This window comes from Flavobacterium sp. RSP15 (assembly GCF_003968755.1).
Lineage (GTDB): Bacteria > Bacteroidota > Bacteroidia > Flavobacteriales > Flavobacteriaceae > Flavobacterium.
The window spans coordinates 173,014-230,498 of sequence record NZ_RYDL01000004.1 but is presented as its reverse complement, the minus strand read 5'-3'; the positions used below and the strand labels follow the sequence as shown (position 1 = coordinate 230,498).

Here is a 57,485-nt window from a genome sequence, read left to right as displayed (position 1 = left end):
CTTTGCTCCGGAATAAGTGGCGACCTTTGCAGCGGAATAATTGGTGTACTTTGAAGCGGAATGGGTGGTGTACTTTGTAGCGGAATCGTGGCGACCTTTCCAGCGGAATATCCACATATTTCACATTTTAATTGTTTTGTTAAAAAAAGCTTCAAAAAAACCACTCCGAAGAGTAGTTCATATTATAATCCTACGAATTCATCTGCCTTTACTGCTACTGCTTTTTCAAGTGTAACTTTTAAATCGGCACAAACTTTTTTCATGTCTGACATTGCTTGATCAGAAGATTTTGTTTGATGCCATAAAGTTGTATTGGGTAAATGATAAACTCTTGAAGCAGTTCCTAATGTAAATTGATCATAATAATTTAATGCTAGCAGTGCAGCTTTTACTTCTGGATTTTTTGCACTAACATCATATGATATTAATACTTTCATAACTGTTGTTCCCATTTTTTTTAAGATTTAATTTTTTTGAAATTTACAATGTTAAACTTCTAAATGAATACGGTTTTCCGTAAACAGTTGAAATTTATATCGAAGCAAAGAGCCGAACACTTCGTGAAGCGGGTTACTTCTCTTAATTGATTTTGATTGTGCGCACGAGCGAGACGTTCGTGCCAGCTCCTGTGTTACTTAATGCTCAAGCTAGCTGGGGGAAAACCGAAAATTTATTCACTTTTAACTACCTGCGGTTCCGTTAAATAGTGACTTCTTTTGAGTAGTTTTTTTATTGGATTTTCTTTCTATAAAAGTGTTTGTAAAATCCATTTTCTTTTACAGACTTAAGGGCATCGATTAACGAAATATTTCCGTAATCTTTGTCATGTACACTTCTTAAGCTTATAATAGTGGGCATAGATGCATTTGCTAAACGCACATTTTCTGGTAGTCTATCTCCATTTTTTGTTAGATGAATACGCATCGCCTGCTGTAAATATTCATTACTTGTTAGATTTAGATCTTTAAGAGTGTTTTGAATAAATGACATTATGTATTGACCATAATCTATAGCTTCTTTTGATGACGGAATATAACCTTTATGTATTACTTTATTTCTGAATGTTGACCTTGGTTCTTCTATTCGATTTGACATTCCTTCTTGCAAACAAAGAATTAAAAATGCTCCAAGTTGTCGTTCGGATTGATTTGCCATTTGTTTCCACGTTTTAATGAAAGATTCGATAGTAACCGAATTTTTTAATGAAAATATAAGAATACAATATTCAATAAATCTTTCAAGTGAACTTGAATAACTAGAAACGGCTTCTTTTGTATATCCATCAATTAAGGCTAATGAAGCAATGTCAAATAATATTTCGAATTTTTGTTCTTGAAGTTGTGTTAATGAACGATGATTTTTAGGGCAAATAAATTCATATAAATTTTCATCATTAAGTTCAACTTCATAATCGACATCAGAAAGCAGCTCCTTTTTTAGTTTTTCATAATCTTCTTTTGTCTGTGAAGTTTCATTAAAACAATGCCAGCAAAATGATGAGATTCCAATTATCATGATTTTATACGGTTTTACTTAAAATTATGCACAACGTCAGTATATCTAATTTCCTCCACGCGGAGCTTTTTTTGTTAGTTAAAAATTAAATATAGATAATTTAGTGTACAATTATTTTCTTTTTATCTGCCTCTAGTTCCGTTCAAGACAGCTTTCATTGTTCGTGCTGTGCACGCAACTCTAACTGTTGGGTGCTGGCCTTCTGTTTTCTATTTAGTTTCATTATACTTCAAGCCTAAAAATCGATTGTCCTTTGTAAATACAGCTCGTTTTAATTCGTCAATGTCAAATAATAATTTTCCGTTTCTAGAGGCTGATTCAATCAAATCACTATTGAGTGTAACGATATACTGAAATTCATTTGGCATTTTGTTATTGTATTCAAATAAAAAATTCAAACTTTTCTCTATTGAATCATCATCTTCAAAAATATTGTCATGGATTAAGAATCTTGGATGGTTTTTTCTTGTATGTTCATTCAACATTAGTGAAATGTCATATATAAATACTTTCATTCTTTCTGTAGAATGACTGCCGTCATCATCAGTTCTCATTATAAAATCAACAACACTTTGATTTTTTGTTGTTTTTATTTCAAAGTGTGCTTCACGATTACCCATTATTCTCTCGTGAATGCTTAGGATAGATTCTTTAAAACTCTTTAATGTTTCTTGATTTTTGTAAAGTTCTTCTTCTAGGTCTGAAATCAAAACCGCTTTTTCCGCTTCAAGTTTCTTCTTGTCCCTTTCTGATTCATCATATTTTTGAATCAAGGAACGTAAATTATTTAGTTCTCTATTCTTCTCATTAAATACTCTAATTGAAGTCTTTAGATCTTTTAGAACTTCGCCATTGTCCAATAAGGAAATCTTTTCAGAATATTCTTCATCAAGTTTTCTGACAATTGAATTAATTTGAGAAAGTTCAGATTTCAAACTTATCAAGCGGTCATTTACAATTGAGTTTCTAAAACCATCAATTTTATTTTTAAACTCTTTTAAATCATCCAAAGACCTCTCAACTAAATCACCAAGGCCTTTCTTGAATTGATTAAAAATTATTTGAATTTCATTTTCATTAATACTTTCTGGTTTAGGAAATGAATCTATTTGCTTAATCTCAAATTTAATTGCTTGTTGTTTGGTTCTCAAATCTGCTAACTTTGCTTCTAACTTCACCAAGTCTTCTTGTATTAATTCAAATGATTCATTGGTTTTCAACTGTTCAACAGCCTTATTAACTTTTCCAACTTCGCTTTCTAATTCATTTAAGTGTGCTTTGGCATCTTGAATTTTAATTTCATTGTTATTTGTTACAAGCTTTTTAGTTTCTGAGTAAAAAGTATTTTTCTTTTTTAAATCATCATTTAAATATTTAATCTCTGTATATTTTTGAAGACCTACATTTAAAAAGAAAAGATGTGGACTATAATCCGATGGAATAGACTTGTTAGTATCAAAACATTTTATTAAGTCTTTAAACTCAGAGCGTTCATCTCGAATTATCGGTTGTAATAAATTTCTAAAACTCAGCCTTTTTGTATTTGCTGGATATTTTTCAAAGTATAGATTACCAAGATATTCTGAAGCGTCATCAAGCTTATCAAAATGAATATTCTCTCCATCTATTTGAATTGATACCTGATCAGGTTTACTAATAGAACGAGAAATGATTACCTTCTTATTATTAAAATCAAAGTCCAATTTTATTTGGCTTTCAATAATCTCAGCGTTTTTTTTCGGTATTAGGTTTAGTCGGCTGTCAGAAATCCTTTTTAAAAGACAAAAGTTTATAAATTCTATGCAAACAGATTTTCCAACTCCAATTTTTTTATTTGTTTTTTCTGATTTTTCACCCATAATGATATTAACTCCAAAATCGAATGAGATTGGGGTGAATATTTCAGGCTCACTGTATAGTCTATTGATTTTAATCATTCTTGTTTTTGATGTAGATAAATGGTTCTTTAAAATCAATTATTCCTGATGAATACAAAAATGCAAGACCAAAAAATAAATGCCTATAACGAGATATATTATGTTTCTTTAGTTCTTTAGATACCTCGAAAATAGAAATCTTATCGACTTTCTGTTTCTGAATCTGTTTCAAAATCAGAGAGGCAACATAAACGGAAGAAGTCTTTAAATTTTCGTCTTTAGATACTAACATATATTATTTGTTTGGAAAAACATTGCATTTAATTAATTCATCAAGTAAGTAAAACTTTATCGCTTGTTTGTCAAACTTAACACCATTAGAAGAAAGTTTTCCATAAAATAGTTCAACAAGAGAATAGAGAGCAAGTTTTGGGTTATTATTTTCTTTTGTTAATATTATATCGCTTTCATCCTTCAAAAAATCTGAAATTATTTCGGCTTCTACACCATCAATTTTTGATGTTGCTTCAACCAAGGCTCCGTTGTATTTGGCATATAATTCTGAATATTGTTGTTTAATGTAGTCTGAATGCTCACTAAACCTATTTTCAATTTTGTTTTTTGGGTCAACATTAACTGCTTTGTCAATAATTACTCTGTTCTTATTTAAACTAAGATAATTTATAAGCATCATAATTGTTTCAACTTCTGAACATTCTGTTTTAAGCCTTTCGGTCAATATATTCTTGTCCAAGAAATCTGCTATATCCTTAATAGTTTCAATTTCTTTAATGTCATTGATGATTGCTAGAAGTCTTTTGATATCTAAAACATCTTCTTTATGATTAAATTTTTTTCCAAATTTTGTCCTGTAATCTTTGGCCTCTTTTGAGATGAGTAATATTTGTAATTTATAATTTTTGTTTTCTGGCTTTGCGAAAAATCCATCAATCGTTTCCTTTATTTTGGTATTGTCATTTTGAGAGGTAACCTGAATTGCTTGTTTATTAACAGTGTCAATTAGGTCTATATGAGCGAAATTATTGTTTTCAAAATTTGTATTGTTAAATTCAAACCCAATTAGGTTGAATAAGTCACGATAGAAGTTTTCAGCAAAAACGTTGATATCAGTTAAATTTAGAGAATTAAAATTCTCCACTTCTTTTTGAAGATAGGTTATTCTCTTGGTAATTATTGATATGTAGGTTTGTCTGTTGTCCATTTTGGTTGTAAAGATACTTATTCTAAAAAACTGTCTTTAAAAATTTCAATTTATTTCTTGTCTCGTGTCTCTTATAGGCTTGCACCCAACTTGTATATAACATCAACAAGTAACGCTTTTTTTAAAGTTTTACCATATCTGAAGCTATATATTCTAGTTCGTAAATAAAGACTTTTAAAACTATTGTTACAATACCCACATTTAGTGATATTTTGACTTTAATTAAAGAGTATAATAGTAAGCTAATTCTAATGCGGCATATTTTTCATTTCTTTCGTCTCCAGCTACCATTATAATGCCTATCCCTCACATGCTTATAAAACTTCCCTGTCACATAAAGACCTAAAACCCATACCACAATTAACCCTATAATTTCATACCATTTCATTTGCTGTATTCTTAAATTAAAAGAATGCAATAAATGATTTTGTATTTTAGAATGCTATGCAATTCTGGAAATTCAATATGCAATTTGGGAGAATTTAAAGAGTTAAAAAAAAATGCATAATAGCATCCTTTTTTAACTCTTTAAAATGTTAGTTATCTTAATCAAAATCTAATAATTCTCTTGGGTGTTTTCCAAGTCCTTTTGCTAAATCTAAAAGTGTTGTAAAAGATAAATTTCTTTTGCCATTTTCAATATCACTTATTGTGGCTTTAATAAGTTTATCACTATTTAAGGCAACATTATCTTGACTCAAATTTAAGTCAGTGCGAAGTTTCTTGATATGCAAACCGAATTTTTTTAACTTCTCTTCCTTATGTTTGTCCATTTTTTAGCTTTTAAACAAAAGGCGTTATATTTTTTTTAAAAAATGTTATAAGAACTTATAACAAATAACTTTTTTTTGTTATATTTGTTTAATATTGAAATTATTATTAAATAATATTTGCATTGAGCATTTAAATAAATAATTTTGCGATTCTTCATATAAAAATATTTGAAGCATTCGCTTAGAATCTCGTTCCAAAAACTGGTACTTTTAGCACGCGAGATGATAAGTAAGATGCTCACGTCTCATGGCGTGGGCTCACTTATTCGTGTGCGGGTATACCAGTACCTTGGAGCGATATAAGCTGAGTTCCATGCCATTTTTTGGCAACTATTTTGGCAATACTCAACTTCATTCTCAGCACCGCTTCTTCCTTTTTCATAGTCTCGCAGCAGTTTTAACCGCTAAAAAAACCATAACTATGAAATAAAAAAAATACTATTTATTTAATGCCTGTGCTGTTTCTTTATTTTGAGTTAGTGTTTCAGTGCAGGTTCTTTTTTTATAATTGTGAATTGTGAGAAGCAAAAGACAATAATAAAGAAGTCATTTTTATTTTAAATTTTGAATTGTGATGAAGAGTGATGGCAATAATGCAAAAAATCAATCTTCCTTTATATAATTCTTACACCAAATTACCCTAGCAATACAACTGGATTTACAACATCTAAATTTTTACTATGAAATACTACAAACAAATACAAATAGGAATAATTATACTTTTTATAGCAACGATGTTCATGTGGTTTTATGGTTATAATAGCGTGAACTGAACTGATGTTAAAATTCACATCGTCAGGTGAATAGAGGTTATTAATTATTTTAAATTTTGAATTGGGTTAAAGAATTTAGAACGTAGAATATAGAGACAAGAACGTAGAATATAAATCTAATTAAAAATTATGCCTATGATAGAATAATAATATTGAGATTGCTTTGCTTCTCTCGGGTGCGTCGAACCTCGAAATGAGATTGCTTTGCTTCGTGCCTCGCAACGCCTCGCAATGACAAAAAAGGCCCTCCAACCGTCTGGACAACTGCATAGAGGACCAATGCTAACAAAACTAACGTTTCATTTAACTAAACCAAAATTATGAATATATTTTCATTTTACAAGGGATGGCCGGCGATTCCTTTGCTTTTAGGAATTTGCTTATGCGATTTTCCTGCCCATGCCGCAACAATCACCCCTTCCGCTTTTGCGACGGTAACAAAAAAAATTATACCTCAACAGCAAGTGCAAATAAGCGGTACTGTAACTGATGGTACAAACCCTTTAGCCGGTGTGACTATTTCTATAAAAGGAAAAGCTACAGCTGGAACTATCTCTGATTTTAACGGGAACTATATGCTAACTGCATCAGCAGACGATATAGTAGTCTTTAGTTTTATGGGATTTTTAACCATTACAGAGTCTATAAACGGACGAAAAATACTAAACGTACAATTACAAGAAGATGCTACCCAATTGCAGGAAGTGAAAATTAATGCGGGTTACTATTCTGTCAAAGAAAAGGAGCGCACCGGAAGTATTGCCCGTATTACAGCTAAGGATATTGAAAAACAACCAGTAACAAATGTGCTTGCTACGATGCAGGGAAGGATGGCTGGGGTGGATATTGTGCAAGATAGTGGTTCACCGGGAGGTTCTTTTACTATCAAAATTCGGGGAAAAAACAGCTTGCGTGCGGATGGAAATCAACCACTGTATATTATAGATGGTGTGCCTTATTCTTCCGAAACCATTGGTTCCATCGCTACGTCAGGTACTGCACCAACCTTAACGAGTCCATTGAATTCGATCAATCCCTCTGATGTTGAAAGTATAGAGGTTTTAAAAGATGCTGATGCCACAGCTATTTATGGTTCACGCGGTGCTTATGGTGTGGTCTTGATTACTACTAAAAAAGGAAAGGCCGGAGTCACTCGTTTTAGTATTAATTCCTCCAGCAGTTTTGGTACTGTGACCGATACTCCAAAACTTATGAATACCCAGCAATATCTTGCGATGCGAAAACAGGCATTAGTTAATGATGGTGTAACTGTATATCCAAGTTCAGCTTATGATGTTAATGGTACTTGGAGTCCGAACCGTTATACGGATTGGCAAGATAAGTTGATAGGGGGTACAGCAAAAATCTATACTTTACAAGGTTCTGTATCAGGCGGCAGCGCCAAAACGTATTATTTGTTGAGCGGTAATTACCGAACTGAAACCACTGTTTTTCCGGGAGATTTTAAATATACTAAGGGTTCAGGACATTTTAGTATGCATCATATTTCAGATGATGAACGTTTTAAAATTACTTTTTCAACCAATTATACTTCGCAAAATAATAACCAGCCTGCTATAGATCTCACGGCAGTATCACGCACATTGGCTCCTAATGCGCCCGACTTGTATGATTCCAATGGAGCATTGAATTGGGAAAATGGAACATGGACTAATCCTTTAGCGGGATTGCAATCAGAAGTCGAATCCCGTATCAATGATCTTGTCGCTAATACAGTACTGTCGTATCGATTTATGCCAAATTTGGAATTTAAAACAAGTTTTGGTTTTACGGATTTGGATAACAATGAGAGCCGGACCCAGCCTTCGACAATGTATAATCCTTCGTTTGGTTTAGGCAGTAAGTCCTCAAGTATTGCTACCAATTTTACTAACCGCAGTTCTTGGATTGTGGAGCCACAAATTCATTACAATATGGCTATACGTAAAGGCCGTTTTGAGGCCTTGTTGGGAAGTACATTACAAAACCAGCGCACCGAGCGTCTTTATCAGTTCGGTTATGGGTTTGCGAGTAATAGTCTTATCCACGATTTGGCTTCAGCGACTACCAAGGCAGTTCGATTGAGTGACGTTACGATTTACAAGTATCAGGCTCTTTTTGCCCGTTTGAATTACACGTGGGATAGTCGTTATATCCTTAATCTGACAGGTCGTCGCGATGGTTCGAGCCGTTTTGGACCGGGTAAGCAGTTTGGTACTTTTGGAGCAGTAGGTACTGCATGGCTGTTTTCGAATGAGGCTTTTTTGAAAGATAATAGCATCCTAAGTTTTGGAAAACTACGTGCCAGCTACGGAATTACGGGTAACGATCAGATAGGCGATTATCAGTTTCTGGATACCTATATTTCCACAGGCAATAATTACCAAGGAACTATAGGATTGCAGCCTACGCGATTGTTTAATCCTGAATTTGGATGGGAAAGTAATAAAAAATTTGAAATAGCTCTTGAAACGGGATTTTTGAAGGATCGTATTTTCCTGACAACTGCTTACTACTTTAATCGTTCTTCGAATCAATTGGTTGGAGCACCGTTACCAGGAACCACAGGATTTAGTTCGTTATACGGTAATCTTGATGCTACGGTAGAGAATAGTGGTTATGAGCTGACATTGCGGACGGTAAACCTGACTGGTGAACATATTGAGTGGTCTACTAATTTCAATATTTCAGTTAACCGAAATAAATTGATTTCGTTTCCTGGGCTTAAAAGTTCGACTTATGCCAATACGTATGTAGTGGGGGAGCCTACGAGTATTATCAAAGTGTATCATTATACAGGTATGAATTCTATAACCGGCGTTTATGAGTTTGAAGATATTAATGGTGACGGAATCACTACCGCCTTAGGCGACCGGAAGGCATTGGCTGATTTGACGCCTAGTTATTTTGGAGGGCTATCGAATCAGTTCCGATATAGAGGAGTGCAATTGGACTTCCTTTTTCAGTTTGTGAAGCAGGAAGCTTTTGGTGCCTTGCCCGGAGTTCCCGGAACACTGGTTAATCAATTGGCGAGTGTAGCGGATTCCGCAACGCAACAACCCTATACTGCTGGGAAGAACGGAAGTGTGATAACAGCCTACTATCGTTTTGGAACGAGTGACGGAGCGTTACAGGATGCCTCATACGTTCGTCTTAAAAACATTTCACTGACGTATGATTTACCATTGAAACTCAGCCAAGGTTTGCGATGCCAATTGTATTGGCAAGGACAAAACCTACTGACATTTACCAAATATACTAATGGTGATCCAGAGTTTAAATTTGGTGGCTATCTGCCCCCATTGAGAGTTAATGCCGTAGGGGTAAAGTTGACTTTTTAATCTAATATTTTATATCATGAAAAATTATACTATACGAATTACGATGCTTATCATATTGTTCCACTTTGTAGGATGTGATTCCTTTGTAGATGTGGATATTCCGGATTCGCAACTCACCGGAAACCTAGTTTTTGAAGACCGAACGACGGCAAATGCTGCTATGGCGGATGTTTATGCTAAACTACGTGATACTGGTTTGCTGACTGGATTAACGATAGGCAGCAGTGTCAGCTTAGGGCTATATGCAGATGAATTGATTTATTATGGAACGAGTAACGAAAATACTTCTTTCTTATTTAATAATACACTGCTGGCTAATACGTCGACTGTTGGACAATTATGGAATGAAAGTTATCATCAGATATACTGCGCGAATGCGGTTATATTGAGTTGTAAAAACTCAAAAACTCTTTCCGAAGCCGACAAGAATTTGTACATAGGAGAAGCCGTTTTTATTAGGGCATTGGTACACTTTTACCTCACAAACCTTTACGGTGATGTGCCTTATATTACTTCCACAGATTATGAGACCAATCGGCTCGTATCAAGAATTCCTACAAGTCAAGTTTATAATACTATTATAGCCGATTTGAATCAGGCGATTGCCTTATTGCCAGAAAACTATAGTAGTGCCGACAGGGTCAGACCCAATCGCTCTACAGCGCTTGCCTTACTTGCGCGCGTTTACCTATACAATGGGGACTGGGCAGAAGCCTCGAATGCTGCTTCGGCTATTTTGAATAACCCGCTCTATGTTTGGGAAAACAATATTGATAAAACGTTCCTCAAGGAAAGTAAATCTACTATTTGGCAATTTATTCCCAAACTGGCGGGTAATAATACGGATGAAGGTTCCGCTTTTATTTTTATGACGGGACCACCACCCTTTGTTGGTTTGAGCCCAGCGCTGTTTAATTCATTTGCAACCAATGACCTTAGGAAAACACATTGGATAGCAACCATATCAAATGGAACTTCTAAGTGGTACCATTCCAAAAAGTACAAACAAAAAAGCAATACCGGGGCCGCTGTAGAATATTCGATTGTTTTCAGACTGGCGGAACAATATCTTATCAGAGCTGAAGCGCGAGCCAAACAAGGAGAACTGACAGGAGCAAAGCAGGACCTAAATGTAGTGCGGCGTACAGCAGGATTGCCTGATACTGATGCTGTTGGTGCTGATGCAATTGTAGCTGCGATTATTCAGGAACGACGATTTGAATTGTTTACCGAATACGGACACCGGTTTTTTGATTTGAAGCGGACAGGGACTCTTGATGCAGTGCTAGCTGCTGTAAAACCAGCGTGGAATAGTGATGATTCCTTATGGCCGATACCGGAAAAAGAGTTGTTAGCTAATATGAAACTCACTCAAAATCCCGGTTACTAATGCAGGATTATTTTAGATCTATTGTTTATAGCATTGTTGCTGTAATTTTAATAGGGTTGGTTCCCTGTCCCGTTTTGGGACAGGTGCCAATCAAAAGGCAACTCACTGAGGGGGATTATTCGCTTTGGGGAACGATGAGCGGAGAGCAAATCTCTTCGAAAGGAAAATGGGCGACTTATCATATGGCTTACGAGTCCAAGGCGGACACTTTGTTTGTTCTAAATACTAAAACCAGACTGAAATATTCTTTACCTGGAGGACGTGCAGGAATCTTTAACGGTGAGCGCACTTTTGCCTGCAGTAAAAAAGAAGGTCTTTCCTTAATTGATTTGAGAAGTGGGAAAGAGAGTATAATTCCCGGTGTAGAACGCTATGATTTTTCATCAGACACCCATTATCTTGTCACGATAGAAAAGGGTCAGGGTAGCCCGCTTGTGATTCGAAAAGACGGAATGATTATCGATGTTATTTCGAATGTGACGGAATACCGTTTGAATGATGCTAAAAATATGTTGGTTTATGCGAGCACGGAAAATGGTATTGGTCAAGTGGGAAGTCTAACATTGGCAGGAACTTATGTCAAACGCTTTATAATACCACAAAAAACTCAGACTTTTAAGGTTCTTAAATGGCAACATAAAGGAAAAGCAATTATTTTTTATGGTGTTAATGAGGGAGAGGAGGAGCTCTATTATCATGATATTGAATCGGGGCAACAGTATGTTTTAAATAGCATGGATGCAAATTTTCCCGTTTCTATGAAAATTGCGCCTAATCAAAATGTTGAGTTAGCACTATCACTAGATGGAGAAAAGGTATTTTTCGGGATAACGGCTGCAGTATCCAAACATAATAGGATGTCAGTAGATGCAGTGGAAATTTGGCATGCAAAAGACAAAATGATATTTCCCGACCGGAAGTTATCGGCTACAGTAAAGTATCCACAATACCTTGCTGTTTGGTATCCTAAGAGTGCTGTTGTGCGTCAAATCAGTACTGCGGAGCAGCGCTGGGTGATGTTGAGCGGTAATCAAGATTATGCTCTTGTGGCTGATCCTTTGCAGTACAATCCACAATATAAGTGGATTGCCGATATGGATTATTATCTGGTACATCTTGCAACCGGTAGACGGGAATTATTCTTAAAGGGACATTCGGGTCTTATTAATCACATGGGTATTTCGCCTGATGGACGGTATATTAACTATTATAAAGAAAGTAATTGGTGGGTTTATGATCTAAAACAGAAAACCCATACTAATGTCACCAAGGGACTTGATGTATCATGGGATAACAGTGCCACTGATCCTGGAAACCAATTGAATGTTTGGGGACAGCCCGGCTGGACTACAGACAATCAATGGGGACTTTATTATGACTATCATGATATTTGGGCCATTTCTCCTGATGGACTGGTACGAAAACGCCTCACCGATGGTAAAGAAAATCAGTTGCGTTTTCGTTTTGATGTTTCAGCCCTTTCAGATCGACATGATTTTAATTATAAAGGTAAAGGAATTTTTCGATATGACCTTTCAAAAAACCTATTGCTTACGGTACTTGATTTATATGGAGGATCAATTGGATATTACACTTTACAACATAAAAAGGGTGTGGTGCCTCTTGTAATTGATAATAGTTCTATCAGTAAATTACAAAAGACCAAAGAGCTTGATGCTTTTGTCTATGTTACGCAACGCTTTGATCGACCTCCCAGCTTGATGTTTCGACGCAGTATTGATAAACCGGCTACTGTTTTGGCGCAAAGTAATGCACATCATGAATTGTATCAATGGGGGAAATCGGAAATGATTCATTACACCGATAGTAAAGGCAGAATTTTGAACGGGGCTTTATTTTATCCCGCAGGTTATGATTCGACCATGCGATATCCCATGGTGGTTTATATTTATGAAATAGTATCACGTGAAGTCAATAGTTATGTCAATCCTACACAATACAATACTTTGGGATTTAATATAACGAATCTCACTAGCAACGGATATGCTGTTCTGTTGCCAGATATTGCTTTTGAAAAAGGCAATACAGGATTTTCTGCCGTAGATTGTGTGACGAAGGCAGCTACTAAAGTCATTGCAATGGGAATAGCTGATGCCGGAAGGATAGGCTTGATGGGGCATTCATTCGGGGCTTATGAGACCAATTTTATCATCACTCAGACTTCCATGTTTGCGACGGCCATAAGTGGTAACGGAGTTTCGGACACTATGGGGCATTATTTTACTATAAATACTGACTACAATACCATGGATGGGTGGCGGTATGAGAACCAACAGTATCGAATGGGATTTTCTTTTTTTGAGAATCGTGATGCGTATTATCGCAATTCTCCTTTAGTTAACGCAAGATCGATTACAACTCCATTATTGACTTGGGCAGGTGTATTAGATCAAAATGTGCAGCCCAGGCAAGCAGCAACTTTTTATGCGGCACTGAGGCGATTGCAAAAAGAGCATGTTATGTTAGTATATCCTAATGATGGTCATATTTTTTTTAATCCTAAAAATCAGATTGATTTGACCTATAAAATTCAGGATTGGCTTGGTCATTATTTGAAGGGTGAGGTAAAGGCGGAATGGATGAAAGCGGATAGAGAGGAGTAGTTTTTATTTTTATTAAGGGTATTTTTTCTTTTGTCTTGATTACTCACGAGTTAATAATTTATTGGAGTTCGTGAATCTACGATTTCAAAAGAAACAAAAAATCAAGCCAGAATATTTTTGCTCCAAAAATCATCGAACACATTTTCCTATCGCGACCCCAGCCGCCCGTGTTTCACACTCGACTCGGGGGTCACTCCCTGTCGCCAACGCTTAAATCCTTACCGTGATTTTTTGGAGTAAAATTATAAGGGCGGGGAGAAGAGGTGGATAAAGATCATTATTATTATTATTATTATTATGTTGGTAGTTTATTGGAGTTCGTAAATGTTTGATTAACCATTATGGAATAGTAGTAAAAAATAAGATGCATTTTCCTTTGCGGGAAACTGCATCTTACAATTTCTGCTTCTAGTCAATCACTTTGAATAAGTTGACGCTACAAGCATTCCCTTCGTTTTTATCAAAAACTTGTCTGGGGGTTGCCTCACTGGACATACAAAGCTGACCAGTGTTTACAGGAGTACAATCAACATTAACTTGGAGACAGTCTTCAGGGGAAGGATTCTGAATGTATCCCGAAATTAAAACTGTTTTTTTTGACTCCTTGATTTTAGCTTCATTAGTGCTAACCGCTGCAGCACTCGCTAATGTGAATGCCAATGCAGGCAGAATCACTTTTACAATTGTTTTCATAGTAAAAAAAATTAAATTACAAATTTGACTTACTCTTTTTTACAGGTTTTCAGTCTCAACCCTGTCACTAGCGCCAGTAAATTATTTATATTGTTTTGTATTGTAAATCATGGCTTTAGGGATATTGAAAAAATCCTTACCCAAACGGTATTTGTGTACGTGGTGACCAATTATTGCAAACAAATTATTTCCGGATATTAGCATGGATTGCACTTTGGCTCCATTTACATCATAAATGTAGATACTAAACAAATAGATGTTTCGCTCGATGTCGTACACATCTACAATTGCTGCTTGCTTCCACATCTTTTTTGATTCGAAGCGTCCTATTAGCTTGGAATTAATAAAGAGTAAATTACCAGACACGGCAGTAAGTTGGTTTACTGTGGATGGACGAGAAGCGATTTTTCGTTGTCCTGTCTCTTTTATAAATGTCACTTTGAGTTTTGCTTTACTTGTAGTGTCAATCGTGTTTCCTCGATACTCTAAGTTCCCGTTTTTATCAGCGACTATAAATTGATTGCGATAATAATAGATATACACCAATTTTTGAAGTCTTGAATCATAGTGTATCATGCCATCTGTATCAAAGAAACCATCAATTTGTTTTTGTAACAGGTTGGGAGCATATTGTACCTGCAGACTATATGAGAATGTAAAGATTCCTAATACGTTGTTTGATGATTTTAGTTCTTGTGCCCGAAATGCAATTTTGTCTGGAGCTATAATTTCAGCTTTAGAAAAATAGTAATTATTGCTATGCATTATTAACTGAGCTTTCCAGTTGACTATATTTCCCTTATAAATTACAGGAACTGTTCCATCCATCAAGTAAAAATATGGGGGTGTAACTCGCACTTGAACTGCACTGAATGGAAAATTTTCTCTTTCCAACTGGATTTTATACTGGTGTTTGACTTTCAAAATAGTGTCAAAAGCAGTTATGTGAAGCGGTGCTTTATTATCACCCATGTAAATTGTGCTATTGTCTCCTCCGGCAAAATATAGTGAATTACTTTTTAGATCTACTTCAGCAATTTTTGTTGATGAACCTTGAATAAAGCGCCGGATAAATGGATTTTCGCGATGCATTGTGTTTTCAGAATTAATGTAAAGTGCCACTATTATGGTAGGAGCTACAATTGTGATACTTATTAATCCAAAGATTGTTTTCGATTTGTTTCTTGTACAAATCAAGCAAGCTGTTGCTGCCAAAATTGTAAAAACAACATTAAATATTAAGTGATGTTTCCATCCTAGTTTTTCCAATATACCACCGCAAGAACATGGAACGAAAGACGAATAATTGAGAATTACAATTATGTATGCGGTGAACATCACCATTAATAAAAAAGAGGATAAAAGGCCTATAAAGCGGGTTTTAGAAAAGGCAAGAAGTAAGGCAATTGTGAATTCCACTATTAAAACAGCGTAGGAAATAAATCCAGTATACGCACTTAATAACGGGGATTGACCCAACTGCGCTTGAAAGTTTTGGAATTCGAGTACTTTACTCAGTGCGCTATAGACGAATAATAGAACTAATAAAACACTTATTATTTCGACAACTACTTCTTTGAACTTGGTGCTATAACTTTTCATAACTCGACAGGATTAATACTGTAAAATTCTATCATTTAAATTTGTAATGTTATGCAAATCAGAACTTTCGTTATCCAAAACTGATGTTAAGCTATTTAAAAATTAAACATCAGCACTCGGACCACGATCCACTTCACTTGGAGTGTATTCAAATCTTTTTTTAAAAGCTTTATAAAAGTTGAGGTAGGTGTTAAAACCATTCATTATGGCAATTTCCTTGAGAGGAATCTTTGTTTGCTGAATCATCAAATGTGCTCTTTTTAGTCTTTCTTCATGATAAAAATTATAAATACTAGTTTTGAAAAATTCGCGGAATCCAAGTTTCAATTTGTATTCATTACAATCAAAAAGCACAGCTAATTCTTTTATGGTTGGGAGTGGTTGTTCCAAATGATTTAAAATGTAATCATAAAGATTTTGCATAATCACTGTTTCAGATTGTTTTTCTGTCGCTGTTTTTATCACATATTTTGCGTCTGACAGAAATTCTTGCAAGATGGTAGTAATTGAGTTTACAATTATTTTGTCACTGTAGCGCAGCCGTGATATGGTGCAAAAAGTTGGAAGTAATTTATTATTACCCGTTATAAAAATTAGCGGAACGGTGCTGTGGTAATTATCATCAAGTGACGCTTCCTTCTTTTTTTGATTCCAAATACTGAAGGACTGTGGTGCGATAAATTTTCCAAAGTCAACTTGAAATAATTCTTCGGATTCGTAGTATAGTGCTTCTGGTACGTGTGTATTAAAATTGCGGATAATAAAGTTATCGTCTAAAATAAATGTAGTTTGTACTAAGTTTTGATAACTGTAATGCGGGTTAACAGAACCTGATCGGAGTATAATATCATGCATCTGTCCAGCAAGAGTGTTAAGCATTTCAGAGAGTTTATCAACTTCGTCGTTTTGGTCTGTTTTGATAATTCTGAATGAGAGGTTGCCGGTTGCCAATTCAAAAAGCATTTGGTAAATCACCTTAATCCGTTGTTGGTTTTGTTGCGTATCCATTGTGTTGTATTAGTGAAGATTTGTCGGAATGGAGTGGGGAGGTGGAGACAAAATTATATAATACAATTCTCTAAATCAAGAAGTATAGTGTGCAATTCGGGAATTGAATAGGTGTTTTTTAGAGAAAAGTGAGTGGTGTCCTTCGACAAGCTCAGGATGACAGGGAATAGTGAGAAGTGATTGACGAAATGATTTTTAATTTCATAATCAAATAGTAATTCTCGATGCGTTCTATAGTTGAGGTATGGAATAATAGGAATTATTTTAGTTTGTTTATTAGGTATTTACGAGATATAGAAGGTTTTTGAGTTTAAGAACAGGTTATAATTAAGAGGGGGGAGGGATAAGAAAGATGCTGATGAGGTGTCTTTATTTGTGTATATTTTTTGTTTTTTTGATATTGATAAAATTGTAAAAACAGTAATAACAACATCCTTTTCAACTTCTGATTTAAGAGCAGTTGCGAAAGCGATATTGAGTTAGCAAAATTGATTCTTTCAACAATAAAACGTTTTGAATTACTAATTGATTTTTTACAATCTGAGGAAGATTGTGAATATCTAGATATAAGTTTGTATCAGTATTTTAATTTAGAAAATTCTGAAGAATTAATCAAAGAAACTAAAATGCTCCCTCTTTAATTACTTAGAATTAAGACTGAAAATAACGGGTTCAAGTTTAAAGTAGAAGATGAAAAATCAAAATTATTCTTAAATTCATTAGTCTCATGTGAAATAATAGAAGTGGATGTTTTTTTAAATTTAAGAAATTTTTTAACACCTGCTGCTTTGGCGACTTGCTTCACCGCCTATTGCACGCCTCGTTGACTGTAGCGATTGTCAAAATCCCCTCCAGCTCCAGAAGCCAAAAACCTGCGAAAAATAGCTGACAGCTAATAAGTTTTTTTCTATGTTGAAGACAGCGGAGAAGATCGCTTACACCTGAGATATCATTGTTAAATATTTAACCTTACAAAAAGGTTTTTATGGGACATAAGTAATAACCATGGTATAATGTCGTATTTTAAAATCAGGATAAAATCATGTAAAAATCTGATTTAAAGCTGTTTTACTTAAAGTTAATTCTTTTGACTTTACGACTTTTAAACTTTCGACTTACTTAATAGTATTAGAAACGAAGATCTTCCTTATTTAACTGTTCATTTTACAGTAATTGTTTTTTTAATTTTTTAAAGAAAGGATTATTCATTAGCTTAATTTGATCAACAACCAAACGGGCTATAGCCAAAGCTCCTTTTCTACTTAAATGTGTGTCATCAGACTTTCCCTCTGGATAATAGGAATTCTCACCGGGTTTAAAATGCAAATGTAGCGCTTTCGATTTTTCGGGACCATAAGAGGTTTCAAGTAATTCTGAATAATATTCTAAATCCACAAAAGGCACTTTGTACTCTAGGGCTACCAAACGAGTTTCAAGCGGATAATCACCATGCGTTCCGACTAATACTCCATTTTCATTAAAATTTCTTCTGGCAATTGATGAAAACAAAATTGGAATTGCCCCTTTTTCCCTGCTTTCATTTACAAACCGAATGATGTTATGTCGATACGTTGTATGTGGATTTGTATACCGAGTAAAATCGGTTAATTTTTCATCATTATGCCCAAATTGTATAAAAACATAATCTCCCGGTTTTAAAACCTTAAAAACTGCTTCCCATTTTTTCTCATCAATAAAACTGCGTGTACTTCCGCCATTTACCGCTCGATTCTTTATAATTACATTCGAATTAAAAAACAGGCGCAATACCTGTCCCCAACCGGTTTCTGGGTTTTCTTCCGGTTTTATTTTATCAGCCATCGTAGAATCACCAATAGTATAAATTGTAGTTTTTTGAGACAGTCTGTTTAAGGAAATTAACAACGTCAAAATAATAATAGGTTTCATAAAAATTATTTTTTTTTAATATATTACTTTGCAGCAGTAAGAATTGTACCTCTCTCACCAATTACAACTTCATTAAAAGTTACATTTTTAGTAGTAGTAAGGCTCAATCCGTTTTTAGCTCATTGTATTATAAAACGGTTCAAATTAACGTTTTCTACTTTTTATCGGGGTATCCTTCTATTACAATTCCCGTGTTGGTGACTTCAGTGCAACTGATATTAAAGAAATATCCGAATTTAGACGGAAATAATCCGCTTTCTACTCCATGTTATTGGCAGTGATGTAAATGCAGTCTTCCATGTCCTAAAAGAAATATTGGACAAAAATATATATTTAAAATAGCGCGCTCGATCTCTATTTGTTTTAATTTAAATTATCTCTTTTTAAATATCCACTCGCTTTACAGTAATCAACATACTTATTTCGAACTCCGGCCATCATTTCACTTCCTATTACAATCGCATGCAGTCTTTTGAACTGGTAATTTCTTATTACGATATTTCCAAAAGGAGTTGCTGAAGTGCTACGTCATTAGTCATCTCTACCAAATTTCAGGGCTTGTCCACGGTATTGTCTCGAAAAATTCTAGCGATATCACTCAGTCATAAACAGATCAAAAATCGACTTTAAGTCAAAATAGCTGATGTTTTTTGATGGTCTGTTTAATATTTGCTCTTTTTTTACTATTGTAAAATCGTATCAATCTCATCTAATTCATCTTTGGAGAAAGTAAGATTCTGCAGACTGTCAATATTGTAATTGAGTTGTGCAATTGAACTAGCTCCAATTAATACTGAGGTAATACGATTATCTTTTAACAACCAAGCCAAAGCCATTTGTGCTAAAGATTGGTTTCTTTTTTGCGCAATTAAAGTCAATTGAATAATTTTCAAAATTTTTTCCTCCGAAACTTCTTCAGTTTTTAAATGACCATTAGGATTAGAGGCACGAGAGTTTTTCGGAATCCCTTTTATATATTTATCAGTTAAAAGTCCTTGGGCTAAAGGTGAAAAAGCAATACAACCAACTCCTTTTTCTTCCAGAATGTTTAATAATCCGATTTCCGGATTTCGCTCAAACATTGAATATTTGACTTGATGAATCAGACAAGGTGTTCCCAATTGCTTTAGAATATCGACAGCGTCTCTGGTCTGTTCCGGATTATAATTAGATATCCCAGCATACATAGCTTTTCCGCTTCGAACAGCATAATCCAAAGCCATCATGGTTTCTTCCAATGGTGTTTCAGGATCATAACGATGAGAATAGAAAACATCTACATACTCCAAATTCATCCGCTTCAAACTCTGATTCAAACTGGACAATAAATACTTACGGGAACCCCAATCGCCATAAGGACCCTTCCACATAGTATAACCGGCTTTGGTCGAAACTACAATTTCGTCACGAAGATTTCCATGAAAATTCTTCTTTAAAATTTTACCAAAAGTAATCTCAGCAGAGCCCGGATCCGGACCGTAATTATTGGCTAAATCAAAATGTGTAATTCCTTTATCAAAAGCAGCCTTAGCAATGCCTTCTGCATTTTCGAAACTATCTACCGACCCAAAATTATGCCATAATCCTAAAGATATTTGCGGTAATAATAAACCACTTTTTCCGCATCTGTTGTAATCCATATTTTTATCTAAAATAGTTTATAATTAAGAGACAAATTTATTGTTTCTTTGAATCAAATTTGAATAATAAATTCACTTATTTATTTTGAAAAGTTACAAAATTCACCATGCTAGAACGAAACCTAAAAAGGCTTGATTCATTTTATTATTTATCATAAATTGTTTTATTTAGTACTGTTTTTAGATGACTATGAATAGTTTCAATTTTTTTACTGATTTGATTAGCCGCTTTTAAATTTTTGCTTTTAATTTTTATTTCTATAGAAAAATCATTTTCTCTTTTCGAAACAAGCTTAACGGTAAACATTCCATTTGGATAATATACTCTCAAGCCATCCGTTTCTTCCATTAAATACAGATCGAATTCCCCTTTTAACCAATTGATAAATTGATCATAAAATTCAGTTTTTTCTACCTTTGCATATCTGGTAAAAGTATGAAATGGTGCCTCAAAAGAAATATTCATTTTTTAAATACATTTTTTAATTTCGTTGATAAATTTTATTGCCAGTTCGTCTGCCTCATCTTCGGAAATACTTTCGGTATAAATTCGAATATTAGGTTCTGTACTAATCGTATCTTCACAAATTCTGGCATCTCTTCCAATAATTAGTGAAATTTTTTTTAATATTTTGCTGCTTTAACTAGATACCATACGCTGCTGCAAATTTTATAGCATTTATTGGAGTCAAATTATCATTAACTATGCCTCCAATAGTTCCTGTAATTCCTGAAATCGATTTTATTGATGCCATTTTATCATTTACTTAAAATTCCCATCTAACAAATGCTTCCATTGCTGCATAATGGGACAATCCTAATTCATCATACAAATTGGCAGTTTCTTTATTTCTATCCTCGGCTCTTTGCCAAAACTCTCTGCTGTCTGCTCCTTGAAACACGACACCATCTTTTTGGGATTGATGCTTAAATATCCCTTTTCGTTTTTCCAACACTTGGTCTGGCCCCATCGGTACAGCCATTTCGATCTCGTCAATTCCCCATTCTTGCCAAGCCCCTCTGTATAACCAAACCCAACAATCATTCATGTACTTTTTAGGTTTTAAACGTTTTATAGATTCAAAAATAGCATCTAAACATACTTTATGGGTTCCGTGTGGGTCTGCCAAATCACCTGCTGCATAAATTTGATGTGGTTTAATTTTCTCGATGAGATCCATCGTGATTTGAATATCTGATTCTCCTATTGGGTTTTTCTCAATAGTTCCTGTTTCATAAAACGGAAGTTCCATGAAATGAATCTGCTCTTCTGGAATACCAACATAAAAACTGGTTGATCGTGCCTCACCTTTTCGAATTAAACCTTTGATGTATCTTACTTCGGCGATATCAACCTCACTCGCTTTTTTGTTCTTTAGGAATGTTATTGCTTTTTTATAAATATTTTCTGCCTCAGGGCTTTTGATACCGAACTTATCATTATAATCACAAACAAAGCTTGCAAATCGTAGCGCTTCATCATCAGCTACTGCTATATTACCGGAGGTTTGATAACCAATATGTACTTCATGTCCTTGTTCATGCAATCTCTTGAATGTGCCACCCATACTAATAATATCATCATCTGGATGTGGACTAAAAATAAGCACACGCTTTTTGGCAGGCTCTGCACGTTCTGGTCGTTTGCTGTCATCGGCATTGGGTTTACCTCCTGGCCATCCTGTTATAGTATTTTGAAGCTTGTTGAACATTTTTATATTAATGTCGTAAGCTGGTCCTGAATCGGCTAATAAATCACTCATGCCATTTTCTATATAATCAGCATCTGTAAGCATTAAAATAGGTTTTTTCAAATGAAGGGCTAAACCCAATGTCGCTTTCCTTATAAGTTTATCTGTCCATACTATTTTTTCGACTAACCAAGGCGTATTAATTCGGGTTAATTTTGAAGAGGCTTTTCTATCTAAAACAAAGGTGGCATTTGTATGTTCTTGCAAAAATGAAGCCGGTACTAAATTTGTAACTGTACCTTCTACCGATGCTTTTATAATATTCGCTTTTCCTTCTCCCCAAGCCATAAGAATCACTCTATTTGCTTCCATAATCTTTTTAACTCCCAATGTAATAGCTGTTCTAGGAGTATGATCTAAGCCAGAAAAGTCACTGCTTGCAGCTACTCTTGTAATATGATCTAAAGCTACTAATCGTGTTTTAGAATTTTGTAAAGATCCTGATTCATTAAATCCTATATGACCGTTTCCTCCAATTCCTAAAATTTGTAAATCTATTCCTCCAAGAGCTTCAATTTTGGCTTCATATGTGGCACAATAATTCGCTATTTCTTCTTTTGACAATGTTCCATCCGGAACATGGATGTTTTCCGGTAAAATATCAACTTGATTAAATAACAATTCTTTCATAAATCGCACATAGCTATTTATGGAATCTCGCTCCATAGGATAATATTCATCTAAATTGAATGACACTACATTTTTAAAACTTAATCCTTCTTCTTTGTGTAAGCGCACTAGTTCTGAATACAATCCTTTCGGGGAAGAACCTGTGGCCAACCCCAATATACAAGGCTGTTTTTGGGCTTGTTTAACTTTTATCAAATCTGATATTTCTTTAGCTACAGCTTTAGAGGCAGCTACTGAATTTTCATAAACTACGGTTCCTATATTCTCAAACCGCTTTTCGAAACCTGTGGCTTTATCAATATTACTATTTAACATGGCTTAATTTTTATAATTTATTTTTAATTTTATTGATATTTCCCAAAATATTATCTAACACTCAGGATGTATAGAATTCTTGACTAAATGATTTTTTATATTTTGAACATGAAAAAAATTAATGTTTTCAGGTTGTTTTATTATCAAGCTTTCTTTAAATGAACCTTGTTCCAACTTAATTCTAGGGAGTGATCGTCTATAATAAGTAACAAATAATGGTGTTTTCATTTCTTCAAAGACATTATTTACAAGTAAATATTCTTCATACGTTGATTCCATTGTTTTCTAAATACAACAAATTTTGCCTGATGCAACAACTTTTAGAGCATAATAGCAATGAGAATCTGGCGGAGTTGCTATACATAAGGAGTCGACTTCAGGATCATTTATTAAATCATCCACATCTCCATAAAACTTAAGAACACTGTACTTAATCGCATAATCTTCGGCTTTTTAAATATTGCGCTGCGTGACTGCATGTAACTCAAAACCTTCCACTTTTTGATAGGCAGGACCGCTTCTAAGTTCTGTTACATTTCCGCATCCAATAATCCCCCATTTATACTTTTTTCTCAAACATATTGACAAACTGTTATCCTAATATTCTCAATATTTATTCAAAATATATTGCCTCATCAAAATGTTTTTTTATTTATTATTTCTTGACCAGCTTTTATAATTATGCCCCCAGATAGCAAAAAATAGAATAATGGAATAACAGGGAATTAAAATCCAATAACTACTTGTTGCTGCTGTTGCCAAAGCATCTGATTCATTTATTCCTTTAGCAATAAGCTCTTGTTTATTGGCATCAACCATTCTACCATATAATGGTGGAATAATTGCTCCACCTGAAATCGCCATAATTAATAAGGCTGACGCTGTCTTAGTGAATTTTCCTAATCCATCTAAAGTTAAAGGCCATATTGCTGGCCAAACCAGTGCATTGGCAATGCCTAATGATGCCACAAATAAAATAGACGTAAAGCCGGTGGTTAATAATATACAAACACTGAAAATGAGGCCTAATGCAGCACTAATTATAAGTGCAGTTCCTTGTTTTAAATACTTGGGTATTAAAAAAACTCCTAGAGCATAGGTACACACCATTGCTAATAAGGTTAAAGTTGTAAAGAACTTGGCGTCTGCAGCTGGGAAACCTAACGAAATACCATAGGCTATTATAGTATCTCCAGCTATAACTTCTGCCCCTATATAGACAAATAATGTTAAAACACCCAACCATAAATGAGGAAACTGAAAGATACTTTTTTTTGTTTCAGATCCTTCTTTTATCTCATTCACTTCAGCTGCTTCAACGTGAGGCAGAGGTGCTTTTCTAATTAATAATCCTAAAATTAATAATACTGTAGCCATTATTAAGTAAGGCATAAAAACACTGTCTGCCATAGTATCTAATAACACTGCTTTTTCTTCAATCGACGCGCTTCCTAATTTTTGTTTGACTTCATCTATTCCTGATAATAATAATGTGCCAAAAATCAAAGATCCTATTGCACCGGCTGTCTTATTGGCTATTCCCATAATGGCAATACGTTTGGCACCACTATCGATAGGTCCCAAAATTGTAATATACGGGTTCGCAGCTGTTTGTAATAAAGTCATCCCGACACCTTGAATAAAAATACCTGTTAAAAACACCCAGTAAGTTCTTGCCTCAGCCGCTGGAATAAATACTAAAGCGCCAATCGCCATTATTATTAATCCTAAAGACATTCCTTTTCTGTAACCTATCTTATTCAAAATATATGAAGCTGGTAAAGCCATTACTACAAATGAAATATAGGATGCCGATGCTACCAAATAGGATTGAGCATCGGTTAATTCATTGATAGTTTTCATAAATGGAATTAGTGCACCATTAATCCAGGTCACAAAACCAAATATGAAAAATAAGCCTGCTATAATTAGTATTGGGACTAAATTGTTTTTTGATTTAATACTATTACTCATATCTGTGAATTTTTAATTCTATTAGTTAATTAACGATGCTTTATGGTAAAATTCAATAGTCTCTTTCAAGGCATGATCTATAGAATACTGTGGTTTAAATCCTAGTTGAGTGAATTTTGAAGGATTTGCTTTTGAATGTTTAATATCTCCTGATCTTTCATCCAGAAATTTTATTTTTGATTTGGAGTTGGTTATTTCAATGATTTTTTCCGCTAATTCTAATATTGACGTGTTATGGCCTAGAGCCACATTATAGGTTTCATTCCCTTTTTGAGATGCCAAAATATTTGCTCTTACCACATCTTTTACATAAATAAAATCTCTAGTTTGTAAGCCATCTCCAAAAATGGTTATCGGTTTGTTTTGAAGTGCATTATTTATGAAAATTGGTACCGCTGCTGCATAGGCTGATTTTAAATTTTGTCTAGGACCAAAAACATTGAAATAACGTAATGAAGCAGTAGGAAGACCCCATTGATCTTGATACATTTTCAGATAAAACTCACCATCTAATTTTGTAACAGCATACGGAGTCATCGGTTCCGGAGTCATTGTTTCTATTTTAGGCAATATGGGATTGTCTCCATAATTAGCCGCAGATGAAGAAAGTACTACTTTGCAATTTACATTCTTCTTTGCGGCCTCCAAAATATTTATTGTCCCCAATGTATTGATTTCAATACATTTGTTTATATTTAAAAGGGATTCCGGGACGCTTACCAAAGCCGCTAAGTGAAATATACCATTAGCACCTTGCACTAGTTCTTCCACAAGATTTTTATCCCTGATATCTCCTTTTTCAAATTGAACATTCAGCCCATTAATATTTTTTTCGAATCCCGTTCTTAAACTGTCCAAAACAATTACATGATGTCCTTTAGCGGATAAATATTCAGCAATGTGACTTCCTATAAATCCTGCGCCACCTGTTATTATATACTTCTTCATTTTTTTTAAATATTAGGAGTTATCCTTTCAGAATTATTAGTCATTCCAATTTAATACAGGATACTGTTTTTTTAGATAGGCCTTTACTTCAGCTATGTCTTCTTTTGCCGTTAAATCCGGTACGTGTTCAGAAAAAGGGATGCCAAATGTGGTATTTGGGTGTTCTTTTAATGCGTTTAAAAGTACGGTAGGTAATTCCTTTTCGTCTCTTTCAGGATGAACGGGACAGTTTTTTAGATAAGGATAGATAAGATCTCCTTTAAATTTAAAAGCATTCATGCTCACTCTTAACTTTCCCTCGGAATCTTTGTAACTCTCTAAATTAGCTGCAGTTGGTTTTTCAAGAATGTCAAATAATTGATTGTCATGGTCGAGTTTGGCAATGGCAAATCGAGAAATTCGTTCCGATGGAAATTCCATCGCATCTCTATTATAACTTATAAAAGCATTAGGACTATCTGTTTCTCTAAGAGCATAAAGTGCATCGACTGAATACAAGTTGTCGCTGTTGCAAACCGAGTAATCCAATGAATTCAGTTCCGGATATTGTTCTACAGCTTGAAATAATGCATCTGCAGTACCTAATGGTTTGGCTCTTCCTTCCGGAATATATTGAATAGCAAAAGAGATAGTTAAACCATGAAAATCATTGTATTTGTTTTCACTTCCGTAAAATTCTTTAAATAGATCACCCCGCTCACCAATAATAATATAGATATTTTTATACCCTGCTTTTTTCGCATTCAATAAAAGATAATCCAATAATGGTCTTCCATTTGGGCCAACACCAATTAATCCTTTACTTCTTTCATTCGCTTGCGCAATTTCTTCGTCACTCAAATTATCAACTGTAACTTGTTTTTTCATTCTGGAAGAAGCGCCGCCAGCCAAAATAATTAGATTGTCATGCATAATTAATTCTTTAAAATTTTAATGTTTTCTAGTATTCTCGCGCCAGGATCAACGGTTACCGTATAGGCTTCTATTGCCCCTGCAGTCAGTATTGCTGCCACTACTGGAGCTTCATTTCCCGGTTCAGCCAGTACTACAATACTACCGCCTCCACCTGAACCAACTATTTTTGCCCCATACGCCCCAGCTTTCAATGCAGCATTAATCATGGCATCAATTTTTGGCACAGTTATTTTTAATAAATCTCTTAAAACAGCGTGATGTTGATTCATTAAAGCACCAATCTTCTTTAAATCTGGAGTTGGTTTTTCAAATTCTTTTAAAGCCTCTTTTGTATAATGGTAATTCTTGATGGCAGCTTCAAAATAAGTAATCAATCGGTCTGGTAAATAATTATAGTATTTATCTAAATCTTCTATTTCGGATGTATTTAAATCAAAATCTTTAAAATTTTGTTTTATAATGTCAATTGCAATCAAGGCATTTCCTTTTAATTCTCCTATCAAACCAATGGTTTCTTTAGGTACCCCGGAAACACCGGTTATTAATCCTTTTAGTTCTGTTCCAATAATGGTATAAGAAAAAGGATCTTTGGTATTGATGTGTACAATATTGCCCACTCCGATGCTGTAATGATCCATCATTCCGCCTGGTTCTCCGTGTTCTAAAACTTCAGAAGCATACCCCATTTTTGCAATAAATTCCGGAGTAACTTCGGCATCAACTCCAAAAGCGGTAACCAAAAAATGAATCCAAGCCATTAATAAAGCCGATGAACTTGAGGTTCCGGAATTGATAGGAATATCTCCTTTTATGGTAATATCGTATCCTACAGTTGGAATACAACCTTGTCTTCTCAAAACTCTTAAGGAAGAGGCAAAATAATCTCGAGGTGCTAATTCTGAAAAAATACCGTGAATATCAATGACCCTAACTTCATTAATATCCTCCATGTTTAGTCTGAAAACTGAAGTGTCATTTTGAACTGCAGTTAATTTTATATTTAGATTGATTGCACATGCAATGACGGGCAAACCTAAATAGTCTTGATGATCTCCAAAGAGACACGTTCGTCCAGGAGCTAATGATATAATTTTTTTCACTTTTTAGAGATGTTAAAAACGCTGTATTAATAGTGTTTAATGCTAATTTTATTTATAATTCTAACTGTTTATTTAGTTTTACTTTACGAAACTATAGATTAAATTCTAATAAAACAAGTAAAAAACAATAAATGTGCTCGAACACACTTATTTCGTGTTGTCGAGCACATTTTTAAATTGTATGAAAAAATACGATCATAAAAAGATTATTACTAACAATGAAAGAATGTCAAACGTATAATTAGGTACTCATTCGTTAATTCAGTCTTACAAAAAAAAATAAAACCAAAGTTTTTATATATTTGCTCATTATGGATAAAAAGTATACAATAAAGGATATTGCTAAATTAGCCGGTGTTTCGAAAGGAACTGTTGACAGAGTTTTGCACAAAAGAGGTAAAGTCTCACCAGCTGCTTTGGACAAAGTCAACGAAGTTTTAAAAGTAATTGACTACGAGCCAAACCTTATTGCTAGGAATTTAAAGAATAATAAAATTTATCGCATTTGTATTGTTCTTCCTGATCCCAAAATTGATACTTATTGGCATCCTTGCCTGAGTGGTATTGATGATGCGGTGAAAGAATTCAAAGCCTATAATTTGATTATTGAAACCTTTTACTTTAATCCGGAAAAAAAGAAATCCTTTTTAAAAACGAATAAAGAGGTATTGGAATTATCTCCGGACGCTGTTTTGCTAACGCCTTTATTCCATAAAGAAACTGTAGATGTTATCGAAGAATACAATTCGTTAAACATCATTGTAAATACTTTTAATAACCAAGTCGAGTCCAGTTTTGTAAAAAGTTTCGTTGGTCAGGATTTATTTAGAAGTGGACGAGTGGCAGCAAAATTAATAGATTCGATTACCGGTACCGGTCAAATTGCCATTGTTCATATTGATGAAACCTACAAAAATGCAATTCACATGCAGGAAAAGGAAAAAGGTTTTAGAAATTATTTTGATGAGAAAGAAAATTCTCCATACACGATTACCACTTTAAAATTAAAAAATCCAAATGTTGAGCTTAGTTGCAATACTTTCCTGAATGAAAATCCAGAGGTTACAGGAATTTTTGTTACTACTTCTAAATCGTATCAAATTGCTAAGGTAATTAGTGAATTTAAAGGTAAAAAAATTAGAGTGGTCGGTTATGATTTGATTGATGAAAATGTTACTTATTTGAATCAAGGCGTCATCGATTTTATGATTCATCAAAACCAGAAAAGACAGGCATATCTCGGAATAACCTCTTTGGTGGAACATTTTCTCTTTCAGAATGAAATTCCAAAAATGATTTTTTTGCCGATTGATATTGTGAACGCGGAAAATGCGGAGTATTATATTGAATAAAAAAATTTATTCTTTTAAAATAAAAACTCCGAAAGAAGATGCAATGTGGAAATTGGGAGTTTCCGTATTTGGGTTTACCCAAGTAATCCAATTAGGTTCATAACATTCATTTTGGGCTTTACTATATTTAGCCCTAAAAACACCGGTTTCAATAATGTTGTTTTTTATTAAATTAAGACTTTTCAAAGATTCGATACTAATTGATCCCTCAACCATAAAAGTATTAGCTTGTACAGATGATTTAACTACTAAATCATTTTTGGGCCAGTTCCAACTGAAATCGAAATTCTTATTAGGATACGCAATAAAATCCATTATTCGCCCAGAAGTGTCGATCTCTAAACAATAATAAGGATTCAGTCCATTATCAGTTCTGAAAAAGAGTTCAACTCTATCAGAAATCCCAATACTTTCAAAACTTTCATCTTGCTTTTCTATGTGGATTTCAGTATCTAAAACTGTAAAATTAAAAAATAATTTGTCTCGATTCCAAAGTGCTTTAAATGTAGTTTCAGTTACTTTTTTAGTATTCCACGGGGAACAAAAATCAGTTAAAATCTGGGCTTCAGCCCACGCTATGTCATCGCCTTTTCCGGAGACAGTCAGATCTTTGTTTTCAATTAAATGGACATCATATTCTTTCATTTCTGGAATCATTTTATACGGTATTTAATATTTCTGTGAAACTGTGTTTGAACAGAAATTCTCGAAATATAGTTAAAAGAAATTTCAATGAATCTATTTATTCTTTTTTTTCTTTTTTTAGCCTAATTATAAGTCTTACATTCATTTCTTAGCTGTTAAATTTAAAATTAAGTGATGGTAAATTGAGATTAAATGGTCAATTTATAGTGCGTAACTATTGTTGAAGTTTTAATTTTTAGTTTAAAAAATTCCGAATTTCTTATTATTTAATGAGTATGTCCTTTTTTACTTGAAATAAATGATATGAAACCCCACAGGATTTTATAATTGAAAAACTAGAATTTTAGTACTAAAAAAACGTTTCGAGTATTTTTTGTGTGCTCGACAACACAAATAATATGTGTTCGAGCACATTATTTGTGTTTTTCCTTGTTTAATAAAAATATAATCTCTAGTTTCGTCATGTATTAAAAAATAATCAATCTTTTATTAGGTCAAAATTTAATGTTTTTGAAGATTATATCAAAGGCTGTATTTAGAAATATGCATAAAAAAAGAGGGTGGATTTAGACAAAAATTAGCTCAGTTAAGAAATTATAAATCAAATTTTTTAGAGTTCATTTTTGTCCATCAAAAAAACATACAAACAACACTTAATACTGAATAAACCAACAAACAATTATTAACTAAAACCATTTCAAGAGTATGAAATTATTAACCCAAAAAAAACCAAGGGGCTTAAGGATTAAAAGTATGACACACAAAGAAATTAAATTAACAATTCTTTCTTTTCTAGCTTTAACTTTTCAATTTTCTACTGCTTCGACCATAAAGACAATCGCTTTATCCGAAACTAATGTATTATTAGTTCAGAAAGTTGTAAAAGGAAAAGTTACCGATGAAAGTGGAGCACCTCTTCCTGGAGCTAATGTGCTTATCAAAGGTACTACTATTGGTGTTCAAACTGATGCTGATGGTAATTTTGCTATTGATGTAGTAGGAAATAATAATACTTTAGTTGTTTCATTTATTGGAATGGAAGAACAAGAAATTGCTATTGGCAATGACCCATTAACTATTGTTTTAAAAGAAACCGGACAAAAATTAAATGAAGTCGTTATTGTTGGCTATAGTACGATTAAAAAAGAAAGTTTGACGGGTTCCTTACAAACAATTACCAATAAGAAGCTTACAGATGCTACAACTCCCTCTGTTGAAAATTTATTAGCAGGGAAAGCTACTGGAGTTTATGTAAATTCTGGATCTGGACAGCCTGGTGAAGCTGGTAAAATAATTATTAGAGGTAAAACAACTGTAAACGGAAGTACAGATCCTCTATGGGTTGTTGATGGAGTTATTGTAGGAAGTAGTGCCGGGAGCATTAATCCCATGGATATTGAAACTATGACGATTCTAAAAGATGCAGCCTCTACTGCTGTATACGGTTCTCAAGGGGCTAACGGAGTTATTGTGGTTACAACAAAAAGTGGAAAATCAGGCAAAGCAACTATTAATTTCTCGACGAAGATGGCTGCTACCACATTAAACACGGGTAATTTCAGCTTAATGAATGGAAATGAATTATATGACTTGTACGATTCTTTTTCGAACAAACAGGACTTTTCAACGGCATGGTGGTGGACTCCGGAACTGAGAAATAAAAACTTTGATTGGTGGGATAATGCCACAAGAACAGGTTTAGCAACCGATCATAACCTCTCTATAAGTGGTGGTAATGAGGATTTCAAAAGCTATGTTTCTCTGGGGGTGTATGATGAGACAGCAGCAATAAGAGGCTATGACTACAAACGGTATAATGCACTATTGAAATTTAGTTATAAAGTAAATAATTGGTTAACCATACGCCCACAGATAAACGCAACCCGCAGAGATGTTTTAAATAAACAACATTCAGTTGGTGCAATGTATGGTAATATGCCTTGGGATAACCCGTATTTAGCAGATGGAACTTTGGTAGGAAATCAACCAAATCCTACTTGGGTAAACACCACAGGATCAAACTATTTGTATGATTTACAATGGAATTACAGCGAGTCTGAAGCCTATGATATTCGAAGTAATTTTGATTTTGACATAAAACTTACGGATTGGCTGACTTTTGCCTCTGTAAACAGTTATATCTTTTCAAATTCAAATTCTACCTCCTATTCAGATCCACGTTCTTCAAGAGGATTAGCAGTAAAAGGAAGAATTGAGGATTATATGAGTTCGTATAATAGAGCCTATACCAATCAATTGTTCAAATTCAAAAAATCATTTGGAAAACATGATTTTAATGCCATCGCCGGCTATGAATGGAATGAATTTAATTCTAAAAATACAGTAGGAATTGCAACTGGATTTGCTCCGGGGTTTGTAGTGAGTGATGTGGCCTCGATTCCTGAAAGAGTGAGAGGAAGCAAAGCGCAATGGGCCGTACAATCATTATTATCGAATGTAAATTATACCTATGATAATAAGTACTTAGCACAAGTTTCGCTTAGACGTGACGGAGCTTCAAATTTTGGGGTTAATTCACAATACGGGAATTTTTACTCTGTAAGTGGTGGATGGAATATTCATAAAGAAGCTTTTTTTAAAGCGGATTATATCACAAATTTAAAACTTAGAGCCAGTTATGGATCAGTAGGAAACAGACCAAACAGTCTTTATCCACACTATGCCCTGTATTCATTAACGACAGGGTACAATGAAAATCCAGGAGCCATAATTTCTCAAATTGCGAATCCTGATTTAAGTTGGGAAAAAACATATACGGCCGGTGTGGGTTTAGATATTTCGTTTTTAAGACGATTCAACCTGACTTTGGATTATTATGATAAAGATACTTCGGGTTTATTGTACCAAGTTCCTTTGCCAGGAGTTATTGGAGTGACTAGTATTTGGAAAAACGTAGGAGCAGTAAGCAATAAAGGTTTTGAAGCGGCACTTAATGTTGAAATTATTAATAATGAAGATTGGAGATGGGCTGTAGATGCTAATATTGGTGTGAATAAAAACAAAGTAACGAGTCTTTATGGCGAAAGACAACAAATCATCGTGAGAGATGGATCTGGTATTTCCGGTTCAGCTAATAAATTATTGACTCCCGGAAAGGATGTAGATACGTGGTACCTTACAGAATGGGCTGGTGTAGATCCAGAGAGCGGAAGACCACAATGGTTTGAAACCAATGCAGCAGGAGAACGCGTTAAAACCTTCAGTTATAGTGCCGCTTCAAAAACACCAATTGCTATGGGAGCGTATACGCCTTCATTTTTTGGTGGATTTTCAACGAATTTAAATTATAAGAGTTTTGATCTTGCTGCCATATTTACCTATTCAGTAGGAGGCGAAATTTATAATTATGCCAGAGCTGAATTTGATTCAGATGGAGCCTATACAGATCGCAACCAAATGAATCTTCACAGCGGATGGAGCCGATGGGAAAAACCAGGTGATATTGCTACGCATCCTCAAGCCAGTTATAACAATCAAAGTAACTCAAATAAAGCTTCGTCTCGTTTCTTAGAAACTGGAACCTATCTAAAAATGAGAAGCCTTTCTTTAGGATATAATCTAAATGTGGAGCGTTTTAATATTTCGAATCTTAGATTATTTGTAGCTGCAGAAAACTTATTTACAATTTCTCACTTCTCTGGAGTTGATCCTGAGATACCACCTAGTAATGGTCAAATAACAGGAGTTGCCACCTCAGTATATCCTCAGACACGCAAATTTGTATTAGGTCTTAATCTTACTCTTTAAAAAAAATAAATCATGAAAAAGATATTTATATTATTCATTACAATTAGTTTTTTATACTCTTGTGAACTGGAGAGAGAACCTTTTAATGCTTACACCGAGGACAAAATCCTTGCAGATAAGGAAGCGGCTGTCGAAGTACTTTTGAATGGGTGTTACGCACAACTTAAAGGTTGGTCAGATGTTATGCACAGAGTAGGGGAATATCCCGGAGATAATATCATGATAAGAGGAACTTCTACGGATGCTTTCTATTCCTTTATTTCGTACCAGCACATACCGGATAATGGAAGATTATCTGTTTTTTGGAACAACAGTTATAAAATTATTTCACAATCAAGTGACTTAATCAAAATTATTTCAGAAGGTGAAAATGCGCAAATTGACCAACAATTAGGAGAAGCCTACTACTTAAGAGGAATGATTTACTTCTATTTGTCTCGTACCTACGGTAGACCTTATGCACAATCCCCTGACTCTAATTTGGGAGTACCCATTGTAAACGGAATGCCTGCCGATATTGATAATTTACGTCTCCCAGACAGATCCACAATTAAAGACAGCTACCAACAAGCCATTAATGATTTGAAAAAAGCAGAAACGCTAATGACCGTAAAACGTAGTGCGACTTATGCAACCAGAGAGGCAGCGCAAGCAATGCTATCCAGAGTATACTTATACATGAGCGGAACGTACCAAAGTCCAAATCAAGAATATGCTACTCTTGCCATAGAATATGCTACAAAAGTAATTGCAAGTGGAAATTACAATTTACTTAGTAGAGCGGATTTTATGAAATACAATACCTTTGCTCCTGATGCTGCCGGACAAACGGAAACCATTTTTGCTGTTAAACGTGTGGCTTCAGAGTTCTCCGGATTCGATCACTATTATGGAATTGGCGGCATGTACGCCAATATTCAAGGACAAGGTTGGGGCGAAATGTATGCCAGTGCTAAATATTTAGATTTACTGCGCAAGTCTGGTCAAAAGAATGATGCTCGTTGGGCATTTATTAAACCACAATACGCACTGGATGCATCAGACAATAAAACAGAAGCCTTCCGTTTTGTCCATGATTCGTATAATACCAGCTCAGTACAAACAGGGTATAACTATTTGCAACAACCGCTTAAGCGTAATGCTGACGGTACATTTTACATTAATATTGGGACAGATAAATACGATCTAACTGTAGTTAATGCTGCTGAAAATAGTTATTCGATTGACTATAAAGGAAAAACATATGTTGGTGAAAAAGATTTTATGATGTTATTGAACCGTGTATATCCAATGTATTATATCACTAAATGCTCTTTACAGGATAACGATTCGCATCTTCATTCGCCAATCATTTCAAGACTATCTGAAATGTATTTGAATATGGCAGAAGCGTATGCAAAAAAAGGGGATTATCAAAATGCACGTATTAACCTAAATATAGTAAGAGAAAGATCAATTCCTGGTGCTGGATATACTTCATTAACGAGTGCCAATGCTATTCAATTTATTGATGAAGAACGTCAATTAGAATTAGCTTTCGAAGCACATAGAGGGTATGATGTATATAGAAACGGACAAACAATGACACGTCATTATCCGGGACCACATCGTGCCATGGAAGATATTCCTGCATCCAGTTTGCGTGTGATACAGTACATTCCTCAATCAGAAATAAATGCTTATCCTGGAACGCTGACCCAAAATCAATAATAAAAGGTTAGAATGAGGTTGTAAAAACGTCCATTTGGTTAAGAATAAAAGGGGTCAGAAAAGGGAAATACCGAACATAAAAAGTATAAAAATTATAGATGAAAAAAAAATTCTTTACAAACCTATTAGTAATCTTAGTATTGATTCCACTTACTTCTTGTAGCGGTAATGAAAAAAATGATACTATTGTTGGGGATGATTCTAAAATGATATCCGAAATTTCTCTGCCTCTTGGTGGAAATGCTTTTAGTTCAACTCCCTTTGCGGAAGTTGAAACCATTACAAAAAATGGAATCGAGTATTGGACCAATTCAGAAGAATATTTTACTGCTTACTTTCGAATTTCTGAGCCGGGAGTGTTCGAATTTTCAATAAATAAGGATTCATTGGTAGTTCTGGGAAAAGCAACTTTAGAATTCACCATTAACGACGAATCCAAAAGTATTGAATTCAACGACACCAAAAAAAATTCTTACCCAATAGGACGTTGGGAAATTACGGAACCGGGTTATGTTGCTTTAAAAATAAAAGGGATCAGCAAGAATAAAAGTCATTTCCCTTCTATTTCAAGAGTAACAATTAACAGCTCGATTGCGAAAGATAAAATTGCATTTGTTCAAAATGACGAAGCTAGTTTTTATCATTGGGGAAGAAGAGGTCCTTCTGTACATCTAAATTATCAAGTACCTGAAAAAGTAAATGCCGAATGGTATTACAACGAAGTTACTGTACCAAAAGGACAAGATATTATAGGGTCTTATTATATGGCAAATGGGTTTGCAGAAGGATATTTTGGTATACAGGTTAACTCGGATAAAGAGCGTAGAGTATTGTTCTCCGTTTGGAGTCCATTTGTAACGGATGATCCAGCAACCATTCCAGATTCCAAAAAAATTAAACTTCTTAATAAAGGAGAAAACGTAACGACGGGTGAATTTGGAAATGAGGGTTCCGGCGGACAAAGTTATTTGAAATACAATTGGATCGCAGGGAACACCTATAAGTTTTTACTTCGTGGAATTCCTCAAAATGATAATTCAACGACCTATACCGCTTACTTTTTTGCCCCCGAATTAAATAAATGGCAATTAATCGCCAGTTTTAACCGTCCCGAAACCAATACTTATCTAAAACGATTTCATTCGTTTTTAGAAAATTTTTCTCCGGAACAAGGAAATAAATCTCGAGAAGTCTTGTTCAATAATCAATGGTATTGTGATGCTACCGGAAATTGGACAGAGATTAACTCCGCAAAATTCACAACAGACAACACGGGTACTAAAGGGTACCGTATGGATTATTCAGGTGGTTTGCTAAATAACGAATCATTCTATTTGAAAAACGGAGGCTTTTTTAATAATTTTACCAAAGCTCAAAGTGTTTTTACAAGACCGTTACATCAGAAGAAACCTGTTATTGATTTTAGTAAATTACCATAGAGATTACTCACGGTTTAAGCTAACACAACAAATAGTAAAATAGTGCAGAATGGGTAATCTACAGTTTGATTATCTTCCTTTTTTTTAATAAATAAATTAAATTATGAAAACTAGTATTTTTAAATTGCTACTTATTTCCTTTCTTTTTCTAGGATGGGCCAATGTATCGGCTCAAATGATTAAAACTCCGGCTCCAAAACGAGATAAAGGACAAACCGATGTCTTGCGTCTTGCAACAGCTCCCATTCCTAATGTGCGTATTGCGTTCATAGGTTTAGGCATGCGTGGTCCAGGTGCAGTAGAACGTATGACACATATTCCTGGCGTTGAAATTGTGGCTTTATGTGATATGACACAAGAAAACACTTCTAAAGCAAATGAAATTCTTACTAAAGCGGGGCTTCCAAAAGCGAAAGAATTTTTTGGAGATGAAAATGCTTGGAGAAAAGTAACTGCTCTTCCTAATGTAGATCTTGTATATGTAGCAACCGATTGGAAAAACCATGCGAAAATTGGCGTTCAAGCCATGAAAGATGGTAAAAACGTAGCTATTGAAGTTCCTGGAGCAATGACCATGGAAGAAATTTGGGATCTGATTAATACTTCCGAAAAAACACGCAAGCATTGTATGCAGCTTGAAAATTGTGTGTACGATTTCTTCGAATTGACGACATTAAATATGGCGCAACAAGGATTGTTTGGAGAAATCCTGCATGCCGAGGGATCTTATATCCACGGACTTCAACCTTTCTGGGGTGAGTATTGGAACAACTGGCGTATGGATTATAATAGAAAACACCGTGGCGATATTTATGCAACGCATGGAATGGGACCGGCTTGTCAAGCATTGAACATTCACCGCGGAGATAAAATGAACTATTTGGTTTCTATGGATACTAAAGCCGTTGGTAATCCTGCGTATATTAAAGAAAAATCAGGAATAGAAGTAACGGACTTTAGAAATGGGGATCACACAATGACTATGATTCGTACCGAAAAAGGAAAAACAATCCAAATTCAACATGATGTAACTTCACCACGCCCTTACAGCCGTATGTACCAACTTAGCGGAACAAAAGGGTTTGCTAATAAATACCCTGTTGAAGGATATGCTTTGGATTCAAAAGCGATAGGTTCAGATATTGCACCAAATCATGAAAACTTGAGTGCACACAAGTTTGTTCCTGAAGACGTGAAAAAAGCATTAATGGAAAAATACAAGCATCCTATTGTAAAAGAAATTGAAGAGCAAGCAAAAAAAGTAGGCGGTCACGGTGGAATGGATTTCATCATGGATTACCGCTTGATTTATTGTTTACAAAATGGACTTCCATTGGATATGGACGTTTATGACTTGGCTGAATGGTCTTGTCTTGGACCACTAACGGAAATTTCCTTGGATAACAGTTCTGCACCAGTTGAGATTCCTGATTTCACTCGTGGGGGTTGGCAAAAATTGAAAGGTTTAGAGTTTTCTAAATAAAAATTAATTTTAAAATCATTCAAAAAGAGGATTATGACATAAAGTAGTTTATAAAGTTGATTATTAAATGACATTATAAATGAATGCAGAATACGATTTGGGTGGTGGATTGAGATAATAATAACAATAGTTTCAAAGGATACTATTCAGTAATGGGTGTAAATTTAAAATAAAGGGGTTTAACTTTTTAATTAAAGTTGAATCCCTTTACTTTTAATAGTTAAACAATTATAATACTAAAACATACTTAATGCATATCATCAAACTGTCAGATGAATTGGTCCGTAAAAATATAGCATTTGCCGCAGATCATAACCCATTACAATTGAGGATTAATACCATCACGGTCCAAAAATGAAGAAATTTAAAAATTCACCTTTAACACCAAAATAGAAACGGTCAACGAAAAACCTCCCTTTAAAATTCAGTTGATAAAGATGTTTGGGTATTGTTAATGGGTATTACAAATAGTAATGGCTGAATACTAAAGGTAAAGCATAAAAAACATGAATTAAGTTTGCCCAACGAAGTACTTCTTGTCTTTGCAGGATTATATTCCAATTGGGTAAATAAAGAAACCGGAGAAATAAAAAACATATACACCATACTAACCACCGAAGTCAATACACTTTTGTCTGTAATACACAATCGTAAAAAAAGAATGTTTTAAACCGTAATAATGAATCCAGATAGTTGAATTATGAGCTAATAGAGTACTTTGCATTTCTCTATTAGGCAAATTTAATCGCTGTTAAATGATGAAGGCATCATTGACAACATTACTGGAAAACATACCAGATTTTTAATTCTACTATAGGTTCTTCATCGCGTGCAATCCTTTAGTTTTGTCTATGCAATAAATTTGTAATTTTAAATCAACAACCCAACCGATTAAGTGAACCTACGCGCAATAAAAGTTAACGACTTATCGCTTGATTAGGACTTCATCGGTTTTTACTGAAAAAGCATCAGAGTAGTAATTCAGGCATAATGGCCTATTATCAAGGTTTCGATAGTTTTCAGTAGTTAGGTTGCTAATCTAAAAAAAGTTTTACTATGAACAAATTTACACATTTTCTTGGGATAGATATATCCAAAGAATACTTTGATGCTGTGATTATTTTAGAAGGAAAAAAAGAACTAAATAATCATAATCAATTCGCGAACAATGCCAAAGGGATAAGGGAATTACGGAAGTGGCTAAAGGAATTTAATGCTACCTCTGTAAATACATTAGTCTGTTTGGAGCACACTGGAATGTATGGAAAGTTGGTTATTAAACACTTGATTTCTTATGAGTTTTCTTTATGGGTAGAAATGTCTTTAAAAATCATTAGAAGCATTGGTCTCCAAAGAGGCAAGAATGATAAAGTAGATGCTTTCAGAATTGCTTATTACGCTATGAAAAACCAAGAAGAAGCAGTAATATACAAAGCACCTCGAAAAGTGGTAGAAAAGATTAAAACTCTTTTGTCTGTAAGGGATAAACTCATACAATACAGGGGTTCTTTATCACGTCATACCAACGAATTAAAATCATTTGAACCAGAACTCTACAAACTAGCTGTAAAACATCAGAACAATACCATTAAAGGCATAGCAACGGATTTAAAAAGCATCGAAAAACAATTAGACCTGTTCATTAAAGAAGACGAAATATTAAATACAATTTACACTCAAGTCTCTTCAGTTCCTGGCGTAGGGAAAATTACAACACTAACTTTGATCTGCTTTACCAATGAATTTTCTATGTATGCAACCCCAAGACAATTGGCTTGTTATACTGGAGTTGCACCTTTTGAATATACATCAGGAAAAAGTATTAAGGGCAAGCCAAGAGTTAATAATATGGCAAACAAAAAGCTAAAAAAACTACTTCATATGTGTGCATTGACGGCAGCCACTTATGACCCAGAATTAAAAGTGTATTATCAAAGAAAGGTAGAAGAAAGCAAAAATAAATTACTCGTCTTAAACAACGTCAGAAATAAGCTTATACATCGGATTTGTGCTTGTATTAAAGAAAATAGAGTCTATAAAATTAGAGAAGTAGCATAAAAAACATAATTTTGTATCTACCAAGACAAAGCGGAAATAGGCTCTGCTGAGGAGCAACCTATCAGGAATAATCTGTGGTGCCGACGAATAAGTCAAACGAAAAAGGGAGGCTAAAATCCTTCCTTTTTTATTACTTATTCAGAGGCGACATATGCCTAAAAAAACCTAAAATTATTTTTGAAAATAAAGCAATATTTATTTGCAAAAGACATAGTAATCAAGCGGTCTCTCTACGGTCGTTCCCTTTGTTCCGTTCGGCTGTTCCAGTCGGTCGTGCCTTCCTCCGTTCCACAGATCACTTCACAGCACAAAAAATAAGGCAGCCAAAAACAGGCAGCCTTATTTTTTCCGCTGTTTGTTCCTCATCTTCACACGGTCTCTACCCTTCGTTCGGTCGGGCTTACGCATCCACAATACAGCTTCATTTCGTTACAGTCATTCGTTCGCTTAACGCTCCATTTCATTCCGCTAAAAGCTCTCTCATTCGTTTCACTACATTCCAGCCGTATTATGTCTGCCGCCCTCAGTTTTTTCAGCGGTTGCTCTTTCGCACAGCCATCGGGGTTAGCTCCGTTCAGTAAAAACTTCACTTTGCCCTAAATCAAGGTACGCCAAAGGCTGACTTATATTTTTTCCCCGCCGTTTCACGCTCGCAGTACTTCTCTCCACTTCGCAAAAGCTACGTTCCGTTCCCGTCCTGCCGTGGCTGTTCGATTGCCGCAACACCACCGACTTCGCTCCTCGAAAAATAATAATTTCCGCTATCGCTACAATCATTTTTTTCTGCGGTGCTTGGGGGTGTTTGATTGCCGATTCCAAAAGAAACATCCCATATAAAATATCACAAAAGGAACATTCTGCTACAAAAAAATAAATAAAAAGAAAGTAAAGTTAAGTTCCGGTTTCAAAAAGTAAAGTTCAAGCCCTACGGGTTTTTGAAAAAATCTCCACCCTACATTTTTCGTTCGCTTCAACATTTGATTATAATCAAAACTCCATTTCCGAACAACTTCATAATATAAACCCGGGTAGTATTTTTTCAAAAAAACTTGACTTCTTTTGAAACCTCCACTGTGACGACGACTTTCTTTTTTTTCTTTTTTTCTTTTAAAAAATATATAAGGCGGAGTGTTTCGATGGCATTATTCTAAATCTGAAACTATTCCGGATTGTATTCTCTTTTTTGCCAGAAAGAATGAAACTTCCAAACAAGCTGCAAAAAGAACCTTTACAGACGTATTTTTAATTACTATTCAAAACCATTAAGGCATAAAATATACTAATTCATAATAGATAAATATGTTTTTAGCTGTCAATTGTAATTAAAATATGTTTAATGATTAAATTTGTATCATTGTTTAAAATCAATACCAAAGCCGTACCAAGCCCACGAAATTGTAATTTTTAAATTGTCATAATTATGGGTAAAATTGGTAAAGGTATTCTAGGAGGAGTATCAGGAAAAGTAGCGAATGTAGTAGGTGCAAGTTGGAAAGGAATTGATTATCTTAGAGCTAAACCTCAAAGTGTAGCAAATCCTCGCTCTGTTCTACAAGTGAACCAGAGAACAAAGTTCTCTTTAGTGTTGAGGTTTTTACAACCAAACTTAAGTTTTGTTAAGTTAGGGTTTAAAAACTATGCTGTTAAGCAATCACAATTCAACAGTGCAATGTCTTATGCCTTGAATAATGCAATTACAGGAACAACAATCGAAGATTTTGCAATTGACTACAACTTGGCTTTATTGAGTAGAGGAACGTTGTCAGGAGCTTTAAATCCAGTATTTGATCTAACCACTCCCGGACAAGTTCAATTCAGTTGGGATAATAATTCAAATGAAGGTAGTGCTTTGCCAACGGATAAAGCAATGTTTGTTGTTTACAATCCCTTAAAAGGGGAGAGTATTCTTATTACTGATGGTGCTGCAAGAACAGATGTGTCACAAACTGTAACAATTCCAAATAGTTATGTTGGGGATGAAATTCTGATGTTTATTTCATTTAAGAATTTTGCTGAAACTCAATTATCGAATAGTATCTTTATTGGCTCTGGTACGGCTTCATAAATTTTATAGATACTTTTTAAAGAACCGCTTTGAAAAAGGCGGTTTTTTTATGCTTATAATTCTGATGTTTGTGGGGATATTGTGGGGATTTAGCATCAATAAAAAACCCTAACTAAGTGATAATCAGCCGTTAGGGTTTTTAAAAAGCGGAGAAAGAGGGAGTTGTTTATTTTTATAAAGTGCCTTAAAATAAGGCTTTGCAAAGCTTTTATTTTAAGTGACACCTCAACTGACACCTCTCAATATGTTAGCAAATTGTTCTAAATTTCAATTACTCAAATATAAGAATTTTTTTGCTGGAATTAATGATTAATTATAATAATTTGAACTGGTTAGACAATATTTTTTGAACTGGTAAAGTTCAAAATTTAGTTGCCTAAAGTATAAATTCTACCCAATTATCAAAGGTTCAACTTGTTCAATTTTTAGGCTCGTAAATTGGCAAAATTCTTCAATGGACACGAACTCATCCTCTAGTTTGTTTAACTTAATTCTCATTTTTTGAAGTAGTCTAATGCTTTGGCGATAACTCTTTCCTGTTATGCGTTGTATGTCCTTAGGGTAGATACATAGTCTCTTGTTTTTGGATCTCATACTCTATCTATAGCTTTGATTGGGCTTTGCCTAACTTGATACCTTTGTGGTTCAACTTCTGGCACTCCATAAAAATAGTAAATAATTCCTTTGGTTTAGAAGCGGAAATTTACTCCTGTCAATGGTGGTTGTGAATGGATATTTATGTCTATTTCTGCCATTTGTGTCACAAAGTGACATACGGAATAGGAACCTCTTTTTTATCTCACTTAATAGCTTAAAATTTGTTTAGAAATCAATCGAAAGATGTTGCAACAGGATAATGATTGAGGGAATTTGAAACAATTATTAATTTAAAATTTTAGAAATTATGGCAAGGCAAAAAGGCATAATTAAGTTGAAAGGTACTATCGGCGATATTACTTTTTACAAAACCAAAGATGGGCATTTAGCACGTGAAAAAGGCGGCATTGATGCAAGCAGAATTGCGAGCGATCCTGCGTTCCAGAGAACGCGCGAGAATGGAGCCGAATTTGGAAGAGCAGGAAAGGCAGGCAAAGTTTTGAGAACGGCAATGCGAACTTTGCTGATTAATTCTGCTGATAGCAGAATGGTAAGTCGATTGACTCAATCTATGATTAAAGTCATTCAGGCGGACATGGTAAGTGAGCGTGGATTGCGAAATGTAATTGATGGTGAGGCAGAATTACTTGCCGGTTTCGAATTCAACATTAGAGGAAAGCTGGGCACTGCTTTATTTGCTCCTTTTGTGGGTACTATTGATCGTGCTTCGGGTGATATTATGGTTGATTTGTTGCCGTTTGTTCCTGCGAACATGATTGCGGCTGCAAGTGGAACAACGCATTTCAAAATCATATCTGCAGGTGCGGAAATTGATTTTGAAGCAGAAACCTTTGTAGTTGCCACTTCAGAAACGGATATTCTACCTTGGGATTCGAATCAAACTGTTGCTATCAATCATGTCAATCCGGTTACTCCGGGCAGCACAAAACCATTGTTTTTGGCTTTAGGCCTTGAATTCTTTCAAGAGGTAAATGGTAGAATGTATCCTTTGAAAAATGGCTCTTTCAATCCATTGGCATTGGTTCAGGTAAGCGGGCTGTAAGATGGTTTTTGTGTTGAATAGAACGTATTTTCCCAAGGGAACGCAAGGGGTTTTAGAATGGAACGGCACAATAGTTTGTTATACCATCGAATTGCCCTGGTTGGGAAACCAAAAGCGTATTTCTTGTATTCCCGAAGGAGAATATGTTTTGCAGAAACGATTTAGCCCCAAGTTCCAATGGCACTTGCATTTGAAAAATGTTCCGGGAAGAGATTTGATATTAATCCATCCCGCCAATGACGCCAAGAAAGAGTTATTGGGCTGTATCGCAACTGTAACACTGCACACTGGAATAGGAAGAGGAAGTTCTTCCCGAAAAGCGTTAGAAAAGCTGAAAGCTATAGTTAATACAGCTTTGGCCAATAATGAAGAAGCGAAAATATTAATCCAATCTAATCCTTCGACTCCGCTCAGGATGATAAGGCTTAAAACAAGTAAAGAAATTATGAATATAGTTGAACGTGCAAAAGCACCTACCCCGAAGTTCTTCCGGGTTTTGAGAAGTATTGGAATGGCTCTATTGGCTATCAGTGGTAGTATTATTGCAGCTCCGGTAGTTTTACCTGTAGCCGTTGTCAGTATTGCCGGATATGCAGCCCTGGCGGGAGGAGTCATTTCAATAATCAGCCAAATCACGGTTGATGATACAGCGAACCGAGAGCAGGCCATTACCAATCGATTGAAAAAAGACAATCAAAATTTACCGCGAGATGGAATCAAATAACACTTTATCAATTGGAACCGCGTCCGGAACTTTATTGAGTGTGATGCCAAATATTGTTTCTGAAGATATTCTAAAAACGATTATCTTAGCGGTAATTGGAGCTATTATTAGTTTCCTAATTTCGCTCCTTTTAAAAGGATTGACAAAAATTAAAAAGAAATAATTGGAGTTTGGCTTGGTAACCTTTTCTCGAATTTATTTGAAAGTCTGGTCGTGAGATCAGGCTTTTTTTTAGTTTATTTTTTGCAGTTAATTATCGTGGCGAAAAATAAAAAGATTATTTTTAATTGTTACAGAAGATGTTAATTAAAAGAGACAACCAATTTTTAAAAAAAATAGCAACGAGAATTAGCCACTTGAAGAAATGTTGCGAAATAAATTTTACAATAAAAATAGCTACAAAAAGAAAAACGCTTGTAATAGGATCTTAAAGATCCGTAACAAGCGTTTTTTCTAAAAGCAACTCTTTATTGTAATAAGGTATGTTTTTCAGAAGCCTTAAAAACTTACGAGGATTTTTAATACCCTGATTTCAATAAAAATTATTTTGTTGGTCCGTTATCAACCGTTGCTTCAATAGTTGACTGAATTGAAGTAGACAAATTACTCAATAAATCATATCCTGTTGCGGCTTCAATTGCATCTACACTTGTACGGTAGGTTCCCCATGCTCCTGTAGTGTTTATATTAGGAGTATTAACTGCAATTACACGAGTGCTTGTAGTTACTCTGTCAACATCATTGGTACCCTGAGTAAGTACAACAAGTACCTTCCAAATATTGCTTGGAACAGTTATATTGCCATTATTAATTGTGTTTGCACTGCCGGCAGAACCTGTTCCACCAACACCATAACATCCCATAATTATATAGACTTCATTACCTTGGCTTACAAGTGTTCTGCCATAAGCTTCGAGGTTAGCCCAGGTTTGTCGGTTATTAACAGGTGCCTGAGGAATCATGTTCGTCATTAGGAAGGTCTCAGAGTTATCAGCAACAGAAGAAGTTCTGTCAGCCGAAGGGCAATCATGACCTCTGTCGAAACCGCTACCAGAGTAGCTTGTAGAACCTACCTGATACCAACTTGAAGGCAAGGTAGTGTCAGCTCTGAAATCATCCTGGCGTGGTGCAGCTCCTGTCCATGACGGATCTAAATGCCAGCTTACCCAGTTAGCAGTTGCTTTCGAACGATTGTATGAAAGTTTATACTGCACTTTCTCCATTAAATAATTATTTTCATTGGTTATATCAGTAGTTGCACCACTAGGGTTACCCATAGCTATGTGGTCTCCATCAACACCACCAGTACCACTTCCTCCTGTACCATTGTAAGCTGTAATCGAAAAATCGTCAATGTTAATACGAATAGCTGTTCCAGTAATTTTACGGATTTCAAAACGAATATTTCCCTGAACAATCATTGGAAAAGTTGCAGTTTGCAATGTAGTAGAAGAAGTAGTAATGCTACTTCCTGTCTGAGTCCAGCTACTGCCGCTATTGTTGGAATACCAAAGTTCCCATGTGCTGGAATCATCAGTTCCGTATGTAGCATGTTTAATATCTACACTTGAAGCACCGGTTGTAACATCAAACTGCATCGTAATTTTACCGGTGTCGATTATCCTTGCTGATTGAGTACCACTTTTCGCATCGCTTGCAGATGTTCCTATTAATGCATTGTCAAAATACCAGCTCCCTGTAGAAAGCGTTACAGCAGCAGGAGTATAAGAGGTTTTACTTCCTGATTCGTATGTTTCAGGAAAAACACCACCAACAGAAACATTATTATCGTCAATAGTGATATCATCAATGTTGATACGGTTAGTGCCGCCTGATATTTTTCTGATTTCAAAACGAACATTTCCATTTATCATCATTGGAAATGTTGCAGTTTGCAATGTGGAAGAAGATGTAGTAATCGTACCTCCTGTTTTAGTCCAACTACTTCCGCTGTTAATGGAATACCAAAGTTCCCATGAACTTGAAGCATCAGTTCCATACTTTGCATGTAAAACAGAAACACTTGAAGCACCGTTAATACTATTAAACTTCATTGTAACAGTTCCCGTGTTTCGAATACGAATTGACTTAGCACCGTTTTTTCTGTCGCCAGAAAGGGTACCTATTAACGCATCGTTCAAATTCCAGATACCTGTTGGTAAAGTTACATCTGCCGCAACATAAGAAGTTTTGCTTCCTGATTCAAATGTTTCAGGAAAGCCGGTGTAAATTTTTGAAAGTTGGTTTGAATTTTTAGTTTTGGGAATGGAATAAACGAGTTCCTCGGTTGCACAAGAATTAGCTATAAGCCCAAAAAGGACAATGCTAAATAATAATTTAATTTTTTTCATAATTTTTTAAGTGGTTTTTATCGGGCCAAAAATATATCAACAGTAACGCAACAGGATTATCTAAACGTTAACTTATCCTAAACGTTTTTAAACTTAACCAGGTTTCTAATTGAACAGGTAAATAAAAAAACATTCCGATAGTTACTATTTTGTGCTTGCATTGATTTGAGTAAAACAAATACCGTATTAGTATTCTATTTATGGAACACCTTTTTAATAAAAATTCGTGATTTTTTTCAATTACAGATAAGTGCTTATAATATTTTGATCAATTTATCTATAATGTGAAATCAAATAGGACTTATAGTGTATTTAAAAGCGTGACAAGTTTGGTCAGACTATTTGCAATAATTGCGCAACATAGCTTTTCTTAGATCATTAATCAATTTTATGTTTTTGTGAAATTGTTCTTCATTAAATTTCAGTATTTTTAAAGCTTGAATAATTTTTTTGTGCTGCTCGTGTTCCTGCAGCATTTCATTTACTTTTGAGTTAAAATTTTTTTTGAAATCGTCAATTCGTAAAAAAGGAATTGCGGACCCAACCAGAGATTGGTGCCAGAATCTTGCTTTCCATAAACTGTAAGCCAACCAGTATACTGTTTCGGTATCTCCTTCATTTTGAAATAGTATTACAAAACTATTGGGGAATGGTTCTTTTTGAGGCTTACCACTATTCATCCCTTTGTTGAGAATAAAGATTTGGTTTCCTTTATAAACTGTATTTTTTTGGTGTGTTTTAATAATGAAATTCGGCATGGCGTGTTGGTTTTAAAAATTCGACCTTAATTTTTTGAAAAGAAAAAAGAGAAAAAAAGAAAGCCACTAAAACAGCAGAAATGACGAACGAAAATGGAGGGAGGAACGACCGACTGAAAGTGAGGAATGGATGCTATGTTTACTGGATTTTTTTCTTTTTCTTTTCAAGAAATTGCACTATCGTCTTGTTGAGGTTTTTCTGGGGACGTTGTTGTGATTGCTTCGTTTCTCTCGCAAGGCAATCAAACACCCCCAAGCACCGCAGAAAATGATGATTGTAGCGATAGTGGAAATCATTATTTATCGAGGAGCGCAGTGGCGGGGTTGCGGCAATCGAACAGCCGCCTGAAGCCGAGAATTGCAGCTGGCGAGGAACGAGACGCAAAATGAAGGGAGAAGAGCGTGAAACGGCGGGAAAAAAATAGAAGACAGCCGCAGGTGTTCCTTGATTTAGGGCAACGTGACGTTTTTCACGGAACGGCGCCAACCCCGATGGCTGTGCGAAGGAGCAACCGCTGAAAAAATAAAGGGCGACAGACATGATACTGCTGGAATGCAGTGAAACGGAGCCTGCGGAGTGTAACGGAATGAAGCGGTATTGTGGATGTACTAGCCCTGCCGAACGTAGGGTAGAGAACGTGTGAAGATGAGGAACGTAACAGTGCAAAAAAAACAGTTGTCCCGCCTTTTCTTGTAGCGGGACTGCTGTTTTTTTAGTGCTGTGAAGTGTCTGCGGAATGGAGGGAAACCTAACTAATGAATTGAAATAATAATTGCTTATTTCAAAAAAATGTTCTTATAAAACTGTAAGGTTGACCGACTGGAGCTGCCGAACGGAACAAAGAGAACGACCGCAGAGAGACCGCTTGATTGCCCGTGATTTTGCACGAGATTTTCTTTTGAAAAAAATGCTTTTTGAATAATTTTTATATTGGTTTTTGATTATTTTGGAAGCAAAAAAACTATAATCTTTCTGGGACTTTAGTTTCAAGATTTGTCGATTGTTTTAAGGTAGAAACATAACCGTTTGTTAAAATTTTTAAATAATAGCTTTCCAATTGTCAGGGTTGTAAAATCCTGAATCTTTTTCCATATTAATAATTTTTTGAGCAAGATCCCAATTTTCTTGGTTTTCGGGATTGGAAACAATTCTAGTTATGACTTCTTGTCTGGTAAAGTCTAAATAATATCCGAAAGTTTCTTCGTCAGTAATCCTTTCCTCCATTTCCATCTTAAATAAAGATTCGTGGAGTTTTTTGTCAAGTATGGATTCTACAAATTCTTCAATTTTTTCATCTATTATTGCTAATACTTCCTCTCTATCTACATCAGGTTTGATGTCGAAATTTTCTAAAAGCAGAGAATTTAGAGCTGTTAAAATATCTGGCTGATCAAGCTCCGGTTGAGTATTTATCCAACTTATCAGGTCAGCATCTTATTCATTTTCTCCTAAATACGATTTAATCTTTTCTTTGAATTTAAGTATTCTACTCATAGTTTTCTTTGAACTTTTGGAATGGTTTAATTTTAAATTTTAAAAGGAGTAAATATAAAGATTGCTGTGATGATTATGAGAATTAAATAAATTCAGTCATTTATATGGCTATCATTGGTTGTCAAAAAAGCTTTTTATCTCGTCTAATTCGAAGGCATAGCCAATACCAACATTTGCAGAACGCCTTAATTCTTCAGCTGTTGATTTCATTTGATTTTGACTAATTATTAAAACTTCCACTGGGTCAATACCAGAAATTCTTACACTTCCACCTTGATTAGAAACTTCTAATGCCTTAATATTTGTTGCAAAGCTTTTAAGTAAATCATCAAATGCATTTGTTAATCCAGTATGTTTTCTAGTAACAATTCCAACTACTCTATTGTTATCTATATTGATTAATGGTCCACCCGAATTCCCTTGATTTACGCTTGCATCAATCTGCAGATATTTGACTTCTGCTCTTGTATGCCGTGATGATAATATTCCTTGCTTAATTGATAGATTGTTTTGGTCAAATTGATAGCCTAAAACTGCGACTCTTTGACCGATTCGAATCGTATTGCTGTCAGCAAGAGTTAACGAGGGAATTGTTCTAAATTCATTATCATTAAGATTTAGAATTGCATAGTCCCAACTATTTTCAGGCATTCCTATTTGAAGTCTGTTTTGAAATTCTAAATATGAAATAACTTTAGATGCTAGTGCAGTGTGTCCATCTTCATTTACGAATTTCAATTCAACATTTATAGCTCCTGGCGCATTGAATACGTGATTATTTGTTACCAGATAGCTGGATACTTTGAACCCAGTGCCAGAAGCAATCCTAATTCCTTGCTGATTTAAAAAGCTAATAGAACAAATTGAGGAATGGCAATTATTCCAGGTGTCTCTATACATAATTAGTTTGTTTAAGTTTGTCCATAATGTATTGCAGATTTGCGATTTTCGGGTTGACTTCGTCGAATTTTATTTCGTGGGGGAGAAAGGTTATCGTATTTATTCTATTTTTAGTTTTTCAAATGTAATAATACAGTAATGAATTATTAGCTGTTGTATTCGATAACTTCACTAAAAATTTGTAAATCGGAAATATCATTATCGGAATGAAATTTTCTGCGTCCATCCCAATCCTTAAAGTTTACTTGTCGTTCTCCCCATATTGCCCAAATTAGTTTATAATTATTTTCTAAAAGGAATTTATCTAATAAATCTTCTCTTAAATAAACAAAATGATGGTTGTTATTGTAATCTTTATGATACCTAATGTTTTGTGATGCTAAATTACCATTTTCATCACAAAGATTAAATGTTTGGGGTTTGTCAATCAATTTTAAATAATTTGCTAATTCTCTTGCAACAATAGTTTCGTGCCCAGCATCATTTAACTTACTATGGTATCCTTCCCAATTGTATGACATTACTGGTAATAAAACTTCGTATTCTTTTGAAATTATTCTATCCGTTTCTACAAACTTTGGAAATGAATGTTTGATTTCATTATCTTCAAAAAACACATTATGAAAATAACCTGGTTCGCCTTTTTTAACTTTTACTTTTTTTCTACTAATCTCAAATCTTAATTCACATAAGTTTTCTACCGTTGAATCTTCAATACTATATAATTCTCCGGCAAAAGAATAATAATTTGATCTTACATCGGGTAAAAATCTTCCACCTAAATCTATATTTTTAAGATGTTCAACAACTTCGTAGTAATCATCATTTTTTATCAACAAACCTCTAATAAACGAGAAAATTTCTCTATGGATTTTTTTGCCTTCTTGAACTATAAAACCATCTAAACAAATCCAATTGCCGTTGTTTTTTTGTAGGGTTTCAATTTTTAAATATTCATTTACATCAGGTTTCCCTCCATCTTTGTACCAGTCAATTAATGATAAGTTTCTATCTCCAAGATAATCTTTCACAACAAACTTTTTGTTTTTTTGTTTTATTGGAAAAGTTGGGTCAATATCTGCATCAGATAGTCTAAATCTTTCCAAGTCATTATCAAGTAAGTTTTTATCACTTTGCAATCCTGCAATTTCAAAATAAGCAATCCAAGAATACTTCTTACCATATCTCTCGATATTTGGTTGTTCACTGCGTGAACTACGGTAGTTATCTTCTCTAATTCGATTATCCACTTTATCAAATTGTGCTTTGTTCCAACCAAGATTAAAAACACGCCAATAAATTTGTCTGCGTACTTTTTTCTTCTCTGGAGGATTTGAGTAAGAATGACCATTTTTAACTATTCTACCAATTGTATAATTACTAAAATCCATACTGATAGGCTCGGATGAAATGCCTTCTTCTTTTGAAGAATTAAATTCTTTAGGACTACGATTCCCTCCAAATTTATAAGGTGCTTTTGTGTTTTTAATTTCTATAAGCGTTAATGATCCTTTTTTGTGTTTAATTCCAATTTCAATACATTTTGAAGCATAATCTCTGGCTAAAATGTGAGTAGTTGAAAATGGAGCGTCTTTCTTAAAAATTAACTCATATAATCTATTTACAATTAATGGAAGAACAATCTCTTTAAAATTAGTATCATTCAAATCATTGTACTTTGCTAATACAACACCATATAACGATGCAAGAGTTCTTTCCCATACATACGGATCATTTATAGATAATGAATATTCAACTAATTCAAGGAATTGATTTGGGCATTTTCTACCATAATAATACAATGCTCGTGTTGATAAATCTCTTAATTCCCTATTGGTTGAAGTAAGAAACCACATAATTTTTTTAGCTGCCAAATGGACTTTATCTGTTTTTAATACTTTCTTACTTTCACAAGCAATCTGAAAACCTTCTATGAAATCTTTATATCCTCTATCATAATTTCCATTATTCATTCTATTGTATTCTGACCAACTTAAATCTCTATCAGAAACTTTCATAGCAAAAAGTAAATCAGAAAGTAAATGAATATTTAACGGATGTTGATTATCTAAATATGTGCTTTGAAATAATCCATATATCAGTTTATGTTTATTTATGTTTTTGAAATTTTCGTGTATTATATTAATTACAAAATCTTTGTTTTCTATAATCGTACTTCTATTAACCTCAAAAACTGAATTTAAAATATATTCGTCAACTATTTTATTTTCACCAAGTTTATAGAAATCTAAGCCAAATCTTTTTATTGCTAAAACACAGAAACATCTTAAAATATCATTAAATAATGGATGAAATGTTTCTCTAATTAAAAGTTCATTTTTAAATTTTTCTGAAACTATTAACACTTTGATATCATCAACGGTCTTTATTTCATCAATTATAGTTTTAGCTATTAAATACCCACTTAACAAATCGTATGTAAAAGTAATTACCTCAACATTGTTCCAATCTCTAAAAATTAGAAGATCTTCTTTTTCAAAAACCAACAGCTGTTCTTGAGTAATTATATTATTAGTCGCAAAGTCAAAATTTATTTCTCTACTACTATTATCCCATAATAGTTTAGAAATTTTTTCAAGAATATTTATTGAAAATTTCTTATTGAATTTTAACTCATAATTTAATTTTAGAGTAATATTTTGATTGCATTTTATTAGATATTCATCAAAAACATCGAATAAATCTTCATTTTGAAAAGATACTGTTTGTCCTTTTTTTGTTTCGCAAAATATTTTTAAATAAAGTGGTTCAGAAAAACTATTTAATGCTCCAGAATGATTTTCAAGTTTTATATTGTAATGCTTAAAATACTTATCAATTGCTTCATTTATATTATAATGACTAAATCCATTAACTTGTATTTCTTTTGAATTATAATACTCTGAATAATTAAAATAACCTTTAGAAAATAATTCTCTTTTATAAGATGTTCTAAAAGTGGTAATTATTAGAATGTTTGGGAATTTTGTTCTTATTTCATTAATGAGTTCTTCTAAATTATCACCCCAAACACTTTTCCAATATATTGCTTCATTCAAGCCATCTATTAACAAAATTGCTTTTGTATTATTTATTCTTCCAGATATATTCAAAACACTCAAAAAATCACTAAAACTCCAATCTGTAGGTAAATCTAGAATATCTCTTAATTGTACTTTTAACGGTAATTCCGTTTTTAAATTTTTACCAAAAATAAATATGGCTGGTTTTTTTCGTTCTAAATGTTCTTTAACAATATTGACTGAAATATGAGTTTTACCTTTTGAAGCATCGCCAGATATATGAATTTCATTATTTTTCAAAGAACGAAGTTCTTCAAAAATCGTCAAATAATAATCGTAATTACGAATAGTAAAATATGGGCCAAGTAGGGTTTCTCTGCATTCCTTTATCTTAATTTTTGCTTCTTTATTTGTCTCTAATTCTTCATTATCCCAATGAATAGATTTTAGTTTTTCTACATTTTTATACTCAACATATAATTCATAAAAATCTCTAAATCTATTTTTATAATTATCAATTTTCAAATTAAGTGCAGTCGATAATTTATGGTTGTCAAGTATTAAATAATCCTTAATTTCATTAATTAAATTTACACCGTCTTGAACTATAAGATCATAATTATTTGAAAATAAAAATCCTTTTATTTCATCATAGATTTCATTAAACTCAAATTTGTTTTTATTATCTTTTATGCTTTTAATATTCGCATTATACTCTTTTAGAAAATGTTCAATATCAATATCACTCTCTTGTTTTTCAATTATGGCAACTAACTCTTTTCCTCCAATATGTCTTATAACAAAATCATCAACATCGCCCTTTGTGTGAAGATTATCTAAATATTTTGTTTTAATAACATTTGAATTATATACCAAATCAAACTTTTCTTGAAACCAATTTTCATCTAAAATTTTATCCGTAAAAAAGAATTTATGGATACTTGGATATTTTCTTGAATAGTTTAATAAAATACTATCACCCCAATGATCTATTATGATATCTGCATCAACTGGTAATACATTATTTCCTTTATGTACTAAACTTCCAATACCATCTAACCATTTTTTTTCATCATTTGTCATTGAGTTTTTAGAACATAAAACCCATTTTTTTAATTTAGAATTGTGTCTAATATAAGCAGTTTGTAATGATTTTTTAATTTGCTCTTTTCTACCACTTTCATCAAATCTTCCAAAAAATTTACATTGCCAACCCCATATATCACCATTTGGAAACTCCAAATAATATTCTACACCATCACCGCCGCCACTATCATCAATTCGGACGAAAGTACCCATTGATTGATACTCTTCTATACATATTTGAAAGCATAATTCTTCAAAACTTTTGTTTTGTGTAGAACTATACGGTCTTAAATTTTCCCAATTAATCAAATCAATCATAATAACACACTATTTCGTTTGCAAATTAATTAATATTACTAGATGATTTGGTTTTACATGTTTTGATTTGTTAAAGAAGTTATTAAATCCTTTTATCTTCAATATTTTTTTCAAACCCAATCAAATTATTAATTTCCCATAATCACAGGGTTAAACAAAACATTTTGCAGATTTGCGATGGGCAGGCTTTTTCCACAAATGCTATTTCGTAGAATTGAACTAACTGTAACAACAAAACTGTCTGTAGAGCAATCAATTATGACTATTGTAAACGCGCGGTTATCCCCAGTTTTTATATTCATTTCTTATTTGTCATTCGTAAAACTGCGTGTAATGTTGCCAAGTAGTAATAGAAAATCCAACTATACCATATTGCTTTGTCATACTCTGTCTGCTGGTCTTTGTTATGGTGTCTAATACCGAAATTATTAGCGATATTAAAAATATCATTCTCGTCTTTTTTGTTTAAATGTTCCTTAATTGCTGGCCTAATAAATTCCAAAACATCTGCAAGTTCCCTAATTGCTTCTCTTCTGTCGTCAAGCGTGGATTTGTATCGTCTGAATTTTAAAATTGCAGAGTTTATTTTATTAGAAACGTTTTCCTTTTCATTTGTTGGAATGTCCGCTTCAAATAAGTTTGAAAGACCATTGTCTGATAAGATCAAAATTTCGCCACTTTCCGAAATTTCAAAACCGTCTTTGTATTCTCGTAAGATAGGGTTCAGTAGTTCTCTGTATTGTTTCTGACCTTCAATGTCATTAAATTCTTCATAATGATACCCACAGTTGTTCCAGTTGTGGTAATGTCCATTAAGTCCTTTTGAGCAGTGGTCGTAAAGAAACTCAATTATGTCAAAGAAATCGTCTTCGGTATAATTGGGTAAGTTTTGGTAAATTGGATATAGGTTGTCTTTTCTTAAATTCACAAATATCATTGCTTCAATTTCCTCGCCCAATTCTCCAGGAATGTATCCGTCTTCACAGTTAATTCCGAAATATTTTTGAAAATATCCGTCAGTATTTAATTTGTTGTATGTCACCGAAAACAACTTTTTCAGAACCTCAAAATTAACTTGTTGGTCTGGCGATATTTTTCCTGTCCTAACTGAATAATAGTTTCTCTTTATCATAGTTTGTTATCGTCCTGTTTTTATCATCCTCAAATTGGGTATAATTCTTATATACCCTCAACTTTAAGGGGTTAAATTACCCTTAATTTGTAAAATTAAATGTTTATTAATTCCGATTTTATCCCTGTTCCCACTATTTTCAAAACACTGATGGCTCTGGTCATTGCAACATATAAAAGTGATTTTTCACTATTTAAATAGTCTTCTTTTTCTTGTTGTTCCATTGTGTCCATTTTTTGGATCATCAAGGGTACTGTTCTTTTGTTTACATCGCAAAGCATTACCGCCTTAAATTCCAATCCTTTTAAACCGTGGAATGTTGAAAGTGTAACTCCTGAATTACTTTTCCCAACGGTTGCATTATCAGAAAAAGGAATTTTATTTTTATGTAATGCCGTTTTTACTTCTTTTAATGCCTCTTTGGTTCTAAAAGCCAATGCAATATCATTGAGCTTAAATCCTCTTTCTTTTAATTCTTCAATATGAATGAGGATAGCATTTATTTCATCCGATTTTGTTTTAAAGACTTGGTAGGTTGGTAATTCTCCGTGAAATAAGGATAAATAGCCGTTTAATTTTTCAGTTTCTCCATCAAAATCATCATAGTTGATACCCTGAACGGCAGTAACTGCCAAACGTTTTATTTCTTCTGAAGTTCTATAATTTATTTTCAACTGTTTACTACGGTTTCCTCTTATTGAAATTCCTGCAGCAGTGAAATTAATTTTTCTTGCATAAATCTTCTGATAAGGATCACCAACCAAAAATAAATCATTTACTTTTTCTTCCACTAAAGCTCTAAGGAACCTAAGTTCAACATTGGATAAATCCTGCACTTCGTCTGTAATTACATTTTTGAAAGGTCTAAGTGGAAGCGTTTTCAAGTGGTTTGTCACCACGTTAAATAATTCTGCCCTGTCAACATAATCCTCTTCTTTCTTTTTCTTGTTGTATTTTTCGACCAATTCCCAAACGTCCATTTTTACTTTACGGGAAATGGGTTTTCCACGACCTATTCGGCTAACTTTTAGATAATCTTCTATATTTTTAAGGTCATTAAAAAGAATTACGTTCTGATATTCAGCAGTTAGAAACAAGGTGTCAAATTCGGTTAAATTTTGTTCCAAGAAATCGTCCCAAAGCTCGTAACTTGATTTTGAATTGTAGAAATCTAAAATTCTAACATTATTATCTACCAAATTGTATTCTTTCGCTAAATCACGTAAAAGGGTATCAATATTAGTGATGACTATTTTGCTTTTATCAATATTTAATTTATCTGCCAGCACCGTCAAGTTTTGTGTTAATGCATTGGTAAAAGTCGTAAATACTATTTTTCTGTCATCTCCATCAATTAAAATTGAAGTTAACTTTTTCAATCTGTGCAGAGCTACTACTGTTTTTCCTGTACCAGCACCGCCCGTAACTCTTACAGAACCTTTGAAATCAGGTTCGACTAATTTACGTTGTGATGGGTGAAGGTAAATTTGCCATTTGCTTAAATCCCCGTTTATGATTT

General features: G+C 34.1%; 40 protein-coding genes and 2 pseudogenes (1 of these 42 running past the window's edge). 14 read left to right on the top strand and 28 right to left on the bottom strand.

Annotated features, from left to right (window positions below; translation table 11 throughout):
- Nucleotides 1–182 precede the first annotated feature (182 nt).
- The 6 genes from EKM00_RS07120 to EKM00_RS07095 all read right to left on the bottom strand — a co-directional run bounded on the left by EKM00_RS07120 (nt 183) and on the right by EKM00_RS07095 (nt 5,387).
- Complete coding sequence (locus EKM00_RS07120; RefSeq protein WP_126515724.1) at nt 183–452, bottom strand: hypothetical protein; 270 nt, start codon at nt 450–452, stop codon at nt 183–185.
- Nucleotides 453–729: 277 nt separating this feature from the next.
- Nucleotides 730–1,515, bottom strand: a complete 786-nt coding sequence (locus tag EKM00_RS07115) for a hypothetical protein (protein ID WP_126515723.1) — start codon at nt 1,513–1,515, stop codon at nt 730–732.
- A gap of 209 nt (nt 1,516–1,724) precedes the next feature.
- Complete coding sequence (locus tag EKM00_RS07110; RefSeq protein WP_126515722.1) at nt 1,725–3,452, bottom strand: DUF2326 domain-containing protein; 1,728 nt, start codon at nt 3,450–3,452, stop codon at nt 1,725–1,727.
- Nucleotides 3,445–3,684 (bottom strand): ABC-three component system middle component 6, encoded by a 240-nt coding sequence (locus EKM00_RS15250; protein ID WP_126515721.1) that lies wholly within the window; start codon nt 3,682–3,684, stop codon nt 3,445–3,447. Before EKM00_RS15250 ends, EKM00_RS07110 begins: the two co-directional genes overlap by 8 nt.
- Before the next feature lie 3 nt (nt 3,685–3,687).
- Nucleotides 3,688–4,614 (bottom strand): SMEK domain-containing protein, encoded by a 927-nt coding sequence (locus EKM00_RS07100; protein WP_126515720.1) that lies wholly within the window; start codon nt 4,612–4,614, stop codon nt 3,688–3,690.
- A 545-nt stretch (nt 4,615–5,159) separates the two neighbouring features.
- Nucleotides 5,160–5,387 carry a helix-turn-helix domain-containing protein gene (locus EKM00_RS07095; protein WP_126515719.1) on the bottom strand — a complete coding sequence of 76 codons (228 nt, stop codon included), beginning with the start codon at nt 5,385–5,387 and terminating at the stop codon, nt 5,160–5,162.
- A gap of 1,093 nt (nt 5,388–6,480) precedes the next feature.
- On the opposite strand from EKM00_RS07095, the gene EKM00_RS07090 reads away from it, so the two are divergent.
- The 3 genes from EKM00_RS07090 to EKM00_RS07080 are packed head-to-tail and all read left to right on the top strand — an operon-like array spanning nt 6,481 to nt 13,515.
- Nucleotides 6,481–9,501 (top strand): SusC/RagA family TonB-linked outer membrane protein, encoded by a 3,021-nt coding sequence (locus EKM00_RS07090; protein ID WP_126515718.1) that lies wholly within the window; start codon nt 6,481–6,483, stop codon nt 9,499–9,501.
- Between the two features lie 16 nt (nt 9,502–9,517).
- Nucleotides 9,518–10,891, top strand: a complete 1,374-nt coding sequence (locus tag EKM00_RS07085) for a RagB/SusD family nutrient uptake outer membrane protein (RefSeq protein ID WP_126515717.1) — start codon at nt 9,518–9,520, stop codon at nt 10,889–10,891.
- Nucleotides 10,891–13,515 carry an alpha/beta hydrolase family protein gene (locus tag EKM00_RS07080; RefSeq protein ID WP_126515716.1) on the top strand — a complete coding sequence of 875 codons (2,625 nt, stop codon included), beginning with the start codon at nt 10,891–10,893 and terminating at the stop codon, nt 13,513–13,515. Before EKM00_RS07085 ends, EKM00_RS07080 begins: the two co-directional genes overlap by 1 nt.
- A gap of 408 nt (nt 13,516–13,923) precedes the next feature.
- Here the strand turns inward: EKM00_RS07080 and EKM00_RS07075 are convergent, their stop codons facing one another.
- The 13 genes and pseudogenes from EKM00_RS07075 to EKM00_RS07020 all read right to left on the bottom strand — a co-directional run bounded on the left by EKM00_RS07075 (nt 13,924) and on the right by EKM00_RS07020 (nt 27,999).
- Nucleotides 13,924–14,208: a DUF6520 family protein gene (locus tag EKM00_RS07075; protein WP_126455275.1), complete on the bottom strand. Its 285-nt coding sequence runs from the start codon at nt 14,206–14,208 to the stop codon at nt 13,924–13,926.
- A gap of 81 nt (nt 14,209–14,289) precedes the next feature.
- Complete coding sequence (locus EKM00_RS07070; protein WP_126515715.1) at nt 14,290–15,810, bottom strand: DoxX family protein; 1,521 nt, start codon at nt 15,808–15,810, stop codon at nt 14,290–14,292.
- A 102-nt stretch (nt 15,811–15,912) separates the two neighbouring features.
- Nucleotides 15,913–16,818: a helix-turn-helix transcriptional regulator gene (locus tag EKM00_RS07065; protein ID WP_126515714.1), complete on the bottom strand. Its 906-nt coding sequence runs from the start codon at nt 16,816–16,818 to the stop codon at nt 15,913–15,915.
- A 1,164-nt stretch (nt 16,819–17,982) separates the two neighbouring features.
- Entirely contained in the window at nt 17,983–18,726 is a 744-nt protein-coding gene (locus EKM00_RS07060; RefSeq protein WP_126515713.1) for a rhamnogalacturonan acetylesterase, read from the bottom strand.
- A 683-nt stretch (nt 18,727–19,409) separates the two neighbouring features.
- Entirely contained in the window at nt 19,410–20,366 is a 957-nt protein-coding gene (locus EKM00_RS07055) for an aldo/keto reductase (protein WP_126515712.1), read from the bottom strand.
- Nucleotides 20,367–20,511: 145 nt separating this feature from the next.
- On the bottom strand, nt 20,512–20,832 hold the full coding sequence (locus tag EKM00_RS07050; protein ID WP_126455265.1) for a hypothetical protein: 321 nt from the start codon (nt 20,830–20,832) through the stop codon (nt 20,512–20,514).
- Between the two features lie 105 nt (nt 20,833–20,937).
- Nucleotides 20,938–21,121, bottom strand: a pseudogene (locus EKM00_RS14930) (phosphoglucosamine mutase); the annotation flags it as partial.
- A 12-nt stretch (nt 21,122–21,133) separates the two neighbouring features.
- The gene (nagB, locus tag EKM00_RS07045; protein WP_126515711.1) at nt 21,134–23,062 is read right to left on the bottom strand and encodes a glucosamine-6-phosphate deaminase; all 1,929 of its coding nucleotides are present in this window, start codon (nt 23,060–23,062) and stop codon (nt 21,134–21,136) included.
- A 285-nt stretch (nt 23,063–23,347) separates the two neighbouring features.
- Nucleotides 23,348–23,500, bottom strand: a pseudogene (locus EKM00_RS14925) (Gfo/Idh/MocA family oxidoreductase); the annotation flags it as partial.
- Between the two features lie 210 nt (nt 23,501–23,710).
- Nucleotides 23,711–25,036, bottom strand: coding sequence for a sugar MFS transporter (locus tag EKM00_RS07035; protein WP_126515710.1), 1,326 nt, complete (start codon nt 25,034–25,036; stop codon nt 23,711–23,713).
- A 21-nt stretch (nt 25,037–25,057) separates the two neighbouring features.
- Complete coding sequence (locus EKM00_RS07030) at nt 25,058–25,984, bottom strand: NAD-dependent epimerase/dehydratase family protein (protein WP_126515709.1); 927 nt, start codon at nt 25,982–25,984, stop codon at nt 25,058–25,060.
- A 36-nt stretch (nt 25,985–26,020) separates the two neighbouring features.
- Complete coding sequence (locus EKM00_RS07025) at nt 26,021–26,896, bottom strand: sugar phosphate nucleotidyltransferase (RefSeq protein WP_126515708.1); 876 nt, start codon at nt 26,894–26,896, stop codon at nt 26,021–26,023.
- 2 nt (nt 26,897–26,898) lie between these two features.
- The gene (locus EKM00_RS07020) at nt 26,899–27,999 is read right to left on the bottom strand and encodes a GHMP family kinase ATP-binding protein (protein ID WP_126515707.1); all 1,101 of its coding nucleotides are present in this window, start codon (nt 27,997–27,999) and stop codon (nt 26,899–26,901) included.
- Nucleotides 28,000–28,310: 311 nt separating this feature from the next.
- Here EKM00_RS07020 and EKM00_RS07015 point away from each other — a divergent pair, with 311 nt between their 5' ends.
- A complete protein-coding gene (locus tag EKM00_RS07015; protein ID WP_126515706.1) occupies nt 28,311–29,351 on the top strand; it encodes a LacI family DNA-binding transcriptional regulator in 1,041 nt (346 codons plus the stop codon).
- 6 nt (nt 29,352–29,357) lie between these two features.
- Here the strand turns inward: EKM00_RS07015 and EKM00_RS07010 are convergent, their stop codons facing one another.
- Nucleotides 29,358–30,008, bottom strand: a complete 651-nt coding sequence (locus EKM00_RS07010) for a sugar-binding protein (RefSeq protein ID WP_233588599.1) — start codon at nt 30,006–30,008, stop codon at nt 29,358–29,360.
- A gap of 741 nt (nt 30,009–30,749) precedes the next feature.
- On the opposite strand from EKM00_RS07010, the gene EKM00_RS07005 reads away from it, so the two are divergent.
- The 10 genes from EKM00_RS07005 (at nt 30,750) to EKM00_RS14795 (ending at nt 45,066) form a co-directional block, all read left to right on the top strand.
- On the top strand, nt 30,750–33,764 hold the full coding sequence (locus EKM00_RS07005) for a SusC/RagA family TonB-linked outer membrane protein (RefSeq protein WP_233592252.1): 3,015 nt from the start codon (nt 30,750–30,752) through the stop codon (nt 33,762–33,764).
- A 12-nt stretch (nt 33,765–33,776) separates the two neighbouring features.
- The gene (locus EKM00_RS07000) at nt 33,777–35,474 is read left to right on the top strand and encodes a RagB/SusD family nutrient uptake outer membrane protein (protein WP_126455249.1); all 1,698 of its coding nucleotides are present in this window, start codon (nt 33,777–33,779) and stop codon (nt 35,472–35,474) included.
- A 98-nt stretch (nt 35,475–35,572) separates the two neighbouring features.
- Nucleotides 35,573–36,913 (top strand): DUF3472 domain-containing protein, encoded by a 1,341-nt coding sequence (locus EKM00_RS06995; protein ID WP_231507352.1) that lies wholly within the window; start codon nt 35,573–35,575, stop codon nt 36,911–36,913.
- Nucleotides 36,914–37,016: 103 nt separating this feature from the next.
- A complete protein-coding gene (locus EKM00_RS06990) occupies nt 37,017–38,396 on the top strand; it encodes a Gfo/Idh/MocA family protein (RefSeq protein ID WP_126455247.1) in 1,380 nt (459 codons plus the stop codon).
- A 481-nt stretch (nt 38,397–38,877) separates the two neighbouring features.
- Nucleotides 38,878–39,066 (top strand): SOS response-associated peptidase family protein, encoded by a 189-nt coding sequence (locus tag EKM00_RS15165; RefSeq protein ID WP_126455301.1) that lies wholly within the window; start codon nt 38,878–38,880, stop codon nt 39,064–39,066.
- A 386-nt stretch (nt 39,067–39,452) separates the two neighbouring features.
- Entirely contained in the window at nt 39,453–40,454 is a 1,002-nt protein-coding gene (locus EKM00_RS06980; RefSeq protein WP_126515704.1) for an IS110 family transposase, read from the top strand.
- A gap of 1,420 nt (nt 40,455–41,874) precedes the next feature.
- Nucleotides 41,875–42,519, top strand: coding sequence for a DUF6266 family protein (locus EKM00_RS06975; protein ID WP_126515703.1), 645 nt, complete (start codon nt 41,875–41,877; stop codon nt 42,517–42,519).
- A gap of 904 nt (nt 42,520–43,423) precedes the next feature.
- Nucleotides 43,424–44,179: a hypothetical protein gene (locus tag EKM00_RS06965; RefSeq protein ID WP_126515701.1), complete on the top strand. Its 756-nt coding sequence runs from the start codon at nt 43,424–43,426 to the stop codon at nt 44,177–44,179.
- A 13-nt stretch (nt 44,180–44,192) separates the two neighbouring features.
- Nucleotides 44,193–44,903, top strand: a complete 711-nt coding sequence (locus EKM00_RS15160; RefSeq protein ID WP_370453925.1) for a DUF5675 family protein — start codon at nt 44,193–44,195, stop codon at nt 44,901–44,903.
- Nucleotides 44,890–45,066, top strand: a complete 177-nt coding sequence (locus EKM00_RS14795) for a hypothetical protein (RefSeq protein ID WP_197037193.1) — start codon at nt 44,890–44,892, stop codon at nt 45,064–45,066. Before EKM00_RS15160 ends, EKM00_RS14795 begins: the two co-directional genes overlap by 14 nt.
- A 379-nt stretch (nt 45,067–45,445) precedes the next feature.
- On the opposite strand, the gene EKM00_RS06950 is transcribed toward EKM00_RS14795, so the two are convergent.
- The 8 genes from EKM00_RS06950 to EKM00_RS06915 all read right to left on the bottom strand — a co-directional run.
- Nucleotides 45,446–47,254, bottom strand: a complete 1,809-nt coding sequence (locus tag EKM00_RS06950) for a DNA/RNA non-specific endonuclease (protein ID WP_199734616.1) — start codon at nt 47,252–47,254, stop codon at nt 45,446–45,448.
- Nucleotides 47,255–47,592: 338 nt separating this feature from the next.
- Entirely contained in the window at nt 47,593–48,012 is a 420-nt protein-coding gene (locus EKM00_RS06945; protein ID WP_126515700.1) for a DUF6943 family protein, read from the bottom strand.
- A 139-nt stretch (nt 48,013–48,151) separates the two neighbouring features.
- Nucleotides 48,152–48,553, bottom strand: a complete 402-nt coding sequence (locus tag EKM00_RS06940) for a hypothetical protein (protein ID WP_126515699.1) — start codon at nt 48,551–48,553, stop codon at nt 48,152–48,154.
- Nucleotides 48,554–49,051: 498 nt separating this feature from the next.
- Nucleotides 49,052–49,243, bottom strand: coding sequence for a hypothetical protein (locus tag EKM00_RS06935; RefSeq protein ID WP_126515698.1), 192 nt, complete (start codon nt 49,241–49,243; stop codon nt 49,052–49,054).
- A gap of 375 nt (nt 49,244–49,618) precedes the next feature.
- Complete coding sequence (locus EKM00_RS06930) at nt 49,619–50,407, bottom strand: S1 family peptidase (RefSeq protein WP_126515697.1); 789 nt, start codon at nt 50,405–50,407, stop codon at nt 49,619–49,621.
- A 146-nt stretch (nt 50,408–50,553) separates the two neighbouring features.
- Entirely contained in the window at nt 50,554–54,834 is a 4,281-nt protein-coding gene (locus tag EKM00_RS06925) for a hypothetical protein (RefSeq protein WP_126515696.1), read from the bottom strand.
- Between the two features lie 298 nt (nt 54,835–55,132).
- On the bottom strand, nt 55,133–55,966 hold the full coding sequence (locus EKM00_RS06920) for a hypothetical protein (protein WP_199734614.1): 834 nt from the start codon (nt 55,964–55,966) through the stop codon (nt 55,133–55,135).
- A 95-nt stretch (nt 55,967–56,061) separates the two neighbouring features.
- On the bottom strand, nt 56,062–57,485 hold the 3' portion of the coding sequence (locus EKM00_RS06915) for a 3'-5' exonuclease (protein WP_199734612.1). The gene runs 670 nt beyond the window's last position; only the last 1,424 of its 2,094 coding nucleotides appear in the window; the start codon falls outside the window, past its right edge — the gene reads right to left on this strand; the stop codon is at nt 56,062–56,064.

Excerpts from the sequence above, each read along its gene's own strand:
- EKM00_RS07100 (WP_126515720.1), bottom strand. The coding sequence starts at position 4,614 with ATGGACAACAGACAAACCTACATATCAATAATTACCAAGAGAATAACC.
- EKM00_RS14795 (WP_197037193.1), top strand. The coding sequence starts at position 44,890 with ATGGAATCAAATAACACTTTATCAATTGGAACCGCGTCCGGAACTTTA.
- EKM00_RS06990 (WP_126455247.1), top strand. The coding sequence starts at position 37,017 with ATGAAAACTAGTATTTTTAAATTGCTACTTATTTCCTTTCTTTTTCTA.
- EKM00_RS06940 (WP_126515699.1), bottom strand. The coding sequence starts at position 48,553 with ATGTCTGTCGCCCTTTATTTTTTCAGCGGTTGCTCCTTCGCACAGCCA.
- EKM00_RS07000 (WP_126455249.1), top strand. The coding sequence starts at position 33,777 with ATGAAAAAGATATTTATATTATTCATTACAATTAGTTTTTTATACTCT.
- EKM00_RS06945 (WP_126515700.1), bottom strand. The coding sequence starts at position 48,012 with ATGCCGAATTTCATTATTAAAACACACCAAAAAAATACAGTTTATAAA.
- EKM00_RS06925 (WP_126515696.1), bottom strand. The coding sequence starts at position 54,834 with ATGATTGATTTGATTAATTGGGAAAATTTAAGACCGTATAGTTCTACA.
- EKM00_RS07025 (WP_126515708.1), bottom strand. The coding sequence starts at position 26,896 with ATGCATGACAATCTAATTATTTTGGCTGGCGGCGCTTCTTCCAGAATG.
- EKM00_RS07065 (WP_126515714.1), bottom strand. The coding sequence starts at position 16,818 with ATGGATACGCAACAAAACCAACAACGGATTAAGGTGATTTACCAAATG.
- EKM00_RS06995 (WP_231507352.1), top strand. The coding sequence starts at position 35,573 with ATGAAAAAAAAATTCTTTACAAACCTATTAGTAATCTTAGTATTGATT.
- EKM00_RS07035 (WP_126515710.1), bottom strand. The coding sequence starts at position 25,036 with ATGAGTAATAGTATTAAATCAAAAAACAATTTAGTCCCAATACTAATT.
- EKM00_RS06975 (WP_126515703.1), top strand. The coding sequence starts at position 41,875 with ATGGGTAAAATTGGTAAAGGTATTCTAGGAGGAGTATCAGGAAAAGTA.
- EKM00_RS07030 (WP_126515709.1), bottom strand. The coding sequence starts at position 25,984 with ATGAAGAAGTATATAATAACAGGTGGCGCAGGATTTATAGGAAGTCAC.
- EKM00_RS07115 (WP_126515723.1), bottom strand. The coding sequence starts at position 1,515 with ATGATAATTGGAATCTCATCATTTTGCTGGCATTGTTTTAATGAAACT.
- EKM00_RS06965 (WP_126515701.1), top strand. The coding sequence starts at position 43,424 with ATGGCAAGGCAAAAAGGCATAATTAAGTTGAAAGGTACTATCGGCGAT.
- EKM00_RS07050 (WP_126455265.1), bottom strand. The coding sequence starts at position 20,832 with ATGAATATTTCTTTTGAGGCACCATTTCATACTTTTACCAGATATGCA.
- EKM00_RS06935 (WP_126515698.1), bottom strand. The coding sequence starts at position 49,243 with ATGGAAATGGAGGAAAGGATTACTGACGAAGAAACTTTCGGATATTAT.
- EKM00_RS07110 (WP_126515722.1), bottom strand. The coding sequence starts at position 3,452 with ATGATTAAAATCAATAGACTATACAGTGAGCCTGAAATATTCACCCCA.
- nagB (WP_126515711.1), bottom strand. The coding sequence starts at position 23,062 with ATGTTAAATAGTAATATTGATAAAGCCACAGGTTTCGAAAAGCGGTTT.
- EKM00_RS07070 (WP_126515715.1), bottom strand. The coding sequence starts at position 15,810 with ATGAAAAGTTATAGCACCAAGTTCAAAGAAGTAGTTGTCGAAATAATA.
- EKM00_RS07090 (WP_126515718.1), top strand. The coding sequence starts at position 6,481 with ATGAATATATTTTCATTTTACAAGGGATGGCCGGCGATTCCTTTGCTT.
- EKM00_RS07080 (WP_126515716.1), top strand. The coding sequence starts at position 10,891 with ATGCAGGATTATTTTAGATCTATTGTTTATAGCATTGTTGCTGTAATT.
- EKM00_RS07120 (WP_126515724.1), bottom strand. The coding sequence starts at position 452 with ATGGGAACAACAGTTATGAAAGTATTAATATCATATGATGTTAGTGCA.
- EKM00_RS06930 (WP_126515697.1), bottom strand. The coding sequence starts at position 50,407 with ATGTATAGAGACACCTGGAATAATTGCCATTCCTCAATTTGTTCTATT.
- EKM00_RS06920 (WP_199734614.1), bottom strand. The coding sequence starts at position 55,966 with ATGATAAAGAGAAACTATTATTCAGTTAGGACAGGAAAAATATCGCCA.
- EKM00_RS15250 (WP_126515721.1), bottom strand. The coding sequence starts at position 3,684 with ATGTTAGTATCTAAAGACGAAAATTTAAAGACTTCTTCCGTTTATGTT.
- EKM00_RS07005 (WP_233592252.1), top strand. The coding sequence starts at position 30,750 with ATGACACACAAAGAAATTAAATTAACAATTCTTTCTTTTCTAGCTTTA.
- EKM00_RS07060 (WP_126515713.1), bottom strand. The coding sequence starts at position 18,726 with ATGAAACCTATTATTATTTTGACGTTGTTAATTTCCTTAAACAGACTG.
- EKM00_RS06980 (WP_126515704.1), top strand. The coding sequence starts at position 39,453 with ATGAACAAATTTACACATTTTCTTGGGATAGATATATCCAAAGAATAC.
- EKM00_RS06950 (WP_199734616.1), bottom strand. The coding sequence starts at position 47,254 with ATGAAAAAAATTAAATTATTATTTAGCATTGTCCTTTTTGGGCTTATA.
- EKM00_RS07085 (WP_126515717.1), top strand. The coding sequence starts at position 9,518 with ATGAAAAATTATACTATACGAATTACGATGCTTATCATATTGTTCCAC.
- EKM00_RS07015 (WP_126515706.1), top strand. The coding sequence starts at position 28,311 with ATGGATAAAAAGTATACAATAAAGGATATTGCTAAATTAGCCGGTGTT.
- EKM00_RS07095 (WP_126515719.1), bottom strand. The coding sequence starts at position 5,387 with ATGGACAAACATAAGGAAGAGAAGTTAAAAAAATTCGGTTTGCATATC.
- EKM00_RS07010 (WP_233588599.1), bottom strand. The coding sequence starts at position 30,008 with ATGATTCCAGAAATGAAAGAATATGATGTCCATTTAATTGAAAACAAA.
- EKM00_RS07075 (WP_126455275.1), bottom strand. The coding sequence starts at position 14,208 with ATGAAAACAATTGTAAAAGTGATTCTGCCTGCATTGGCATTCACATTA.
- EKM00_RS07055 (WP_126515712.1), bottom strand. The coding sequence starts at position 20,366 with ATGGATTACAACAGATGCGGAAAAAGTGGTTTATTATTACCGCAAATA.